56 protein-coding genes (1 of these 56 cut by a window edge) are annotated in these 56665 nt (G+C 62.7%); 39 read left to right on the top strand and 17 right to left on the bottom strand.

The genetic code is table 11. From position 1 onward, the window contains the following. From G520_RS22440 to G520_RS0110785, 7 genes are all read left to right on the top strand, one after another. Positions 1 to 464: lyase family protein (locus G520_RS22440; protein WP_036666049.1), on the top strand; the 464-nt coding region annotated here is incomplete at its 5' end. Between the two features lie 75 nt (positions 465 to 539). Then, positions 540 to 2537, top strand: a complete 1998-nt coding sequence (locus G520_RS0110760) for a sensor histidine kinase (RefSeq protein WP_211222808.1) — start codon at positions 540 to 542, stop codon at positions 2535 to 2537. Continuing rightward, complete coding sequence (locus G520_RS0110765; protein ID WP_028535669.1) at positions 2530 to 3846, top strand: sigma-54-dependent transcriptional regulator; 1317 nt, start codon at positions 2530 to 2532, stop codon at positions 3844 to 3846. The genes G520_RS0110760 and G520_RS0110765 overlap by 8 nt, the downstream gene beginning before the upstream one ends. Positions 3847 to 4008: 162 nt before the next feature. After that, positions 4009 to 4944, top strand: coding sequence for a CysB family HTH-type transcriptional regulator (locus G520_RS0110770; RefSeq protein ID WP_028535670.1), 936 nt, complete (start codon positions 4009 to 4011; stop codon positions 4942 to 4944). A gap of 93 nt (positions 4945 to 5037) precedes the next feature. Further along, complete coding sequence (locus G520_RS0110775; protein ID WP_028535671.1) at positions 5038 to 5268, top strand: zinc ribbon domain-containing protein; 231 nt, start codon at positions 5038 to 5040, stop codon at positions 5266 to 5268. A gap of 166 nt (positions 5269 to 5434) precedes the next feature. Further along, positions 5435 to 6364, top strand: coding sequence for a family 2A encapsulin nanocompartment shell protein (locus G520_RS0110780; RefSeq protein WP_028535672.1), 930 nt, complete (start codon positions 5435 to 5437; stop codon positions 6362 to 6364). Beyond that, a complete protein-coding gene (locus G520_RS0110785; protein WP_036666051.1) occupies positions 6351 to 8150 on the top strand; it encodes a family 2A encapsulin nanocompartment cargo protein cysteine desulfurase in 1800 nt (599 codons plus the stop codon). The genes G520_RS0110780 and G520_RS0110785 overlap by 14 nt, the downstream gene beginning before the upstream one ends. Before the next feature lie 60 nt (positions 8151 to 8210). Here G520_RS0110785 and G520_RS23980 read toward each other — a convergent pair whose 3' ends face one another. From G520_RS23980 to G520_RS24445, 3 genes are all read right to left on the bottom strand, one after another. Continuing rightward, positions 8211 to 8963: a peptide deformylase gene (locus G520_RS23980; protein WP_051229325.1), complete on the bottom strand. Its 753-nt coding sequence runs from the start codon at positions 8961 to 8963 to the stop codon at positions 8211 to 8213. A 212-nt stretch (positions 8964 to 9175) separates the two neighbouring features. After that, positions 9176 to 9652: a rhodanese-like domain-containing protein gene (locus G520_RS0110795; RefSeq protein ID WP_051229326.1), complete on the bottom strand. Its 477-nt coding sequence runs from the start codon at positions 9650 to 9652 to the stop codon at positions 9176 to 9178. A gap of 124 nt (positions 9653 to 9776) precedes the next feature. After that, positions 9777 to 10088, bottom strand: a complete 312-nt coding sequence (locus G520_RS24445; protein ID WP_211222809.1) for a DeoR/GlpR transcriptional regulator — start codon at positions 10086 to 10088, stop codon at positions 9777 to 9779. Here G520_RS24445 and G520_RS25370 point away from each other — a divergent pair. Further along, positions 10041 to 10271: an NUDIX hydrolase gene (locus G520_RS25370; protein WP_211222813.1), complete on the top strand. Its 231-nt coding sequence runs from the start codon at positions 10041 to 10043 to the stop codon at positions 10269 to 10271. The genes G520_RS24445 and G520_RS25370 overlap by 48 nt on opposite strands. Positions 10272 to 10330: 59 nt before the next feature. On the opposite strand, the gene G520_RS0110810 is transcribed toward G520_RS25370, so the two are convergent. After that, the gene (locus G520_RS0110810) at positions 10331 to 10597 is read right to left on the bottom strand and encodes a hypothetical protein (protein ID WP_156876922.1); all 267 of its coding nucleotides are present in this window, start codon (positions 10595 to 10597) and stop codon (positions 10331 to 10333) included. A 244-nt stretch (positions 10598 to 10841) separates the two neighbouring features. Continuing rightward, positions 10842 to 11129, bottom strand: coding sequence for a hypothetical protein (locus G520_RS0110815; RefSeq protein WP_028535677.1), 288 nt, complete (start codon positions 11127 to 11129; stop codon positions 10842 to 10844). Positions 11130 to 11341: 212 nt separating this feature from the next. On the opposite strand from G520_RS0110815, the gene G520_RS0110820 reads away from it, so the two are divergent. Next, the gene (locus G520_RS0110820; protein WP_028535678.1) at positions 11342 to 11896 is read left to right on the top strand and encodes a hypothetical protein; all 555 of its coding nucleotides are present in this window, start codon (positions 11342 to 11344) and stop codon (positions 11894 to 11896) included. A gap of 89 nt (positions 11897 to 11985) precedes the next feature. On the opposite strand, the gene G520_RS0110825 is transcribed toward G520_RS0110820, so the two are convergent. Continuing rightward, positions 11986 to 12189: a hypothetical protein gene (locus G520_RS0110825; protein ID WP_028535679.1), complete on the bottom strand. Its 204-nt coding sequence runs from the start codon at positions 12187 to 12189 to the stop codon at positions 11986 to 11988. A 202-nt stretch (positions 12190 to 12391) separates the two neighbouring features. After that, positions 12392 to 14041 (bottom strand): putative bifunctional diguanylate cyclase/phosphodiesterase, encoded by a 1650-nt coding sequence (locus G520_RS0110830; RefSeq protein ID WP_028535680.1) that lies wholly within the window; start codon positions 14039 to 14041, stop codon positions 12392 to 12394. A gap of 296 nt (positions 14042 to 14337) precedes the next feature. Between G520_RS0110830 and G520_RS0110835 the strand changes: the two genes are divergently transcribed. Beyond that, on the top strand, positions 14338 to 15969 hold the full coding sequence (locus tag G520_RS0110835) for a methyl-accepting chemotaxis protein (RefSeq protein ID WP_036666053.1): 1632 nt from the start codon (positions 14338 to 14340) through the stop codon (positions 15967 to 15969). A 28-nt stretch (positions 15970 to 15997) separates the two neighbouring features. Here G520_RS0110835 and G520_RS0110840 read toward each other — a convergent pair whose 3' ends face one another. After that, positions 15998 to 16927 carry a LysR family transcriptional regulator gene (locus G520_RS0110840; protein WP_028535682.1) on the bottom strand — a complete coding sequence of 310 codons (930 nt, stop codon included), beginning with the start codon at positions 16925 to 16927 and terminating at the stop codon, positions 15998 to 16000. Between the two features lie 263 nt (positions 16928 to 17190). Here G520_RS0110840 and mdcA point away from each other — a divergent pair, with 263 nt between their 5' ends. The 8 genes from mdcA (at position 17191) to mdcH (ending at position 24362) form a co-directional block, all read left to right on the top strand. Continuing rightward, complete coding sequence (mdcA, locus tag G520_RS0110845; RefSeq protein ID WP_028535683.1) at positions 17191 to 18849, top strand: malonate decarboxylase subunit alpha; 1659 nt, start codon at positions 17191 to 17193, stop codon at positions 18847 to 18849. Then, positions 18849 to 19697, top strand: a complete 849-nt coding sequence (locus tag G520_RS0110850; protein WP_036666055.1) for a triphosphoribosyl-dephospho-CoA synthase — start codon at positions 18849 to 18851, stop codon at positions 19695 to 19697. The genes mdcA and G520_RS0110850 overlap by 1 nt, the downstream gene beginning before the upstream one ends. 19 nt (positions 19698 to 19716) lie before the next feature. Next, positions 19717 to 20025: a malonate decarboxylase subunit delta gene (locus G520_RS0110855; protein WP_028535685.1), complete on the top strand. Its 309-nt coding sequence runs from the start codon at positions 19717 to 19719 to the stop codon at positions 20023 to 20025. A 7-nt stretch (positions 20026 to 20032) separates the two neighbouring features. Next, positions 20033 to 20884, top strand: a complete 852-nt coding sequence (locus tag G520_RS0110860; protein ID WP_028535686.1) for a biotin-independent malonate decarboxylase subunit beta — start codon at positions 20033 to 20035, stop codon at positions 20882 to 20884. Beyond that, the gene (mdcE, locus tag G520_RS0110865) at positions 20881 to 21693 is read left to right on the top strand and encodes a biotin-independent malonate decarboxylase subunit gamma (RefSeq protein ID WP_028535687.1); all 813 of its coding nucleotides are present in this window, start codon (positions 20881 to 20883) and stop codon (positions 21691 to 21693) included. The genes G520_RS0110860 and mdcE overlap by 4 nt, the downstream gene beginning before the upstream one ends. Positions 21694 to 21775: 82 nt before the next feature. Beyond that, positions 21776 to 22726 carry an AEC family transporter gene (locus G520_RS0110870; RefSeq protein WP_028535688.1) on the top strand — a complete coding sequence of 317 codons (951 nt, stop codon included), beginning with the start codon at positions 21776 to 21778 and terminating at the stop codon, positions 22724 to 22726. A gap of 14 nt (positions 22727 to 22740) precedes the next feature. Then, the gene (locus G520_RS0110875) at positions 22741 to 23433 is read left to right on the top strand and encodes a malonate decarboxylase holo-ACP synthase (protein WP_051229327.1); all 693 of its coding nucleotides are present in this window, start codon (positions 22741 to 22743) and stop codon (positions 23431 to 23433) included. Next, on the top strand, positions 23430 to 24362 hold the full coding sequence (gene mdcH / locus G520_RS0110880; protein WP_028535690.1) for a malonate decarboxylase subunit epsilon: 933 nt from the start codon (positions 23430 to 23432) through the stop codon (positions 24360 to 24362). Before G520_RS0110875 ends, mdcH begins: the two co-directional genes overlap by 4 nt. 3 nt (positions 24363 to 24365) lie before the next feature. On the opposite strand, the gene G520_RS0110885 is transcribed toward mdcH, so the two are convergent. Then, positions 24366 to 26243 (bottom strand): UvrD-helicase domain-containing protein, encoded by a 1878-nt coding sequence (locus G520_RS0110885; protein ID WP_028535691.1) that lies wholly within the window; start codon positions 26241 to 26243, stop codon positions 24366 to 24368. An 867-nt stretch (positions 26244 to 27110) separates the two neighbouring features. Between G520_RS0110885 and G520_RS0110890 the strand changes: the two genes are divergently transcribed. Continuing rightward, on the top strand, positions 27111 to 27320 hold the full coding sequence (locus G520_RS0110890; protein ID WP_028535692.1) for a hypothetical protein: 210 nt from the start codon (positions 27111 to 27113) through the stop codon (positions 27318 to 27320). Positions 27321 to 27390: 70 nt separating this feature from the next. Here the strand turns inward: G520_RS0110890 and G520_RS0110895 are convergent, their stop codons facing one another. Further along, entirely contained in the window at positions 27391 to 27591 is a 201-nt protein-coding gene (locus tag G520_RS0110895; protein WP_028535693.1) for a hypothetical protein, read from the bottom strand. A gap of 183 nt (positions 27592 to 27774) precedes the next feature. Then, positions 27775 to 28791 (bottom strand): LysR family transcriptional regulator, encoded by a 1017-nt coding sequence (locus tag G520_RS0110900; protein ID WP_028535694.1) that lies wholly within the window; start codon positions 28789 to 28791, stop codon positions 27775 to 27777. A gap of 121 nt (positions 28792 to 28912) precedes the next feature. Here G520_RS0110900 and G520_RS22460 point away from each other — a divergent pair, with 121 nt between their 5' ends. The 6 genes from G520_RS22460 (at position 28913) to ada (ending at position 37615) form a co-directional block, all read left to right on the top strand. Further along, the gene (locus G520_RS22460) at positions 28913 to 29764 is read left to right on the top strand and encodes an alpha/beta hydrolase (RefSeq protein ID WP_345938733.1); all 852 of its coding nucleotides are present in this window, start codon (positions 28913 to 28915) and stop codon (positions 29762 to 29764) included. Positions 29765 to 29775: 11 nt separating this feature from the next. Continuing rightward, positions 29776 to 30930, top strand: a complete 1155-nt coding sequence (locus G520_RS0110910; protein ID WP_036666058.1) for an efflux RND transporter periplasmic adaptor subunit — start codon at positions 29776 to 29778, stop codon at positions 30928 to 30930. Positions 30931 to 30942: 12 nt separating this feature from the next. After that, positions 30943 to 34134: an efflux RND transporter permease subunit gene (locus tag G520_RS0110915; RefSeq protein WP_028535696.1), complete on the top strand. Its 3192-nt coding sequence runs from the start codon at positions 30943 to 30945 to the stop codon at positions 34132 to 34134. An 18-nt stretch (positions 34135 to 34152) separates the two neighbouring features. Continuing rightward, positions 34153 to 35610, top strand: a complete 1458-nt coding sequence (locus G520_RS0110920; protein ID WP_028535697.1) for an efflux transporter outer membrane subunit — start codon at positions 34153 to 34155, stop codon at positions 35608 to 35610. A 137-nt stretch (positions 35611 to 35747) separates the two neighbouring features. Next, positions 35748 to 36398, top strand: coding sequence for a DNA oxidative demethylase AlkB (alkB, locus tag G520_RS0110925; RefSeq protein ID WP_028535698.1), 651 nt, complete (start codon positions 35748 to 35750; stop codon positions 36396 to 36398). A gap of 98 nt (positions 36399 to 36496) precedes the next feature. Then, on the top strand, positions 36497 to 37615 hold the full coding sequence (gene ada / locus G520_RS22465; RefSeq protein WP_051229329.1) for a bifunctional DNA-binding transcriptional regulator/O6-methylguanine-DNA methyltransferase Ada: 1119 nt from the start codon (positions 36497 to 36499) through the stop codon (positions 37613 to 37615). A gap of 3 nt (positions 37616 to 37618) precedes the next feature. On the opposite strand, the gene G520_RS0110935 is transcribed toward ada, so the two are convergent. The 3 genes from G520_RS0110935 to G520_RS0110945 form a co-directional block, all read right to left on the bottom strand. Next, the gene (locus tag G520_RS0110935) at positions 37619 to 38008 is read right to left on the bottom strand and encodes a group II truncated hemoglobin (protein WP_028535699.1); all 390 of its coding nucleotides are present in this window, start codon (positions 38006 to 38008) and stop codon (positions 37619 to 37621) included. Positions 38009 to 38064: 56 nt separating this feature from the next. Then, positions 38065 to 38478, bottom strand: a complete 414-nt coding sequence (locus G520_RS0110940; protein ID WP_028535700.1) for a hypothetical protein — start codon at positions 38476 to 38478, stop codon at positions 38065 to 38067. Positions 38479 to 38595: 117 nt separating this feature from the next. Next, entirely contained in the window at positions 38596 to 39315 is a 720-nt protein-coding gene (locus G520_RS0110945) for an aspartate/glutamate racemase family protein (RefSeq protein ID WP_028535701.1), read from the bottom strand. Positions 39316 to 39550: 235 nt separating this feature from the next. On the opposite strand from G520_RS0110945, the gene G520_RS0110950 reads away from it, so the two are divergent. From G520_RS0110950 to G520_RS0110980, 7 genes are all read left to right on the top strand, one after another. Beyond that, a complete protein-coding gene (locus G520_RS0110950) occupies positions 39551 to 40741 on the top strand; it encodes an ABC transporter substrate-binding protein (RefSeq protein WP_028535702.1) in 1191 nt (396 codons plus the stop codon). A 63-nt stretch (positions 40742 to 40804) separates the two neighbouring features. Continuing rightward, complete coding sequence (locus G520_RS0110955; protein WP_028535703.1) at positions 40805 to 41680, top strand: branched-chain amino acid ABC transporter permease; 876 nt, start codon at positions 40805 to 40807, stop codon at positions 41678 to 41680. Positions 41681 to 41734: 54 nt separating this feature from the next. Further along, a complete protein-coding gene (locus G520_RS0110960) occupies positions 41735 to 42628 on the top strand; it encodes a branched-chain amino acid ABC transporter permease (protein ID WP_051229330.1) in 894 nt (297 codons plus the stop codon). Then, positions 42625 to 43413, top strand: a complete 789-nt coding sequence (locus G520_RS0110965) for an ABC transporter ATP-binding protein (RefSeq protein WP_028535705.1) — start codon at positions 42625 to 42627, stop codon at positions 43411 to 43413. Before G520_RS0110960 ends, G520_RS0110965 begins: the two co-directional genes overlap by 4 nt. Further along, positions 43410 to 44144, top strand: a complete 735-nt coding sequence (locus tag G520_RS0110970) for an ABC transporter ATP-binding protein (protein WP_028535706.1) — start codon at positions 43410 to 43412, stop codon at positions 44142 to 44144. Before G520_RS0110965 ends, G520_RS0110970 begins: the two co-directional genes overlap by 4 nt. Before the next feature lie 19 nt (positions 44145 to 44163). Further along, positions 44164 to 44844 carry a GntR family transcriptional regulator gene (locus tag G520_RS0110975; protein WP_028535707.1) on the top strand — a complete coding sequence of 227 codons (681 nt, stop codon included), beginning with the start codon at positions 44164 to 44166 and terminating at the stop codon, positions 44842 to 44844. 55 nt (positions 44845 to 44899) lie between these two features. Beyond that, complete coding sequence (locus tag G520_RS0110980) at positions 44900 to 45811, top strand: pseudouridine synthase (protein WP_028535708.1); 912 nt, start codon at positions 44900 to 44902, stop codon at positions 45809 to 45811. A gap of 22 nt (positions 45812 to 45833) precedes the next feature. Here G520_RS0110980 and G520_RS0110985 read toward each other — a convergent pair whose 3' ends face one another. Then, positions 45834 to 47021: a trans-sulfuration enzyme family protein gene (locus G520_RS0110985; protein WP_211222811.1), complete on the bottom strand. Its 1188-nt coding sequence runs from the start codon at positions 47019 to 47021 to the stop codon at positions 45834 to 45836. 285 nt (positions 47022 to 47306) lie between these two features. Between G520_RS0110985 and G520_RS0110990 the strand changes: the two genes are divergently transcribed. The 7 genes from G520_RS0110990 to G520_RS0111025 all read left to right on the top strand — a co-directional run bounded on the left by G520_RS0110990 (position 47307) and on the right by G520_RS0111025 (position 55096). After that, positions 47307 to 47939 (top strand): FMN-binding negative transcriptional regulator, encoded by a 633-nt coding sequence (locus tag G520_RS0110990; RefSeq protein ID WP_028535710.1) that lies wholly within the window; start codon positions 47307 to 47309, stop codon positions 47937 to 47939. A 205-nt stretch (positions 47940 to 48144) separates the two neighbouring features. Continuing rightward, positions 48145 to 48885, top strand: a complete 741-nt coding sequence (locus tag G520_RS0111000) for an acetoacetate decarboxylase (RefSeq protein ID WP_028535711.1) — start codon at positions 48145 to 48147, stop codon at positions 48883 to 48885. 12 nt (positions 48886 to 48897) lie between these two features. Next, a complete protein-coding gene (locus G520_RS0111005; RefSeq protein WP_028535712.1) occupies positions 48898 to 49680 on the top strand; it encodes a 3-hydroxybutyrate dehydrogenase in 783 nt (260 codons plus the stop codon). A gap of 77 nt (positions 49681 to 49757) precedes the next feature. Beyond that, positions 49758 to 52016, top strand: a complete 2259-nt coding sequence (locus G520_RS22470; protein ID WP_051229332.1) for an FAD-dependent oxidoreductase — start codon at positions 49758 to 49760, stop codon at positions 52014 to 52016. Positions 52017 to 52486: 470 nt separating this feature from the next. Then, positions 52487 to 53044 carry a PAS domain-containing protein gene (locus G520_RS0111015; RefSeq protein WP_028535713.1) on the top strand — a complete coding sequence of 186 codons (558 nt, stop codon included), beginning with the start codon at positions 52487 to 52489 and terminating at the stop codon, positions 53042 to 53044. Beyond that, on the top strand, positions 53041 to 54468 hold the full coding sequence (locus G520_RS25700; protein ID WP_036666069.1) for a methyl-accepting chemotaxis protein: 1428 nt from the start codon (positions 53041 to 53043) through the stop codon (positions 54466 to 54468). Before G520_RS0111015 ends, G520_RS25700 begins: the two co-directional genes overlap by 4 nt. Before the next feature lie 172 nt (positions 54469 to 54640). Continuing rightward, positions 54641 to 55096, top strand: coding sequence for a hypothetical protein (locus tag G520_RS0111025; RefSeq protein ID WP_028535715.1), 456 nt, complete (start codon positions 54641 to 54643; stop codon positions 55094 to 55096). Positions 55097 to 55106: 10 nt separating this feature from the next. On the opposite strand, the gene G520_RS0111030 is transcribed toward G520_RS0111025, so the two are convergent. Together G520_RS0111030 and G520_RS0111035 are read right to left on the bottom strand one after the other, a co-directional pair. Beyond that, positions 55107 to 55841 (bottom strand): LytR/AlgR family response regulator transcription factor, encoded by a 735-nt coding sequence (locus G520_RS0111030; protein ID WP_028535716.1) that lies wholly within the window; start codon positions 55839 to 55841, stop codon positions 55107 to 55109. After that, positions 55838 to 56665, bottom strand: partial view of a LytS/YhcK type 5TM receptor domain-containing protein gene (locus tag G520_RS0111035; RefSeq protein ID WP_036666070.1) — the 3' end only. It continues 843 nt past the right edge of the window; only the last 828 of its 1671 coding nucleotides appear in the window; its start codon lies off the right edge, out of view; the stop codon is at positions 55838 to 55840. The genes G520_RS0111030 and G520_RS0111035 overlap by 4 nt, the downstream gene beginning before the upstream one ends.

Here is a 56665-nt window from a genome sequence, read left to right on the forward strand (position 1 = left end):
GCTCGTCCATCATGCCGGGCAAAGTCAATCCGGTGATTCCGGAAGTGGTCAACCAGATCGCTTTCGAAGTGATAGGCAATGACAGTACGGTGACCTTCGCCGCCGAAGCCGGACAGCTGCAGCTCAATGCCTTCGAACCCATCATCGCGCACAGCCTGTTCAAGAGCGTCACCCACCTGCGCCAGGGCTGCATGGTGCTGGCCGATCTGTGCGTCGACGGCATCAGCGCGAATCGCGACACCCTGCGCCGCTCGGTCGAACAGTCGATCGGCATCGTCACCGCGCTCAACCCCTATATCGGCTACGCCAATGCCACCGAGATTGCCTCCGAAGCGCATGTCAGCGGGCGAGGAGTCGCCGAGATCGTGCTCGAGCGCAAGCTGATGTCGAAGCAGGAGCTGAACGACGTGCTGCGCCCGGAAAACCTGACGCAGCCGCACTCCTTCATGGCGCATCGTCATTAATCCCGCCGCCGCCGGGTGGCCGGCGACGCTCCGCACGCGATCCCGGCGGCGGTGTCGCCGGCGGCGAAAAGAAACATGACGCACGTTCGAGCCCCGTCCGGCCGCGCACAAGCCGGGACGATTGCCGCTAGCGAGCCTGACTGCTACTATCGCAGCCAGCGACGCACGCAATCCCGCGCCCACCTTCTCGATCGATACCGCATGCTCAAGCAGCGATTCCGCCTGGCCTCTCTTCAGTCCCTGTCGCTGATCCTGGCGCTGATGGCTCTGATCGGAATCGCCGCCTTCAATGCCAGCGTCGACAGCACCGTGCACGATTTACGCGGCAGCGCCGATAAGCATCTGGAGATCTACGCGACCAGTCTGGAGAGCGAAATTGCGCGTTACACGCCGCTGCCCTCCATCCTCAGCCTGTCCCCCGCGATCGATGCCCTGCTGCACCACCCCGACGATCCCGAGTGGCGTCTGGCCGGCAACCGTTATCTGGAGCAGTTGAGCCTGCGCACGGGCGCCAGCGCGATCTACCTGCAAGACTCGAGCGGGCGGGTGATCGCAACGAGCAACTGGCGGCGCCCGGATAGCTACCTCGGTGAAAACGACGCGTTCCGGCCCTATTTTTCGGATGCCATGGCCGGCCATGCCGGCCGCTTTTTCGGCGTCGGCACCACACGCAGCGAAGCCGGTTACTATCTGTCGGAGGGCGTGCCCGATCGCGCCCGGCCGCTCGGCGTCGCCGTCGTCAAGATCAGTCTCGCGCGCCTGGAAAAAGCCTGGAGCGACAGCCATAGCCAGGTTCTGGTCAGTGATCGCGAGAGTGTCGTCATCCTGGCTGAGCCGCCGGGATGGAAATACCACACGCTGCGACCGCTGGATGCGGCCACGCAGAAGCGGCTGAACGACAACCGCCAGTACAACCGCACCACGCTGCGGCCGATGCCGCTGCACGAACTGCAACGACTCGGGGCGGACAGCCGCATCGTCACCCTGACCGGCACCGCCGCCGATCGCAGCGTAAGCGGGTTCGCCCGACCGCGTTATCTGGAATATAGCCGCCGCCTTGCCAGTACCAACTGGTGGCTGACCGTACTGCTCGACCTGCGCGAAACGTATGCGCTCGCCCTCATTCGCAGCGCGAGCGCAGCCCTGCTGGCCGCACTGGGATTGACCGGGCTATTGCTGCTCAATGAAAAACGCCTGCGCCTGCGCGACCAGTTCGCCGCGCGCGAACAGCTCGCGCGGGCCTACCACGATATGGAGCGCCAGGTAGCGGAGCGCACCGCCGACCTGTCCGATGCCAATGCTCTGCTACAAGATGAAGTCGCGGAGCGCATTCGTACCGAACACCATTTGCGCGCCGCGCAGGACAACCTGGTCCAGGCCGGAAAAATGGCCGTCGTCGGCCAGTTGTCGACCGGCATCGCCCATGAACTCAACCAGCCGCTGGCAGCCTTGCGGACCCTATCCGGCAACGCCGTGCGCTTTCTCGAGCGCGGCGACCTGGAAACGGTGGCCAATAATCTGCATATGAGTATAGAAATGGTCGAGCGCATGGGGCGCATCACCGGATCCTTGCGCGCTTTCGCACGCAAATCGACGGAACGGGCGGGGCGCGCCCATCTCGGCCGCGCCATCGACAATGCGCTCTTTTTGCTTGAGGCGCGCTGGCGGCGGCAGAACATCGAGATCGTGCGACACAACGCGTCCGACCGCCTGGTCGCCCTGTGCGACCCCAACCGCCTGGAACAGGTGTTGATCAACCTGTTGTCCAATGCATTGGACGCGCTGCTTGATACGCCAGCCCCCAAGATAGAGATCTCCTGCCTGAGCGATGGCGACCAGGTCCTGATCATCCTGCGCGATAACGGCCCCGGCCTGACGCCGCAGGTGCGCGAACATCTGTTCGAGCCCTTTTTCACCACCAAGCCGGCAGGCGCCGGACTGGGACTGGGGCTGACCCTGTCCTCCGGCATCATCGCCGAGGCCGGCGGTACGCTCAAGGGCGACAATTTCCGCGATGGCGGCGCACTGTTCACACTCACGCTGCCTGGCGCGATGGAGGAAGGAAATGACTAAGAATCTGACCGTTTTGATCGTCGAAGACGACCCGGTAGTCAGGCTGGGGTGCGAGCAGGCGCTGACCCTGGAAGGCATCGCCACCCTGGGCGTGGCATCGGCGGAGAAGGCCCGCGAGCGACTCGGACAGGCCGACGTGGTCGTCTCCGATATCCGTCTGCCTGGGGTCGACGGCATGGCGCTGATGCGGGAGATCAAGGTACAGCATCCGACCTTGCCGGTGATACTGGTGACCGGCCACGGCGACATTACGCTGGCCGTGCAAGCCATGAAGGACGGAGCCTACGACTTTCTGGAAAAGCCGTTTTCGCCGGAGCGCTTGTGCGAGGTGGTCGCCCGTGCGATGGAACAGCGCCGTCTGAGCCTGGAAGTGGCGGCCTTGCGACGCCAACTGGCCGACAAATACTGCCTGGAAGCCCGCATCATCGGCCGCTCGCCGGCCATGGTACAGTTGCGCGCACAAATCGCCGATCTGGCCGACACCTCGGCCAATGTCCTGATCCACGGCGAAACCGGCACCGGCAAGGAGCTGGTCGCGCGGTGTCTGCACGAAGTCAGCACCCGCAGCAAGAATCCCTTTGTCGCGCTCAACTGCGGCGGCATGGCGGAGAGCCTGTTCGAAAGCGAAATTTTCGGTCACGAGGCGCATGCCTTCACCGGTGCCAGCAAGCGCCGCATCGGCAAGATCGAGTACGCTGACGGCGGCACATTGCTGTTCGACGAAATCGAAACCATGCCGCTACCGCTCCAGGTGAAACTGCTGCGCGTACTGCAGGAGCGCACGCTGGAACGCCTGGGCTCGAACGCGACCATCCCTTTCGACTGCCGCATCATCGCCGCCTCCAAAGCCGATTTGCAAGCGATGAGCCAGAGCGGCGCCTTCCGCTCCGACCTCTACTATCGTTTCAATGTCATCAGCCTGGAACTGCCGCCGCTGCGCGAGCGGCGCGAAGATATCCCGCTGCTGTTCGAGCATTTCCTGGCACAGGCCGCTGCGCGCTTCAACCGCACGGCGCCGACGCTGGAGGCGCAGGAGAGCGCGTCGCTGCTCGCTCACGACTGGCCGGGCAACGTGCGCGAATTGCGCAATGTGGCCGAGCGCTTTGCCCTCGGAATCCGCTCTCCGCTGATCCCCGGTTCGCAAGGCGCCGGCCATCTGTCGCTGGGCGAAGCGGTCGATGCCTTTGAGCGCGCGATGATAGCCGAGGAAATGCGCCGCCAGGGCGGTAATCTGAGTCGTGCCAGCGAAGCGCTCAAAGTCGCGAAAACGACCTTGTTCGACAAGATACGCAAGCATGGACTGAGCTGAGTTGCAGACGGGCGCCAAAGCATCTTTTGGTTATATTATATTGACAAGTAATTATTTCCAGGAATAAAGCGACAACTCTAGACTGGCTGTCACAGCATCATCATGCACAGGCCGCCACCGAAGGGCTCCTCCTCTCGGGTGGCGAGCGTGGGGGGACGGTCAATGAATCTGCAACAACTGCGCATCATCCGCGAAGCGGTTCGCCAGGATTACAACCTGACGGACGTTGCCAGCGCCCTGTACACGTCCCAGCCCGGGGTCAGCAAGCACATCAAGGACATCGAGGACGAACTCGGCGTCGAGATCTTCGTGCGTCGCGGCAAGCGCCTGCTGGGTCTGACCGATCCCGGCCGCGAACTGGTGGGCGTGGTCGAGCGCATCTTGCTCGACACGCAGAACCTGCGGCGTATCGCCGCGCAATTCTCCAGCAAGGAAACCGGCAACCTGGTCATCGCCACCACCCACACCCAGGCGCGCTATGTCCTGCCCTCCGTCATCACGCAGTTCCGCAAGGACTATCCCAAAGTGCATCTGGTCCTGCATCAGGGCAGCCCCGGCGAAATCGCCGACATGCTGCGCGAGGGGCGCGCCGATATCGGCATCGCCACCGAAGGCCTGGCCAGCCAGCCCGATCTCGCTACATTCGCCTGCTACGATTGGCAACACGCGATCATCGTGCCCGACGGCCACCCGCTGACCCGCGAACCCCGGCTGACGCTGGAGTCGATCGCGCGTTATCCCCTGGTCACCTATCATCTCGGCTTCACCGGACGGGCCAATATCGATCGCCGTTTTGCCGAAGCCGGCCTGCAAACCGACATTGTTCTGTCGGCTATCGATGCCGATGTGATCAAGGCCTATGTGGAAACCGGCCTTGGGGTCGGGATCATCGCGGAGATGGCCTTCGACCCGGAGCGCAACAGCGGGCTGACCCTGCTGCCTACCCACGATCTGTTCGTGACCAACACCACACACCTGGCGTTGCGCCGCGGGCGCTACTTGCGCAGTTTTGCCTACCGTTTCATCGAGTACTTCGTCCCGGAACTGGACGAAGAAAGCATTGAACGCAGCCTCAAGGTCGAGCTGGAACCGGTGTAAAGCCATGCCGACGGACTCGCCGTTCGCGAGCCGGACTGCTACCATGGACCGCCGCACTGTGTGCGCATCCGCTTACCATGGAGAAGGTGCCAAATGGAAAAATTGTGTCCCGTCCACGCCACCCCGCTCGAATCCGGCGGCCGGTTCTGGCATTGCCAGGCCTGCGCGGCAGACTACCGCCTGCTCGGGCGCTGCGGCAGCTGCGGCGCCGAGCTCGAACGCATTGCCGCCTGCGGCGCATCCAACTGGTTCTGCAACCAGTGCAACGAGCTCAAGTCGAAGTCGTCGATCACGACCGAGATGGTTAAAGTCGACCTCGGCTGAACCCTCGCGCGAACGCCCTGCGCGGCCCCCCTCCGTACGCACGCCATGTCCTTATAATTTTTTCTTCGTTCCACGCTTCCAATCGGCACAGTAGACTCCTAGACTGAGGACGTAATGCCATAAGCATATGTCTTATAGATATACAAACCACCAAGGAGCCGATCAGATGGCAGCAGAAACCGAGGCCCGCCGCACTCTGGGCGAGAAAGCAGCCCGCCAGCTTTCCAATACGACCAAAACGCCGGCGCAATGGGGGGGCATCACTCCGCGCTGGCTGGTTTCATTTCTCGCATGGACGCCGGTCGAGGCCGGGGTCTACCGCGTCAACCGGGTCAAGGACGTGTCCGGCGCCACACCGGCCGATGTCGATTGCAGCCCCAAAGACGGCCAGGATCTGGCCGAGCTGTTCGTCAACTACGAAGACAAGCCGCGCGAGTACACGCTCAATGCCGTCACGGCGATTCTGGATGTCCAGACCCGCATCTCCGACCTCTATCGCAGCCCTTACGATCAGGTCCAGGAACAACTGCGCCTGTTGATCGAGCGCGTGAAAGAGCGCCAGGAAAACGAGCTGGTCAACAACCTCGATTACGGTTTGCTCAAAAGCGCCACGACCGCACAGCGCATCAAAACCCGCAAGGGCGCACCGACCCCGGACGATCTGGATGAACTGATCGCCAAAGTCTGGAAAGAACCGTCTTTCTTCCTGGCCCACCCGAAAGCCATTGCCGCTTTCGGCCGCGAGTGCACCCGCCGCGGCGTACCGCCCCCCACCGTGAACCTGTTCGGCTCGCCGTTCCTGACCTGGCGGGGCATCCCCCTGGTTCCGAGTGACAAGCTGCATATCAACAGCAAGGGAAAGACCAATATCCTGCTGATCCGCAGCGGCGAACAGAAACAGGGGGTGACCGGCCTGTTCCAGCCGGGTCTGGCCGGGGAAATCCTGCCCAGTCTGTCGGTCCGATTCATGGGGATAGACCGCAAGGCCATCGCCTCCTACCTGATCTCGCTTTATTGCTCCGCTGCCGTTCTGACCGACGATGCGCTGGCGGTGCTCGAAGACGTGGATGTGGGTAATTACTATGACTACGCCTGACTCCAGCGCCGGGGTTCTCGCCTTGGCGCCGGCAACGGAGGCGCCGGACGCCGGTCTGATCGAGCAATTGGCCAACCAGCTGTTCCAGAGCAGCTTCGCGCAAGGGCCGACGGCGCACGCCGCGCCCCTTGCGGAGCCCGCGGCGGAGTGGCAGGCGCCGACAACGCTCGACTTGCAAGCGATTCCGGCAGGTCTGGTGCGCAGCCTTGCGCTGGTGCCGCCGTCGCGGGGGGGCGGGCTGCCCTCGCCCGCCGCGTCGCAAGCCCCGCTGGAGCAGGCACGGACAGCATCGGGCCCGAGCACGGCCGATTCGCCGGGCGTGGGGCAGGTGCCGGCGTTCTGGCCGCTGGAAGGCGCCCAGGTCCCGTTCCCAAGCCAGGTCCCTGCCGTCCCCGCGGCCCCAGAGGCGCACGCCGGCCCGTCCGGGCAGGCCACGACCGGACACGGCTACGGTTTCTTGAACGCCTCCCCCCAGGCTCCCCGAGCGGCGACGCCTGCCGCGATCACGGCCCCGTCCGCCCTGTCGCTGGATCCGCAGCTGGTGCCCGATCTGACCCGCGGACGCCGCGAGGCCTTTGATGCACGCGCGGTCAGGCGCGACTTTCCCATCCTCCAGGAAAGAGTGCATGGCAAGCCGCTGATCTGGCTGGACAACGGCGCAACCACGCAAAAACCGCAGGCGGTGATAGACCGGATTTCGGCCTTCTACGAGCACGAAAATTCCAATATCCATCGGGCGGCGCACACCCTGGCCGCGCGCGCGACCGACGCCTACGAAGCCGCACGCGACAAGGTGCGCCGCTTCATCGGTGCGGGATCGTCCAATGAAGTGATTTTCGTGCGCGGCGCAACCGAGGGCATCAACCTGGTCGCGAAAAGCTGGGGCGCCCAGAACATTGGGCGCGATGACGAGATCGTCGTTTCCTGGCTGGAACACCACGCTAATATCGTGCCATGGCAGCAGCTGTGCGCCGAAACCGGCGCACGTCTGCGCGTGATTCCGGTCGACGACAGCGGCCAGATCCTGCTCGACGAATACGAACGTCTGCTCAACGCCAAGACCCGGCTCGTCGCCGTGACCATGGTTTCCAACGCACTAGGCACCGTGACCCCGATCGAAGAGATCGTGGCCATCGCCCACCGCCATGGCGCGACCACGCTGGTCGATGCGGCGCAGAGCGTCTCGCACATGAAGGTCGATGTGCGTGCGATCGACTGCGATTTTCTCGTGTTCTCGGGCCACAAGATGTTCGGTCCGACCGGCATCGGCGTGGTCTACGGCAAGGCGGGGATTCTGGAAGAGACCCGTCCATGGCAAGGCGGCGGCAATATGATCGCCGACGTCACCTTCGAACGCACGAGCTACCAGGCGGCGCCGAACAAGTTCGAAGCGGGCACCGGCAACATTGCCGATGCGGTCGGCCTGGGCGCGGCGATCGATTACCTCGATCGCTTCGGCATGGATACGATCAACCGTTACGAGCACGGCCTGCTGGAGTATGCAACCGAAGGGCTGCTGCGTATTCCCGGACTCCGCCTGATCGGAACCGCCAAGGAAAAGGCCGGCGTATTGTCTTTCGTGCTGGAAGGATGGCGCACCGAGGATGTGGGGCGCGAGCTGGATCGCGAGGGAATCGCGGTGCGTTCAGGTCATCACTGCGCGCAACCCATCCTGCGCCGCTTCGGCGTGGAAAGCACGGTCCGGCCTTCGCTCGCGCTCTACAACACCTTCGACGACATCGATGCCTTGGTCAATGCCGTCAGGCGGCTGGCAGGCGCACGCTGAAACCCTGCCCGGCAAAGCGTTTCCAGCCCTTTGCCGGGTTCCGCGCCCGCTGCCGGCCGTTTAGCGCGACGACCGACCTTCTTGCACGACGGACACCATCCCGTCCAGGGTCGCAGCGGGAATCCGGGTCAGCGCCAGCGCCAGGTGCCCGCGCTCGAAAACGACGGCCTCGCCATCGCGATCGAAGACCATGAGCGAATCCCCGACCTCGTCCCGGGCCCCGCCCAGATCGCGGCGGAGCCTCTCCGCCTGCAGCAACTCCTGCAGCACGGCTTTCTGCTCCGTCGAGCAGTCGGCCAGAATGAGCTGGAAGAACACGCGTCCTTGCAGGTGATCGTACTCGTGCTGGACGATGTGCGCCTCGAAACCCGAGCATTCTCTCTCGATGACGGCCCCATCGAGAGTCTGGTAGCGCAAGCGGACGGAACGGTGGCGCCTGACTTTCCCGCGGATCGGACCGGCAACGCTCAGACAGCCCTCGCCGTGCCCGGGGTAATAGGTTTCGGGACTGTAAGCAAGAATTTCCGGGTTGATCATCAGCGTCGCGGCGGGAATCGTGTCGCCCGGATAGCGCCGTTGTGCGGCCTCCCGCGTCGCCGCGTCGCTCGTGCCGACCAGAATCATGGCCAGGGGGGTGGCGATAGCGGCGCATTGATTGCAGGCGACGCCGACGCCGCCCCCGGAACGCTCGCAATGTTCGAGCTGCGCGGCATAGTCGCGGATGGGATCGGGGTCGCCAAAGTCGGCACGGGCGGGTACGGCATGCAAAACCGGGTCGCCGATCTGGCGGATGTTCAACGCTGTAGTCGTCATGGTCCCTCGCTTTCTGCTGTCGGACAGAGGTGGATCGCACAAGGCGTATGGGCGCCCGGACACCCTTCAGGCACTCAGGCGCGGCCCGATAGTGTGTGACGATAGGCTGAAGGGGGCAAGCCGGCGCGGTTCATGCCTTGCCGGCGCGAAGCGTGGGAAGACCGCCTGCGCCGAAGAATACGCACTGCGGTCAGTTAAAGCGGGGGAAGGACTCAGTGCGACCAGGGCAGTCCGCGCACCTTCCAGCCGGCGACGGTGCGCTGTCCGTCCGCGTTCTTGTCGCCCTCGAAGCCTTCCAGCACATTGAACACGTTGTCATATCCCTCACGAGTCAACCACTCGGCAGCCTCGCGCGAACGCACACCGGAACGGCATAACAGAATGAGGTAATCTCCGGACGAGACATGGTCTTCCAATTCGTCCAGAAAGGCGGGATTCCGGTCCCAGTCCGGATAGAACTTCCATTGCACCTGGATCGCGCCGGGGATGGAGCCGATCAGCGTCCACTCCGGCGAGGAGCGGATATCCACCAGCCGCGCGCGCGGATGCGCATGCAGCAGCTGCCAGGCTTCATCCGGCAGCAAGGCCCCGCGGTAACGCCCGCCCGATGCGCGAGTACGCTCGCGCGCCCTTTCCAGGATGTCGTCCACATCCTGCGTTTCTGCTTGCTCCAGCGTGACGGTACTCATGTGGCGCACTCCTGTGCTGACTGCCAAATGCGGCATGCCTGAACTTTACGCCAGACTGATACGCCAAAAAAGGAATGAATAATTAATTTTTTATAACGTAAAGATATATACAGCAAACCGTGAATCATCCGCGAACGATGGCCAGACCGAGGCGTTCGAAAGCGGCGGTATCGGCCTGCGGCACAGCATCATCGACAATCAGCCCCGAAACTTCCGTGCATGGTGCGATGACATACGCCGAGGTGGCATTGAGTTTTTCCGCCGAAGCCAGCACCCAGGTTTCCGCTGCGCGCGCCATGATCGCGCGCTTGACCTGCGCTTCCTCCATGTCGCCGAAGAAGAAACCGGGTTTCGCATCGATGAAGTGTACAAGGTGTTCGAAGCGTACATGAGCCCGGGCTCGGTCACCGAGCGCCTGTTCTTCTTTGTGGGACACTACGCCCCCGGTGACAGGGTGTCTCAGGGCGGCGGCGATGCGCGCGAGGGCGAGGATATCGAGGTACTGGAAATCGGGTTCGATCGTGCGCAGGCGATGATCCGGAACGGAGAAATCCGGGATGGCAAAACGATCATGCTACTGCAATATGCTGCCATTCACGGCCTGCAGGATCCGGCCTGAGCATTCCGCGCGCACGGCGGGGCGGGTCCGTCCGCGACGGGCAGCGCCCCGCATGCGACTCAGAACGGGTAGACCTGCTCTTCGGGCTTGAAGGCACAGGGTTTGTCGCTGGCCGCCGCATCGTGCATCTCGGCGCTGACTTCCGAAATCTTGGTCCAGCTTCCGCCCAGCTCACAGGAAAAATCCTGGCCCAGCGCCAGGCTGGCAAACGTTGCAGGCAGAACCGGATCGCCGCAATGCGGACAACGGTTGGCCGCCGGGCCTGTCAACTCGGCTTGGCTGAAACTTTTCTCGCACCAGCAGCATTTCATTTGACCTACAGTCATCTTTGATTCCCATCAACTTCATAAACCCGCCGACGACACCGCCGGCGGCAAGGATTGACGATACCGTCCACCGCGCCCGCCTCAGGTATTGGACAAGAAAAAAACAGCACAATTCTTCACGAATTTGCGCTGTTTTCATCTTCGGGGTCCGAATCCTGGCAGGAAACCGACCTGTGCATCGGGCCGCGGCACAAGCCGTCACCGTCGACCGGAACGCTAGTCTAGCACGAAGCCACCGTGGCGGTCATCCGCCGGGAAGCCCGTCGGCCTCGGCAAGCGACGCATTGCGCCGGGTCACGCGCCGCGAGGCGTAAAAGCCGGCGGCGACAGCCAGCAAAAACACCAGCTCGGGGGCATAAGGGGCGAAATGGCTGCCCGGATGGGCTTGCAGATACCCTATCGTAGGCACCAGCAGCAACACATAGGTGAGCGCACCCCAAACGGCCCCGCGCCAGCCGGGATTTTTCCACCCGGCGGGCCGGATCGGCCGCGACGCCCGGGAACGGCTCGTTCTACGCAGGGGAAGTGCCATTTTCGTCTTCTGTCGTTAGCGTGAGCCGCAGTCTACCTGCCGCCCTGTCCTGCAACAAGGGCCAGCGGTGGACCGGACCGTCCCTTTGGTCAATAACAATGCGCCGCCGCCTCGGCTAATACACAGCAAGCGGCACCGGCAAACCGGCTCGCGACTGCGCCGGCAGAGCAAAACCCACGGCCGGCGTCCTCCCTTTCCGATCAGGAGCAAACATGAAACTCTCACTTTCCATCGCCCTGTCGACGGCGGCCGCCCTGTGCCAGCTCGCCGGCACCCCCGCCAGCGCCGGATCCATCCTGTGGACTGCGCCCAGCGCGTGCGGCACGCTCAACTGCGATGCCACGATACTGCACGCGAACATCACCACCAGCTCGACCAATCCGGGCGGCAGCATAGAGCCATTCGTCATTCAGGTTCACGGCTCGCCGCAGTATTGCACGCGGCTGGACGTCTTCCAGCAGAACGCCGACATGCAGATGGTGGTGGTCGCGCCGGACGGCACGGTCTGGAAGAACGACGACCGGGTACCGGGCGATTTGCGCCCGCTGGTCGTGATCCCGGCCGGCGTACAAGGCTGGTATACCGTGCAAGTCTCGCTTTACGGCGGGCGGACGACTGCGCCCGGCGTGCATTACAACGCCGACCTGGCATACGGACGCTACACGAGCACGACCAACCCCAATTGCGCCAACCCGAGCCGGCCATCGGCCGTCGGCCAGGACACGCCCAAGGCAACGGCAGGCATGCCACGGGAAATAGCGCAGTGAACGGGGGGCTAGCGGGAACAAATACGGAGAAAGTCAGGGCATTCTGAAGGAGGCAAAAGCAAGGGCCCGGAGCAATCCGGGCCTGTCGGTCAACAGTTGCCGCTGGTCAGACTCAGAAATACCGATTCATCCATCAGGAACGACTCTCCGTCGCGCGACAGCGCCGTCATTGAGCCAAAGAGCGTATCGAAAGCGACGCCGTCGATCGAGTATTCTCCTGCGAGACTGACCTCTTCGCGATCGGCTGCCCGGTACGCTTTAATGCCTGCTGCGGGGATGGTGACTTTCTGCATGGTAAAGCCCTCAAGGGAGATGTGCAGACAGTGCCCGACAATACCCAATTGGTATAAATGTCGTCATCATGCACGCATCGAGATTACCACCATTCGTGCCCGCTGCGTATCTCCCCAGCGCATCGTTTCTGCCGAACGGTCACCTACGGCGCCGCAGTGTCGGATTTACGCCAACGCGCGTGGAGACAAAGGCCATACACACTCACTCTGCTCCCCGCTCCCTTGCCTGATGCTCGACCAGCTCATGAAAGTCGGCAGGCGCCAGCGGCCGGCTGAACAGATAGCCCTGGCACTGATCGACCGCGAGCGACTTGAGAAAATTCGCTTGCGCGCGGGTCTCCACTCCCTCGGCGACAGTGGACAGATTCAAGGCGCGTGCGAGTGCGGCGATCGCACCGGCGATGGCATTTGCATCCGCGTCATCGGGGGTATGCCGGACGAAGGATGCGTCGATCTTCAGCGTATCGAGCGGAAACTGGCGCAGGTAGGACAGCGAAGAATAGCCGGTACCGAAATCGTCGATCGACAGTGCTACACCCCGTTTTTTGAGTTCGCCCATACGCTGCGCCGTCGCGGCGGGGTTTTCCGCCACGATCGATTCGGTCAGCTCGATTTCCAGCTGCGACGCCTGGACGTCTGCGCGGGCCAGCGCCGAGGCCACTCGCGCACCGACATCCGATTGCTGGAAATCCTGCGCCGAAAAATTGACGGCCACGCTCAGCCCGCGCCCGGCATGGCGACGTATCTCCTCCAGGCTGCGCGTCAATACCCAATCGCTGATGTCGCCAATCTGGCCGCTACGCTCCGCGATCGGGATGAAGTCGGCCGGCATGACCCACCCCAGTTCCGCATCCTGCCAGCGGATCAGGGCCTCGGCGCCGACGATGGTCTCGCTCTTGAGATCAAGCTTGGGCTGCAAGGTCAGACGCAAGGCATTTTCTTCTATCGCCGTACGCAAGCGCGACTCCACATAGAGATCGCGCTGCAATTTATCAGACAGCTCGGAGGAAAAGACCAGGATGCCGCCCGCGTTGACATCGAGATGCTCGCACGCCGTCATCGCATCGCGCAGACGCTGCGCCGCATCGCGCTCATGTCCGGAAATGCCGATGCTGGCCGTCAGGCGCAATGCCATGTGAGCAAAGGGAATCGGCGCTTGCAGCGCATCCAGACACCCCTTGGCCACGCCCCTCTCATCCTGTTCCGCAAACAGGGCGAAGGCCGCCTCCCCGACCCTGGCCACGGCCGCGCCGGAGCCGTTCGCCATCAGGCAGTGCTGCAAGCGGGTGGCGGCCGTTTTCAGAATGTGCTCGCCCGCACGTCGCCCCTGCGCCGCGACGATACGGTGAAAACCGTTCATTTGCAGGTACAGTGCCGCGCCGCCTCCCTCCGTGCATTCTGCCATCAACCCGCGATAATTGAGGACACCGGTATCCGGATCATGGCTGGCCAGATAATGCAGGTGATCGATATGGCGCTGTCGTTCCGTCATATCGCGTACAAAACCGGTAAAGAAACGCTCGCCACCGGCCTCGAAGCAGGAAATCCCGACTTCAACGGGAAAACAGCTGCCGTCCTTGCGCTCGGCCAGCAGCACCTTGCCGTTGCCGAGGATATGGCTGATTCCGCGCGCCGGATCGAAATGCTGCAAAAATCCGTCATGCTTCCCGCGCATGGGCTCGGGCACGATGCACGCGATATTGCGTCCCAGCAGCTCCGCTTTAGACCAGCCGAACTGGCGCGTGGCGGCACTGTTGCTGTCCACTATCGTTCCGTCCGCACGGATGGTGAACACAGCGTCCAGACTGGTTTCGAGAATGGCGGCGGTGATACTCTGATCGCAGGGAAGCATATCCAGACCCGGTGAATGGGAAACGTCACACAGTGTAAGCCGCGACCGAGCGCAGGCCAACGCTGGCATTGCAGCCCGACGCCACCGTTATCCCCAGACTAAACAACTCTCATCCAGGCTAATTGATCGTCGGCGTACTGACTCATATTATTGATTATAGATATCCAGTTTCATTCAAAAAGCCGGATGAATTTTCACCCGACCGACGGGCCGGGTAGCCCCCCCCCCCACTTCATGGTTCTCGCCTGTATCGAAGCAACGCGGCCCGTCAGTCCCCTCTCAGGAAAGCTATCGTCGTGAACCGTTTCGGAATCCGCTTGCAGCTGAACATACTGGTTGGCATTGCGATGCTGGGCCTGCTTATCATTACCGGCCATCTCCTGTTTTCCCTGTATGCCGGCGTCAGCGAAAGCTACGCCCTGCAACCGCGCAAAGTCGTCGAAAGCGCAACCTCTCTCGTCGAAATGTACGAGCAAAAGGCCCAGCGCGGCGAACTTGCCCCCGAGCTCGCACGCAAGCAAGCGATCGAGGCGCTCAACGCCATCCGTTTCGAAGGCTACGGCTATCTGTTCGTGCTCGACCGCAATCTCGACTATCTCGCCTTGCCGGCCAAGCCGCAGTTGGTGGGGCAGTCGATCGACAAGGCGTACGATGCCGAGGGGCACCCGATGAAGGACTTGATTCTCAACGCGCTGGCTAGCAGTGACGCCCCCGGCGTCATGCACTACAGCTGGAAGAAGGAGGGGGTGGAAGGTCCGGTGGGCAAGGTCGGCTATGTCGCCCGAACCCGGGGCTGGGGCTGGATCATCGGCACCGGCGTGTATACCGACGATGTCGCGGCCGACTTCCGCTCGCATGCCTTGCTGGCCGTGCTCGATGGCGTGATTCTATTGCTGCTGCTGGGCGGCAGTGGCTGGTATATCTCGCGCGGCGTGCTGGCGCGGCTAGGCGGCGAGCCGGTCTATGTCGCCACCGTCGTCGGGCAGATCGCCGCAGGCAAGCTCAATACTCCGATCGACACCGGTCTGGCCGTTCCCGGCAGCCTGCTGGCCTCGGTGGCTCGGATGCAGGACACGCTGCGCGAGGTCGTGATGCGGGTCGCCAGCGGGGGTCAGAAAATCTACACCATGACCTCGGAGTTGAGCGCCCACGTCGGCAAGGTCGCAGGCAGTTCGACCGCTCAGAGCGAGGCCGCGGCGTCGATCGCGGCCGCCATCGAGCAATTGACCGTCAGCATCAATCACGTCTCCGACAATGCTGAGAGTGCGCGCCAGGATAGCGAGCAGGCCGGACACTTGTCGCAGCAGGGCAGCCGGGTGGTGCAGAAAGCCACCGACGAAATGGAAAACATCAGCAGCGCCGTCAGCGACGTCGCGAGCACTCTCGACGCACTGGCGGGAGAGCTGGACAATATCACCCATGTCGTGAATGTGATTCGCGATGTGGCCGACCAGACCAATCTGCTGGCACTCAACGCGGCAATCGAGGCCGCGCGGGCAGGCGAGCAAGGCCGCGGCTTCGCCGTCGTCGCCGACGAAGTCCGCAAACTGGCGGAGCGCACTGCCAGCGCAACAGGCGAAATTCAACAGACGATCCAGCAATTGCTGGGCCAGTCAGCCTCCGCCCAGAACAGCATGCAACTCGCGGTCCGGCGCGTCGGCGACGGCACCGCGCTCGCACGCCAGGGACGCGAAGCCATCGTTGGCATGGAAGCTTCGGCCAGCGAAATTTCGCGCACGGTAAACGATATTTCGCTTGCGCTGCGCGAACAGAGCCAAGCCAGCAGCGACATTGCCGGTCACGTCGAGGTCATTGCTCAACGGGCATCGGAAAATGCCTCGGCAACCGATTTTGCCGCCGCATCCAGCAAGCAGATGCATGAGCTGGCGCAGTCCTTGCATGAAGCCATTTCGCACTTCGAGGTCTGAACCGCCGGCCGCGAAACGGGTCGACGGCTCAGTTCGCGGCCACGCCCTCGTGGCGATGGTACATCCGGCATTCGGCCGCCAACGCCAACAGATTGGGGTCGCGTTCGCGCGCGGCGAGAAAGGTCAGCACAATGTGCTGCTGCATGCGATAGCGCTCGCTCAACGGTATCAGCTGGATGCGATGGCTGAAATTGGCACCGACCCGCCCCGGCAGCAAGCCATAACCGACATTGGCGCCGACCATATTGATCAGGGAAAAGATGTCGCCGACCCGCATCACGATATCCGGCCGATAACCGGCGCGTTCAAAGGCCGTGTTGAAGTCGGCATAAGTCGCGAATTCCTCGCGCAGCGAAACGAATTTCTCTGCACTCAGGCGTTCCAGATCGATGCAGCGCTCATTCTGAAAGGGCGAGCCAAGCGGTGCGGCAAAGTAGATCAGATCGTCAAACAACGGCACGCTCTGCAAATCGGGAGCCGGCGCCGGTCCTTCACCCTGTGCCACCAGAACCGCATCGAGTTCGAAATTGAGCAGCTTGCGCAATAGAAACGGGTTTGATCCCATCGTCACTTCAATGTCGATGCCGGGCTTGCGCAAGGTAAGCCCGGTGAACAACTGCGGCACGGTATGAATGGTCAGCGAATACAGGGCGCCGACCCGCAGGTGCAGGGAATTGAAACCGGCCACCTCGCGCGCCTTGAGCACTCCGCTCTCGCATGCCTGTAGCGCGCGCTCCGCATAATCGACCAGGCTGACGGCTGCGGGCAAGGGCACCAGACTGCGTCCCTGACGTTGAAACAGCGGGCATCGCAGTCCCTCTTCCAGCGAGTGCAAGGCGCGATGGACGCTGACCGTACTCTGCTGGAGCGCTTCGGACACTCGTACCAGGCTTCCCAGTTTCATGAACAGCAGGAACACCTCGAGCTTTTTGAAAGTCACCTCCTCGGGAATTGACATGCGTCAAGTCTCTCCAAGATTAAAGATAAAGCTAAGAAAGCCGCCGACGTAAACAATCATGTCATCCGCCTTGAATAAACACGTCATGTTATTGAATAAAAAAAGAAATACTTAGAATAACAAAAACTCATAAATCATATCTTTCCAAAATTCCACCATCAAATCGTTAACTTTATGATAACAAAAATCAGACCGACATAATTGTTACATCTCCAGTGCAAGACTACTTTGTCGCCATATCCAACCTCTTCGCTGGAGTGAACATGCAAAGCGAAAATACCGCCCCGCTATGGGGCAAGCGCCGGGCAGAGAAAAAACGCCGCCTGGAACATGTCGCCAACCTGGCAGACGGAAAAGTCCTGCCCACCGCGCGTATTGTTTCCGCGCTGGAGACGCTGATCGCCCCTGGCGATCGGGTGGTACTGGAAGGAAACAATCAGAAGCAGGCCGACTTCCTGTCACGCTCGCTCGCCCAGACCCGTGCCGACACCCTGCATGATCTGCACATGATCATCCCGACGGTCGGCCGCGCCGAACACCTCGATCTGTTCGAACGCGGAATCGCCCGCAAACTCGACTTTTCCTTCGCCGGGCCGCAAAGCTTGCGCATCTCGCAGTTGCTCAAAGATGGCTTGCTCGAAGTCGGCGCCATCCATACTTATATAGAACTATACGCCCGCCTCTACGTCGATCTGATTCCTAACGTGGTTCTGGTCGCCGGTTACAAGGCCGACCGCCAGGGCAATCTGTACACCGGCCCCAGCACCGAAGACACCCCGCCGCTGGTCGAAGCCGCCGCCTTCCACGACGGCATCGTGATCGCCCAGGTCAACGAAATCGTCGAAGACGGCAGCGAGCTGCCGCGCGTCGACATCCCTGGCTCCTGGGTCGATTTCGTCGTGCAAGCCGACAAACCCTTCTTCATCGAGCCCTTGTTCACCCGCGATCCCCGCCTGATCAAGCCGGTGCATGTATTAATGGCGATGATGGCCATTCGTGGCATCTACGAGCGCCATCAAGTGCAATCGCTGAACCACGGCATCGGCTTCAATACCGCGGCCATCGAATTGATCCTGCCGACCTATGCAGCCAAGCTCGGACTCAAGGGCAAGATCTGCAAGAACTGGACGCTCAATCCGCACCCTACGCTGATACCGGCCATCGAGAGCGGCTGGGTGGAAAGCGTGCACTGCTTCGGCGGCGAATTGGGCATGGAAGACTATATCGCGGCCCGGCCCGATGTCTTCTTCACGGGTGCCGATGGCTCGATGCGCTCCAACCGCATGATGTGTCAACTCGCCGGGCAATATGCAGTCGACCTGTTCATCGGTTCCACGTTACAGATCGATGGCGACGGTCACTCCTCGACGGTCACCCATGGCCGTCTGTCCGGTTTCGGCGGAGCCCCCAATATGGGCCACGATCCGCACGGCCGCCGGCATGCCACGCCTGCCTGGCTCGATCTGCTGCAAACCGACAGCCCGCTGGAACGCGGCCGCAAGCTGGTCGTCCAGATGGTCGAAACGTTCCAGGGCGGCGGCAAGCCCACCTTCGTCGAGTCACTGGATGCGGTCCAGGTCGCCCGCGACAGCGGCATGCCGCTGGCACCGATCATGATTTACGGCGACGACGTGAGTCATGTCCTGACCGAAGAAGGCATCGCCTATCTGTACAAGGCACGCTCGCTGGAAGAACGCAAGGCCATGCTCGCCGCCGTCGCCGGCGTCACCCCGATCGGCATGCAGCAGGATAGGCGCGAAAGCGAACGGCTGCGTAGCGCCGGCCTGATCGCCCTGCCGGAAGACCTCGGCGTTCAGCGCAGCGAAGCCACCCGCTCGCTGCTGGCAGCCAAGAGCATGTCCGACCTGGTGGCCTGGTCCGACGGACTGTATCAGCCTCCTGCACGATTCAGGAGCTGGTAATGCCGGCGCGCGCCTCGCATCGCCCTGTCGACGCGGCAGAACGCATCGCCCTGTTTGCGGTGGACGCCCTGATCGCGGAAGTCAGCCTCACCCCCAAACCGGGGCTGGTCGACCGCCGCGGTGGCGGTGCCCATACCGACCTCGACTGGGGGCTGATGTGCGTTTCGGCACATACGCTGCAGCCGTTTTACCGGGCGATGGCTGAAGCCGGCGCCGCCGAACGGGGCCGCGCTCTGCGCGAAACCATCGGCGAGATCGGTCGATGCGCGGAAACGGCGATGCTGGAGGCGACCGGGGGAATCAATACCCACCGCGGGGCGATCTGGGCGCTCGGTTTGCTGGTGACCTCGGCCGCCGCTTCCACGTCGACGACGGCAGCGGCGACAGCCGCCGCTGCAGGCGAGCTGGCCCGGCTGCCGGATCGCTTCCGGCCACAGGAAACCGGAAACAAGGGCGAACGCGCCTGCCGCGACTATGGCGTCGGCGGGGCACGCGGTCAGGCCGAGGCGGCTTTCCCCCACGTCACCGGCCAGGCGCTGCCGCAACTGGCGCACTCGCGCCGCCGGGGCGACAGCGAAACCGCGGCGCGGCTCAATGCACTGATGGCCATCATGAACAGCCTGGACGATACCTGCGTCTTGTCGCGCGGCGGCCCTGCCGCCCTGCGCGAACTGCAGGACGGCGCCGGGCACGTGCTGAACGCAAATGGCGTCGCCACCCTCGCCGGACGGCGCGCGCTCATGGCACTGGATGCCCGCCTGGCGGCACTGCACGTCTCGCCGGGCGGTGCGGCGGACTTGCTGGCCTGCGCCCTGTTCCTCGATCGCTATCACTCTTCGATTTCATAATTGATTAGGACAATCCACCATGGAAATCATCAATTTTTCATACCCCGCCGCCGCCACGGCTCACGGCCAGATTCTGGTCGGCGTCGTCGGCTCAGGCGACCTCGAAGTCTTGCTCGAAGCCGGACAGACCGGTGCGACCACTGTCTGCGTCACGACCTCGGTCGATGGCTGCCAACCGGTCTGGCACGCGTTGCTAGAGCGCTTTTTCGGCTCCGGAGAGGGGCCCGCGCTGCGAGTGGAGATCAACGACTTCGGCGCCACCCCGGGCGTCGTCAGCATGCGCATCGCGCAAGCCCTTGAAGAAATGAACGCCGCGCAAGGAAAGTGAGAACGCCATGAATTCCCAATCGCTACTCGACCGCGATAGCTTTATTGAACTGAACGCTCGCAGCCGCGCCCGCGCGCTGCTCGACGCCGGCAGTTTCCGCGAATTGCTCGGCCCCTTCGACCGCATGACCTCGCCCTGGCTTCCGCGCCAGGGGGTCGTCGTCCAGGCTGACGACGGCGTGATCGTCGCCAAGGGCCTGATCGACGGCCAGCCGGCAGTCGTTCTCGCCATCGAAGGCACCTTCCAGGGCGGCAGCCTGGGCGAAGTCGCAGGCGCCAAGATCGCCGGCGCGCTGGAACTCGCGGCCGAAGACAATCGCCGCGGCACCCCGACCCGCGCCGTCATTCTGTTCGAAACCGGCGGCGTCCGCCTGCAGGAAGCCAACCTCGGTCTGGCCGCCATCGCGGAAATTCACGCCGCCATCGTCGATCTGCGCCGCTACCAGCCGGTCATCGGCGTCACGGCAGGCACGGTCGGCTGCTTCGGCGGCATGTCGATCGCAGCGGCCTTGTGCAGCTACCTGATTGTATGCCGCGAAGCCCGCCTCGGCTTGAACGGCCCAGCCGTGATCGAACAGGAAGCCGGCATCGAAGAATACGACTCGCGCGACAAGCCCTTCATCTGGAGCTTTACCGGCGGCGAACAGCGGTTCAACAGCGGTCTGGTCGACGCCTATCTGGAAGACGACAGCACCGCCATCGCCGCCCAGGTCCGCACCTTCCTGCGCCAGGGTCGTCCCGATTCGCTGCGCAGCGATTGCTACGCGGGCTTCCTCGCGCGCCTGGCCGAAGTCGATACCCGCGTGCAAGCCACGCCGGCCGCCGTCCGCGAACTCTACAAGAAAGGATTCCAAGCATGAGCCGCCCAACCGTTCACAGCCGCGGCGCGATCTGGTTCGCCGCCCTGACAGGCAATACGGCACCTTGCGCCGGCTACCCCGCCTCGCTCCTCGTCGCCGATAGCACGCTGGCCGGGAAGACCGCACGCTTCATCAGCATCATCCCCGACAGCGACAACCGCTTCCCGCGCGTGCGCAACGGCGAAATCGGTCTGGTCGAAGGCTGGTCTCTGGCGCGCGCCGTCCAGGAAACCATCGCGGCGGATCGCGACGCAGCAACAAAACGCCCGATCGTCGCCATCGTCGATGTCGCCAGCCAGGCCTACGGCCGGCGCGAAGAAGCCTATGGCATCCACCAGGCGCTGGCCGGTGCCGCCGGCGCCTATGCCGAAGCGCGGCTGGCCGGACACCCGGTCATCGCGCTGATCGTCGGCAAAGCGATGTCCGGCGCCTTCCTAGCGCACGGTTATCAAGCCAACCGCCTCATCGCGCTGGACGACCCCGGCGTACTGGTGCACGCGATGGGCAAAGCCGCCGCCGCGCGCATCACCCAGCGCTCGGTCGAAGACCTGGAAGCCTTCGCCGCAACCGTGCCCCCGATGGCTTACGACATCGCGAACTATCAGACTCTGGGCCTGCTCTGGCGCCTGCTGCCGGGCATCGCTGCCGACGCGCCGAGCGACGCCGATCGCGTCCGCGTAAACGAGACGCTGGCCGCTGCGCTGGCCGATATCGAGTCCGATGCGACGCGCGATCTGAAATGCCGTCTGGGCGGCGTCAACCGCCAGGCATCGAGCAAGGTGCGGGAGATGTTGACGCAGCAATGGTGAGTCTCCTCCCCTCGCCTCGTTCCGGCCCGCTGCGGCGCGCCGGGCCGGAACAGATATTTTCACAAACCAAAGAGCCATCACTATGACTTATGTAATCATCCACGCCCTGGCGCCGGTTTTCATCATCATGCTGCTGGGGTATATGGCGGGAAAAATGAAGCTGGTCGACAACGGCAACGTGTCGCTGCTCAATATCTTCGTCATGGATTTTGCCCTGCCGGCCGCACTGTTCACCGCTACGGTCAAAACACCGTGGGCGGGCATTCTGCATCAGAGCCAGCTCATTGTGGTACTGGCCCTGTCGATGTGGATCGCCTACGCGCTGCTCTTCGCGGTCTGCGTCAAAGTATTCAAAAAATCGCAGCAGGATGCCGCCGTACTGACCCTCACGCTCGCACTGCCCAATTACGCAGCACTGGGCTTGCCGATTCTCGGTAGCGTATTCGGCGAAACTCCGTCCACCTCGCTGACCGTCGCCATCGCCATCGCCTGCGGATCGGTGCTGATGACTCCCTTCTGCCTGATGTCGCTGGAAGCCGGCAAGATGGCCCAGGAAGGCAAAAGCGGCAATCGCCTGGCGATGCTGCCGCTGCTGATGGGCCGTGCGCTGAAAAAACCCATCGTCTGGGGCCCGCTGCTCGGCGTGGTCCTGTCGGCACTGGGCGTGCAGATGCCCGAGCTGTTCCTGTACTCGATCAAACCGCTTGGCCTGTCCGCCACCGCCGCCGCCCTGTTCCTGACCGGCGTCATCCTGTCGGCGCGCAAGCTGAAGATCAACGGCGCGGTATTGTTCAGCACCTTCATCAAGAACCTGCTGCAACCTGCCATCGCCCTCGGCATCGTGCACCTGCTCGGCATCGCCCCCGAAGTCGGTCGCGCCGGCGTGCTGCTCGTAGCGCTGTCCGCAGGCTTCTTCGGCGTCGTGTTCGGCAACCGCTTCAAGGTTCAGTCGCCAGATGCCGAAGGCACCCTGCTGCTCAGTTCGGTGCTCGCCATTGCGACCATCCCGCTGTTCATCATGCTCACCGCCTGAGACGGAACCGCGCCATGAGACAGAGCCGCGCCCTGCGCATGCCATCCGCCACCTTGCAGCGGGCGCGGCCGCACGATCTGTTATTCCTCGGAGCCGCGCAGGCCTTGCTCAGCGATGATCCGCTTCCACCGTGGGCCGATCGCCACTGGCTGGACCGCGCTCCGGCCGTCGTGCGTCGCGCCCCGACCGTTCTGCCCGGCGTCGTGCCGGTCGGACTGCGCGGTCGCACTCGCAGCGAACGTTTCGCCGCCTGGATCCACGAGCGGGAAGTGGCGACCCTGGTCACGCCGGAAAGCCTGAGCCGGGCCCGCACCTGGCAGCAGTATCGCGACTGGAGCGACGCGGCGCCGATCCGGGCGCTGGAGATGCTGGCCCCACGGCTCGACCGGCTGGGCTGCGACTGGGGCGTGACCGGCAGCGTCGGCTTTTCCATCGCCAGCAGCATCCGCCTGCTGAGCGCCGACAGCGATCTTGACCTGCTGATACGCCAGGAGCACAGCATGACCCGCTCCGAAGCGCGCGCGATAGTGCAACTGAGCAGCGACCTGCCCTGCCGTTGCGACATTCAGATCGAAACGCCGCAAGGCGCTTTCTCCCTGCTCGAATGGGCGAGGAACAGCCCGCGCGTCTTGCTCAAGACGGAAAACGGGCCGCGGCTATGCACCTCCCCCTGGGCGAGTGCCGACGAAGAAGGAGCTTCATCATGAGCATTCTGTTTACCTTTCCCGGACAAGGTGCCCAACAGCCCGGCATGCTGCATGCGCTCCCCGACCATGCCGCCGTCCGCGCCACTCTGGACGAGGCCGGTGCGGCGCTGAAATGCGATCCCCTGACGCTGGACAGTAGCGCGGCCTTGCAGTCGACCGTCGCAGTCCAGCTGGCACTGCTGGTAGCCGGCGTCGCGATGGCCCGGGTGCTGAGCGCCGAGGCCGGCGAACCGGATGCGGTCGCCGGCTTGTCCATCGGCGCCTACCCGGCAGCGGTGATCGCCGGCGCGCTTGACTTCGCCGATGCCGTACGCCTGGTCGCTCTGCGCGGGCATCTGATGGAAAACGCCTACCCTAGCGGCTTCGGCATGGCCGCCATCACCGGGCTCGACGCGCACCGCTTGCAAACGCTGATAGACAGCGTTCATAGTGCGGCGACGCCGGTCTATCTCGCCAACCTCAATGCCGAGTCCCAGATGGTGATATCCGGCTCCGCCGATGCCATGCGCGACGTCATGGCCCGGGCGCTCGCCGCCGGTGCGCGCAAAACGACCCGCCTCGCCGTCAGCGTGCCCTCTCACTGCGCCCTGCTCGACATCCCGGCGCAGTCCATGCGCGAAGCCATGGCCAGCGTCACGCTGCGCCGCCCGCGCCTGAGCTACCTCAGCGCAAGCCTCGCGCGAGCACTGTTCGATCCGGAAAAAATCGCCGCCGACCTGGCCGGCAATATGGCATGCCAGGTCCATTGGCACGACACCGCGCGCCTCGCTTACGAACGCGGGGCGCGGCTGGCGCTGGAAATGCCGCCCGGAAACGTACTGAGCAATCTGCTGCGCCCCGTATTCTGTCCGGCGCCAGCCATCGCCTGCTCCGGAACCCGGCTCGATACGCTGAGCATCCTCATGCAACGCGAGCGCGACGCGCGCTGAACGTCAGGAAGCCTTGTCGCCGCCTGGCGCGTAGCGGCGATAAAACACGCCGGGCTCGCCGCTGGACAGCAGCGTCAGACTGCGCCGAGCGCGTGTGATCGCGACATAGAAGCGATTGATCTCGATATTCAGCGGCTCGCTCCTCTCCGGAAAATTGCCTTCGGACAAGCCGTAGACGATCACATTGCCGAATTCCCTTCCCTTGGCCTCTTCCACCGTCAACAAATCGACGCAACACTCGCGATCGTAAGCCTTGGCCAGCCGCTCATGCAGGCGCGGCCAGTCGGAGAGGCGGATCTTGCGGGCGGCCAGATACTCGATCAGCGCCGCCCACGAGCGCACGACATGGCGTGCGGCGACCGCATGCACGGCCCCCTGGCTGGCTCCGCTCAACAGGGCAGAGCGTGTCTGAAACGCTCTGAGCGCCGTCGCGAGATCGGCATCCGCCGGCAGGGCGAGCCAGGATGCGAGCGCCGCCATCATGTCCGGCCGCCAGGCCGCAAGCGGGACATTGGCGGAAAGATGGATATCCAGATACATGCGAATTCCGCCCCCGGCGGCCCGTTCCTCGACTTCGCGCCGACCGGCCGTCGGGAGCAGGCAATGCGGCAGCGCGAGAAAGGCCGCCGCCGCCGCCGCGAGACCTGCGGCGGGGATGCTGGAGCGCGGGCTGTGCGCCGCATGCAAAAACGATACGATGCGACAGGCGAAACTGTCGGTCAGATTCAATCCCAGCGCGAAGCCACTGCTGGTCAGCGCATCGACCAACTGAAAGCCGGCTCCGATTTTATCGGCTTGATCGCGGCAGATGACCGCCGTTTCAAGCAAGCCATCGGCAGCCGCCACTTTCTGAACCGCTTCGGCCGGCGCATCCCGGTACGCATGAATCACGGTGCGATGACGGGCATCCGATGTGATGGAGCGACCGGTCACATGACCGGCCATCCTGGCGAGCGAGGTTCCGAAACGATGACTGGCGAGCCAGTCGACGCGCGCGGCCTGGAAATAGCTCTGATATTGTTTGAACACCGTATCCGTGTCGGTATTGCGCCACGCATAGATATTCTGATTACGGTCGCCCACTGCCAGTATCCGCGCGGACTTATGCGCGATTCCGCACAAAAAACGCATCTGCAGCGGCGTTGTATCGTGCAACTCGTCAATCAGGACGTAGCGGAAGCCAAACCGGGACAAGGTGGTTTCGGCGTCGAAAAACTCGGGCTGCTGCAACAGGTCGTACACCGCTTCCGAAACCATGCGGAAGCCGCAACGCTTCTGTGTATCGCTGGCGCTGAAGTCCGGGTCCAGCATGCCGAGCACATCGCTCTGCGCGGGGGGCTGCCAGCTCTCGCGCAGGGTCTCGTAGTGGCGGAACAGAATGCGGATCGCCGCCAGATCGAAATGCAGATTATCCCCGCAAATGGCCTCCCTCTCCTCGTCGTAGTCGGCGCTCGAGGCACCCGAGGCCCGGTAGAACTCGATATCCTTCAGGACATGCTTGAGATCCTGCGCCGCAAAATTGGGATAGGGGTCCAGCCATTGCAAATCGGCGGCGGCACGCTCGATGACTTTCGGCAACACGCTATGGATGACGGCCCCGCGACCGAGCGGATAGCGGTTTTCGCCCAGCTTGCGCAGGATTTTCATCGCCAGCCCGTCGATGGTGCTGATCTGGAGGTTGGCCGTACGCTCGGCAAATACCCCTTCTTTTTGCATATAGCGCTGCAAGACATCACGGCCGGCCTTGCTGTAAGTCACCAGCAAGGTTTTGCCAACCCGGATGCAATCCTTGGCCTCGCTCGCGATCAGTGTCGACTTGCCGCTGCCGGCGACCCCTTCGACCAGTAAAGCCCGTTCCGCATACGTATCCAATAAACCCATGACAATCTACCCGCTGCTGAAAAATGATAGGCAGACAAATCCGTCCGCAACCAAGAGGATACCTTTTTGCGGCGTCGCAGCGGAGTCTGTTGCCTGAACCGGGCCGCGAACCGATATCCGCTGAACACATCCCGTGAAAAAACCGTCCGGCCGAAAATGCCGTTTAGCCATAATGGGAATGATCGTGAAATTTGGAAAATGAAAATCAACTTCCGCGCATAGCGCATATTTTCACGAGCAAGCCATTCATAATGAAGAAATGAATCACTCGGACGGTAACAAAGAACGCCGAAACGGCCGCCAACGACGCGGAGATCGGAAAAACACCGGACGGCGACACCGTTGCGGAAACATGCCGTGCGGTGGGGCTGGAATCATCCCCGGCCCCGCTATCCGGACGGCCAGGCTGAAAGACGGGCAGCCCGCCGCATGGGCATGAAATCGGCGACAAGACCGAGCGGGGGAGGCTGCCGTGTCGCGAAAGCGCCCACATTGCCCAGAAGAGCACGTGTACGGGGGGCCTCCGCCTGCATGCGGTCGTTGTCGGCACAAAAAAAAGCCAAGAAAGACAAAACGTGTCGACACGTGCGATCAACCGGTGCGCGAAGTGGTAAAATAACTCAACTTCAGTGCGATCCTTATACGCATGCATCATTCAAAGCGCGTCCTCGGTATGGCACTGCGATCTTCGCTTGACCATCAGACTTATTAATGACCCGGCGGCATTGCCAGAATGCCGTTATGAAAACCCGGTGCGGCCGATTTATTCCGATAACGGCCGGTAAAGCGATAAATCGAAAAAATTGACGCGGATCGATATTTTGCGGCCCGCCTGTTCAACCAATAATATACTCCATTGGAATCACAATGACTGATCTGAGAATAACGACGAATTTTGTGGATGGGAGCACATCGGAACGTGTCTTCGATAGCGGAAAACAGCTGATTGAACAGATCATCGGCGAAGACTTCCCGTCGTCGCCCAAATACATCACTCTGCACGCGATCGATCAAAACGGGAAACCGGTCTCGATCACGATTCACAACGATCGGAACAGCGCCGTGCGCATCAGCTGAAGTCCCGTTTCGCGGCGGCCACCGCCCCGGCGCGCGTCCCGGGTGTGCGACGGCAGCCGTTCCTCCGGCGCTACCAGGCGCTCGCCAGCCGTCCCTTATCTATCAAGAGTTCCCTGCCCTTTGCGGTCAATACATAGTGTCCTGCCGGTCCCACTTCGATCAGCGGGGACTCCGGATCGAGCAGACTTCTGTACTCGTCGGGCGGGAGGCTGACTTTCTTCTTCATATGGATACGCGCCAGCAAATTCAGCTCGGCTTCGGTAATCGACATGTCTCGCTCCTTATGATTTTTCTGGATTTGTATGCCGGTATAGCTCATTCCCGGACGCACCGATCATAACCACTATAGGAAAATGGTTATGAAGATCCAGAACACGTTCGAGATCGCGGCTCGAAGCGAGGGGATGCCGTTGCGGAACGATTGAATGACTCGTGTGCGACGCCCGTTCGCCCCCTACTGCGCGTGAGAGATCGATTCGGCGATGTTCTGCGACTCCATCTCGCTGCGTAGCGTGTTATAGCCGGACGCCAGCGCAAAGCGGCATTCCTCGCTGGGGCTGCCCACACCGCCCAGCAGGGGGCATGCACCGAACAGATCGGCAACCCAATCCACGAACGCCCTGACCTTGGGCGACAAGTGGCGGTTCTGCATATAGGCGACCGAAATAGGCATGGGGGCCGGCGAGAGCTGGGGCAGAATTTCCAGCAAGGCTCCCGATTCCAGATGCGGCAAGACCATGAAGCGGGCAGGCTGAATCAGGCCGAATCCCTGCAGACCGCAGGCGACATAGGCTTCACCGTCGTTGACCGAAATGGCCCCGCGCATCTTGACCGGCCTCGACTCGCCATCGATGACGAAATCCCAGTCGATGGTGCGGCCAGTTCGACTCGAAAAATAATGAACCGCCATATGGTTCTCCAAATCGTCGATGCTGGCAGGCACGCCATATCGCTCGAGGTAGTCCGGCGACGCGCAGGTCACCGCCTGGAACAGGCCAATGCGCCGCGCCACCAGCGTCGAATCCTGCAGTTCGCCGACCCGGATCACGCAATCCACGGCCTCGCGCACCAGGTCGACCTGCCTGTCCCCCATCCCGATCACCAGTTCGACTTCGGGGTAGCGGCAATGAAAACTGCACAGTTGCGGGATCAGAATCTGCCGCCCGATGACCGATGGCACGTCGATGCGCAAACGCCCCTTCGGCCCTCCGGAAACATCCCGGAATGACGATACTGTTTCTTCCACCTCGCTCAGAATACGGGCGCAATGCTCGTAATAGGCGGCACCATCCGGCGTCAGACTGATCCGGCGCGTGGTGCGGTTGAGCAGGCGCACCTGCAGCAAAGCCTCCAGATTCTGAACGATAGTCGACACCGTCGCACGCGGCAGCCCAAGGTTTTCCGCCGCACGGGTGAAACTGTTGGCATCGACCACACGCGTATAGACCTGCATGGCCTGAAAGTGGTCCATGCCCCTCCCTTCCGGGTTGCCCCTATTGTTTGCCTCACATGAATAATGTTATCGATATTTAAGCATTTATCCAAGTAAAAATAACACCGACACTTCAACCATCGCCACTCCCGGCAGCTGCCTGCCCCAAACCACGATGGAAACCGCCCTGCTGCGTTCCCTCCCCCGAACCGAGGATTGCGTCATTCCGGGCCCCTTCGGTCCGATCGCCCTGCGCCTGCACCGCCCTGAGCGCCAGGAACAGGACCTGCCCATGATCCTTTACTTTCATGGCGGCGGCTTCGTCGGCGGCAGCCTGGACGACGCCGACATCCCCGCCCGCTTTATTGCCACATACTGCCCGGCGCTGGTGCTGGCCGTCGCTTACGCCCTCGCGCCGGCCCGACCGTTTCCCGCCGCGCCGGAAGACGCCCACACCGCCGCACTCTGGGCGACGGCCAATGCCGCGCGTCTCGGCGCCGACCCGCGACGGCTGGCCGTCGCAGGCGACGATGCCGGCGGCAACCTGGCAGCCTGCCTGAGCATGATGGCGCGCGACCGCAACGGGCCCGATATCAGTGCCCAAGTCCTGCTCGCGCCGATGCTGGACCCGAGCATGACACGGCTCGGCGATGGCGACCGCCTGCATTCCGACCTCAGCGCCGCCGCCTGCGCCGACTATTACCGCCAGTACCTGCCCGAGACGCGGCTGCGCCTGCATCCGTACGCCTCGCCGCTGTCTTCGGTCCGGCAGGCCGGATTGCCGCCGGCCTTGATCATCACCGCCGAGTGCGACGTCCTGCACGCCGAGGCCGAGAAATACGCCTCGGCACTGATCGCGGCCGGCGTGCCGACCCAGGTGCTCCGTGCAGCCGGAATCAAGCACGCCTCGCTTGCCACCGACCACGCCACCCTCGTCGAGGTCGCCCACTTTCTGCGCCGTCGCCTTTGGCCGGACGACTTGGCCGCGCTATGCGAACACCCCCCTTCTTGAGAGGAATCATCATGCCCCAACGCCATAAACGCCTTCTCCTCGCCGCCGCCGTGACCGGGCTGTTCGGCCTCGGCGGCAGCCTCGCCGTCCAATACAATCGTGCCCAGGCCGCGCCGGCGCCTCCCGCGGCGCCGACGGTCGATGTAGCCGCCGTCGACCAGCGCCCGATCACCGAGTGGCAACTCTACTCGGGACGCCTGGAAGCCATCGACCAGGTCGCGATCCACCCGCAGATAGCCGGCATCCTGACCGCCGTGCATTTCAAGGATGGCGCCCTCGTCAAGAAGGGCGATCTGCTGTTCACGATCGACCCTCGCCCCTTCGCAGCCGAGCTCGCGCGCGCGCAAGCACAGTTGAGCGGAGCCGAGGCCCGCGCCGCCTATACCGCCAGCGATCTGGCGCGCGGCACGCGGCTTCTGGCCGACAATGCCATCGCCCGCCGCGACTTCGACGAGAAGCAGAATGCCGCGCGCGAAGCGGCCGCCAACCTGCAGGCGGCGCAGGCCTCGCTCAAAGTCGCACGCCTCAATCTGGAATACACCCGCATCACCGCTCCGATATCCGGCCGCGCCTCGCGCGCCGAAGTCACCGACGGCAACCTCGTTGCCGTCGGCAACGGCCCGGCGCTGACGACTCTGGTGTCAGCCGATCGCATCTATGCGGCCTTCGACGTGGACGAGCAGAGTTATCTCAAAGTGGTCGATGGCGCCAAGGGCAGGACGCTCCCCATTCACATCGGACTCGCAGACGGAGAGGGTTACCCTCTCACCGGACGCCTGAGCTCGGTGGACAACCACCTCGACAGCACCTCCGGCACGATTCGCCTGCGCGCCATTGTCGATAATCCGGACGGACGCCTGCTTCCCGGCCTCTACGCCCGCATCCGGCTCGGCGGCGCCAGCCAGCGGCAGGCCCTGCTGATCGACGAGAGAGCAATCGGCACCGATCAGGCCAAGCGTTTCGTCCTGGTGGTCGGCCCGGGCGACAAGACCGCGTACCGCGAAGTAAAACTCGGCAGCATCCAGAATGGTCTGCGCGTCGTGGAGAGCGGGCTCAAACCGGGCGAGCGCATCGTGGTCAACGGCCTGCAACGGGTACGCCCGGGAGACAGCGTCCATCCCAATATCGTCCCGATGGCCGGCGCTGCCGCCACGGACCAAGGCTAAGGACAGACGGCCATGAATATTTCGAAGTTCTTCATCGACCGGCCCATTTTTGCCGGCGTGCTTTCCGTCGTGATCCTGCTCGCCGGCGTGCTGGCCCTGTTCCAGTTGCCGATTTCCGAATACCCGGAAGTCGTGCCACCGTCGGTCGTCGTACGCGCCCAATACCCTGGCGCCAATCCCAAGGTCATTGCCGAGACGGTCGCATCGCCTCTCGAAGAGTCGATCAACGGCGTCGAGAACATGCTCTATATGCAGTCGCAGGCGAATAGCGACGGCAACCTGACCGTCACCGTCAACTTCAAGATCGGCACCGACCCCGACAAGGCACAGCAACTGGTGCAGAACCGGGTCGCACAGGCCCTGCCGCGCTTGCCGGAAGATGTACAGCGGCTCGGCGTCACCACGATCAAGAGCTCGCCGACCCTGACCATGGTGGTGCACCTGATCTCGCCCGACAATCGCTATGACATGACCTACTTGCGCAACTACGCGGTACTCAATATCAAGGACCGTCTGGCCCGGCTTCAGGGCGTGGGTGAGGTCGGCTTGTTCGGCTCAGGCAACTACGCCATGCGCATATGGCTCGACCCGCAGAAAGTCGCCCAGCGCAATCTGACCGCCTCCGACGTCGTGCGCGCAATCCGCGAACAGAACGTCCAGGTCGCCGCCGGCGTCATCGGTGCCACGCCCAGCGGCCCGAACGTCCCCCTGCAACTGAATGTCAACGCCCAGGGGCGCTTGAAAAGCGAGGCCGAATTCGGTGCCATCGTGATCAAGGCTGCGCCCGATGGCGCCGTGACCCGCCTGGCCGATGTCGCGCGCATCGAACTGGCCGCATCCGAGTACGGCCTGCGATCGCTGCTGGACAACAAGCCCGCGGTTGCGATTCCCATCTTCCAGGCGCCAGGCGCAAACGCCTTGCAAGTGTCGTCACAGGTGCGTGCGACGATGGCGGAACTCGCGCGCGATTTCCCCTCATCCATCCAGTACCGCATCGTGTACGACCCGACGCAGTTTGTGCGCTCCAGTATCGAAGCGGTCGTCCATACCCTGCTGGAAGCCATTGCACTGGTGGTACTGGTCGTGATTGTGTTTCTGCAAACCTGGCGGGCCTCTATCATTCCGCTCCTGGCGGTCCCGGTTTCCATCGTCGGCACCTTCGCGCTACTGCTGGGCTTCGGTTACTCGATCAATGCCCTGTCGCTATTCGGCATGGTGCTGGCCATCGGCATCGTCGTCGATGACGCCATCGTCGTGGTCGAGAACGTCGAGCGCAACATCAGTGCCGGATTGTCGCCGCGGGAAGCGACCTACCGCGCGATGCGAGAGGTTAGCGGCCCCATCGTCGCCATCGCACTGACCCTGACCGCCGTGTTCGTGCCGCTGGCTTTCATGACCGGCCTGACCGGGCAGTTTTACAAGCAGTTCGCGATGACCATCGCCATCTCGACCGTGATCTCGGCATTCAATTCGCTGACCCTGTCGCCGGCCCTGGCCGCCATGCTGCTTAAAGCCCACGACAGCAGGCCCGACCGCCTGACCCGGCTGATGAATCGCTACCTGGGCGGCTTCTTCGGCGCGTTCAACCGGTTCTTCGGGCGCACCTCCGAGCGCTACGCCCGCGGCGTCACCGGCGTCATCGCCCGCAAGGCATCGGCGATGGGCGTCTACGCCCTGCTGCTCGGGCTCACCGTCGGCGTGTCCTATCTGCTGCCCGGCGGCTTCGTGCCCGCGCAGGACAAGCAATACCTGATCAGTTTCACGCAGTTGCCGAACGGCGCTTCGCTCGACCGCACCGAGGCCGTGATCCGCCGCATGAGTGCGATTGCCCTGGCCCAGCCTGGCGTGGAAAGCGCCGTCGCCTTCCCCGGCCTGTCGATCAACGGCTTCACCAACAGCTCCAGCGCCGGTGTCGTTTTCGTCACGCTCAAGCCTTTCGAGCAGCGCCGCTCGCCGCAACTCGCGGCCGGCGCCATCGCCGGGGCGCTGAACGCCAAGTACGCCGCCATCCAGGAAGCATTCATCGCCGTCTTCCCGCCCCCTCCTGTCCTCGGACTCGGCACGGTCGGCGGCTTCAAGATGCAGGTCGAAGATCGCGGCGCCGTCGGCTACACCGAACTGAACAATGCGGCCAATGCGTTCATGGCGGCGGCGAAAAAAGCACCGGAACTGGGGCCGATGTTCTCCAGCTACCAGATCAATGTCCCGCAACTCGATGTCGATCTGGACCGGGTCAAGGCCAAACAGCAGGGAGTCGCGGTCACCGATGTGTTCGACACCATGCAGATCTATCTCGGCTCGCTGTATGTAAACGACTTCAACCGCTTCGGTCGCGTCTATCAGGTTCGCGCCCAGGCGGACGCCCCTTTCCGTTCCCGTCCCGAGGACATCCTGCAATTGAAGACGCGCAACAATCAGGGCGAGATGGTTCCGCTGTCGTCGCTGGTCAAGGTCAGTCCGACTTTCGGTCCGGAAATGGTCGTCCGCTACAACGGCTATACCGCCGCCGACATCAATGGCGGCCCGGCTCCCGGCTTCTCGTCCACCCAGGCCGAGGCTGCCGCCGAGCGCATTGCGGCGCGCACTCTGCCGCGCGGCGTCAAGTTCGAGTGGACGGACCTCACCTACCAGAAAATACTGGCGGGCAACGCCGGCATCTGGGTGTTCCCGATCAGCCTGCTACTGGTATTCCTGGTACTGGCCGCCCAGTATGAAAGTCTGACTCTGCCGCTGGCCGTCATCCTGATCGTCCCCATGGGCATTCTCGCCGCGCTGACCGGCGTCTGGTTGACCGGCGGCGACAATAACATCTTCACCCAGATCGGGCTGATGGTGCTGGTCGGACTCGCATGCAAGAACGCCATCCTGATCGTCGAGTTCGCCCGCGAACTCGAAATCCAGGGCGAGTCACCGATACAGGCCGCCATCAATGCCAGCCGCTTGCGCTTGCGTCCCATTCTGATGACCTCGATCGCTTTCATCATGGGTGTGATTCCACTCGTCACGTCAAGCGGCGCAGGCTCGGAAATGCGTCACGCCATGGGGGTTGCCGTCTTCTTCGGCATGCTCGGCGTGACCTTCTTCGGACTGTTCCTGACCCCGGCCTTCTATGTGCTGCTACGCACTCTGGATAAACGCCACGCGCTGCACTCGGCCAGCCCGCACGAAGCACCGATCGCACCGCCCCACCCCGAACAGGCTTAAGCGGCAGGAGATACCCACATGATTCATCTGTATCAGCGGCGCCATCGCGCCGTACGACTGGCCGTGTTCGCCATGGCCTTCGCCCTCGCCGGCTGCTCGGCGGCCCCGCCCTATCAGCGGCCGATGGTGGAAACCCCGACCGTGTTCAAGGAAGTCGCCGGCCAGTGGAAAACGGCCGAGCCTGCCGAAGCGCAGACACGCGGCGAATGGTGGAAAATATTCGCGGACCCGGCGCTGGACCGGCTCGAAGAGCTAGCCGCAGAAAACAACCAGGACCTGAAAGCCGGACTCGCACGGCTGTTGCAGGCGCGCGCCCTGCAGCAGAACGCGCGCTCCGCCTTGTTCCCGCAGATAGGGCTGGGCGCAGGTCCGACCCGGCAGCGGACGTCTCCGGCCTCGCAGGGTCTGGCCGCCGATGCGGATACGCATCCGACGACCTTGTGGCGGGCCCAGGCCAGTGTCGATTATGAAGCCGACCTGTTCGGCCGCATCGGCAGCAGCATCGATGCCGCCACGGCCGACAGCGCCCGCAGCGAAGCGCTGTTCCAGTCGCTGCGGCTGGCCATTCAAGCCGATATCGCCCAGGCCTATTTCTCGCTGCGCGAGCTGGATACGCTGGCCGCGCAGTATAGCGAAACCGTCGGCCTGCGCGAGCAGGGTCTCGCCCTCATCCAGCACCGCTTCGACGAAGGCGATGTCAGTGAACTGGAACTCGCGCGCTCGCGCACGGAACTGGCCTCGGCCCGTTCCGAATCCATCGGCGTCGCGCGGCAACGGGCGGTGGCGGAACATGCGCTGGCGATTCTGCTCGGACGGGCGCCGGCTGCATTTGCATTCCCGGCCCAGCCCCTGCAAAGGATCACGGCGCAGGTGCCGCCAGGGCTGCCCTCGACCCTGCTGGAACGCCGGCCCGACATCGCCGCCGCCGAAAGGGCGCTCGCGGCTGCCAATGCGCGCATCGGCAGCGCACGTGCCGCCTTCTTTCCGCGCCTGAACCTGACCGGGGCACTGGGCTACGAGTCGGCAGAGCTGGGAGACCTGTTCAAGTGGAGCAGCCGGACCTTTCTGCTTGGACCGCTGGTCGGCACCATGCTGACCTTGCCGGTATTTGACGGCGGCGCGCGCCAGGCCGGTGTCGACCAAGCCACGGCAGCCTACGAGGAAGACGTCGCCGCCTATAGGCAGACCGTGCTGCGCGCCTTTAAAGAGGTCGAGGACAATCTCGCCCACCTGCGCTTGCTCGGCGAACAGATCGAGGCCCAGGATGCGGCGGTCGCTTCGGCGCGGCGTGCCGCCACGCTGTCGCAGATACGCTACCGCGAGGGCTCGGTCAGCCAGCTCGACGTCATCGATGCCGATCGCAGCGTGCTGCAACAACAGAAAGAAGCGGCCCAGCTCGATGCCGATCGCGCCCGCGCGACCGTGGCGCTGATCCAGGCCATGGGGGGCGGCTGGACGACCGCGGCCACAAAGTGAAGCCGGCGGGAGACGCGGTGGCGTCTCCCGCCGGTCGACGACATGCAGGCAAGCGTGCCATGATCGCCTGGAATTCGTGAACGGGAGAACGCTCGCGCCCGCGGGCAAGACATTCTCCGCTGCGCATGGAAATCGCCATGACTCTTGACCTGTTTTCCGATCCGGATGGCTGCGTGGAGCGGCTGTCCCTCGGACCCGGCGCCAGCGTATTGCGCGGCCGGGCCCTGCCCCACGCCGATGCCCTGTTCGCCGAAGTCTGCGCACTTGAACGGCATTCGCCATTTCGCCGGATGACCACCGCCGGCGGCCACACCATGTCGATGGCGTCGACCAACTGCGGCAGCCTCGGCTGGATCAGCGACCGCAACGGCTACCACTATGGCGCCATCGACCCCGAGACCCGGGCGCCATGGCCGCCGATGCCCGCCCTGTTTGCGCACCTCGCACGGGATACGGCCCTGGAGGCTGGCTTTCCGGAGTTCGAGCCCGACGCCTGCCTGATCAACCGCTACCTTCCCGGAGCAAAGCTGTCGCTGCATCAGGACCGGGACGAGCGCGACTTCGGCGCCCCCATTGTCACGGTGTCGCTGGGCATGGACGCCGTTTTTCTGTTCGGAGGGCATGTGCGCGCAGACAAAACGGTGCGCGTACCGCTCCGGCATGGCGATGTCGTCGTGTGGGGAGGTGAAGACCGTTTGCGCTACCATGGGGTCATGGCCGTACCGGATCATCCGCATCCCCTGCTCGGTCGGCAGCGGATCAGCCTGACCTTCCGCAAGGCCGGGTAAAAAGAGCGAAGGGCGCGAATTCAAACGCAAGATGCGAGGTTCGCGTCCGTCAGGAACGGCCTAGTGTGCTAGCGTTAAGTCATCGTGTGGAGCCCATCATGATCAACCCGGACATTGATGCCAGTGACGACGCGCGCTGGGAAATCGTACTACGCCGCGACCCGGCCGCCGATGAGCAGTTTGTCTACGCGGTCAAGACAACCGGCGTCTACGCGCGCCCGAGTTCGTCGGCGCGCTTGCCCAAACGCGAGAACGTCGAGTTTTTCGATAACGCGCATGCGGCAGAAGCCGCCGGCTATCGCCCGAGCGGACGGCATGGCGCGGACCGCAGCATGACCGCCGCGCGCCGCGCCGAGCTGGTCGCCGTGGCCTGCCGCCTGATAGAAGACGCAGAGACACCGCCCAGCCTGGCGGAAATGGCCGCCGCCGCCGGCATCAGTCCTTTCCATTTTCATCGCGTATTCAAGGCTGAAGTCGGCTTGACGCCCAAAGCCTATGCCGATGCCAACCGCTCGCGCCGCCTGCGCGCGGAGCTGCCCCGCTCCGCCACCATCACCCGTGCCCTCTACGATGCCGGCTTCAATTCCAACAGCCGTTTTTACCAGGCATCGACGCGTATGCTGGGAATGCGCCCGGGCGACTTCCGTCGCGGAGGACAGCAAGCCACGATCCGCTTCGCCGTCGGACAGTGCTCGCTGGGTGCCATTCTGGTCGCACAAAGCCAGCGCGGCATTTGCGCGATTTCGCTCGGCGACGACCCGGATGCCTTGCTGCGCGATCTGCAGGATCAATTCCCCAGAGCCGATCTCATCGGGGGCGACGCCGATTTCGAACGTCTGGTCGCCGAAGTCGTGGGTTTCGTCGAAGCACCGGCGCTCGGCCTGAAGCTGCCGCTCGATGTGCGCGGCACCGCGTTCCAGCAACGCGTGTGGCAGGCGCTGTGCGATATTCCGCCGGGCACGACCGTCAGCTATACCGATATCGCCACCCGCATCGGCTCGCCGCAGTCGGTGCGGGCCGTCGCCCGCGCCTGCGCAGCCAATCGCATCGCCGTGGCGATTCCCTGCCACCGCGTCGTCAGACGCAATGGCGGCATCAGCGGTTACCGCTGGGGCGTCGAGCGCAAGCGCGAACTGCTGCAGCGCGAAGAAAAAGAGGGAAGTCATGACAACGGAACGCTCCCGGGCCGGGGCCGGCAAGGGGACGATTCCGCCTGAGGCTTACGTGTTGCGCATGAAATCGGCGGTCTGGTACAAAGCGGCCAGCAGTTTGTCCTTCACCTCGTCTTCCACCACCAGTTCGCCCACCGCCGTGCGCATGCAGGCCATCCACTGGTCGCGCGCCGCCTCGTCGATGGCGAACGGCAGATGGCGCATGCGCAGCCGCGGATGACCGAAGGCTTCGATATACAAGGACGGCCCGCCCAGCCAGCCGGACAGAAACATGAACAACTTCTGGCGCGAGCCGGCCAGATCGGCCGGATGCATGGCCCGCAGCGGCGCTGCCGCAGGTTCGCTATCCATGATGTCGTAGAAGCGATTGCACAACCAGCGCACCACCCCTTCGCCCCCAAGCAACTGATACGGCGTCATTTCGTCTACAGCGCTCAACGCATCCTCCATCGTGTGATCGATCGGCTCCCGGCACCCGCCCAGCTGGCAGCGGATTACCAGAGGCGGTATTTATCGTCTTCCCCTTCGAACAATTCTTCGCCGCCGGCCTGATAGGCGCGCAGCAGACACTCGCGCGCAGCCCGGACATCGCCCTGCTCGAAAAATACCTGTCCCAGCCGCAGATCGACATAGGGGTTGCCCAGCCCCCCCGGGCAGGTTTGCGCGAACTCCAGCGCCAGCTCCGCCTCAGGAAAACGGCCGGCGAAGAAGTGCGCATCGGCGATGGCGATCTGTATCCAGGTCGCCGCTTCCCAGGCGCGCTGCGGATCGGGCAGCAAATTCCAGGCACTCGCGTACTCGGCCAGCGCCGGCTCGTATTCGCCGGCTTCCGTATGGCGGTCGCCCTGTTCGCAATGCTGCTCGATGGCCTGATACACCTTGGCATCCAGTTTGATATCCGACGACATAGAGGCTTCTCTTTCCATCAAGTTCGATTCGAACGCGACATCATACACATCGCACGGGCGGAAAACCTCCGCCCGTGCATAAGCACAGCATAGACGGCGCCGGGAAAGAACGGCGAATCAGGAGCAGGCACCGATATAGGGCTTGGGCAGGGGTGGCGCATAGTCGCCCGTTTTACTGGTCGACCACCCGGCCCGCACCAGCCCCTCGGCAGTCGCCACGGCGGCAGCGACGCCATCGATGACCGGAACGCCCAACTCGTCTTGCAGACGCAGGCACAGATCGGCCATCCCGGCGCACCCGAGCACGATGGCCGCGCAGCCGTCTTCAGCCATCGCCCGCCGGCACTCGGCCAGAATCGTCCGGTAAGCATTGCTGCGCGGATCTTCCAGTTCCAGCACGGCCAGCGCCGACGCCCGCACTTTTCGGCAATGATTGCGTACACCGTATTTATCCACAAGATGCTCGGCGATGACAACCGTTCGCTGCAATGTAGTGACAACGGAAAATCCGGTCGCCAGATAACAGGCCGTCCGCATCGCGGCCTCCGCGACCCCGATGACCGGACCGGTGGCGATTTCCCGGGCCGCATCCAGCCCGGGATCGCCGAAGCAGGCGATCACATAGGCGTCAACGCCCTCGGCTTCGCCCTTGCGCACTTCTTCCAGCAGACCGATGCAAGCCATCGCCTCGTCGTAGTGCCCCTCGATGGAAGCCGGCCCATGCGCGGGGCTGACGGCGACGATCTCGACCCCGCTCGACGCGACGGCCCTGGCGGCCGCGCCTATGGTATGGGTCATGGACCAAGTCGTATTGGGGTTGATCACTTTGATCTTCATGCTGAGCCGCTCCTGCGAATGCATCATAACGGTGCGATATGCACATGTATGTAATCAGTTGCACTTATTGAATTCAATAAATAAACAGATTGTCTACAATTTTCCATACGAATGGATACTAACTCAACAAAAACATGTCTTCAATCCTGGCACGAAACGTGCATGCAACAGTAGCGGGTCTCCTTGATAAGCCCATGCGTCCGCAACCACTTTTGGAAATGGAAAGGAACGTTCGATGCAGAAGAGAAGCATGATTCGCGCGGCGGTACTGGCTGCCGTCGCTCCCTGGTTCCTGCTGGGCAGCGCCCATGCGGAAAAAATCCTGAAAATCGGCGTCAACGGCGTGATGTCGGGCGAGGCGGCATCCTGGGGGCTGGTCAACAAATACTGTGCCGAAACCACGGCGGATATGTATAACGCCAAGGGTGGCGTCGATATCGGCGGTCAGAAGTACAAAATCGAAGTCGTTGCCCTGGATGATAAAAACGACCCCAAGGTCTCGGTGACCAATGCGGAAAAACTGACCAGCCAGGGCATCAAGTACATCATAGGACCGAATATCGACACGACGGCTCTGGCGGTCAAGCCCGTGGTCGAGCGCGCCCATGCGCTGAACTTCCCCTACGCCTTTGCCAAGGAATTGTACAAGGCACCCGCCAATGCCTCGGTACTGGGCATGGTGGCCAGCTATCAAGTCGGCCCCATCATTTATGAATACCTGAAGAACAAAAAGGGCGTGAAGTCGATCGCCTTCCTCGCGCGCAACGAGTCGGATGCAAAGAACCAGCAGGCGGAGGGTGTCGCAGCGGCCAGGAAGCTCGGGCTGAAGGTCGTTGCGGATTCCGATAGCTACGAACCGGGCACCAAGGACTTCATGCCGGTCATGACCAAAATCATCAGGGACAAACCCGACCACATCGTGCTGTCGGGCGTCGCACCGGCCGATGCGCCCCTGCTGAACAAGGCCGCACGCGACCTGGGCTTCAAGGGCAGCATCTCGACCGAGACCGGCCAGGATTCCAAGATCCTCGCCCAGGTCGCCGGCGACAAGGCCAGGGGCTTCATCAGCGTCGGCGGCGCCTCCACCCCGGAGATCCAGTCCGACTATATGAAGGCCTTCATCGCGGCTTACAAGAAGCGCGTCGGCGAGTGGAACGATGAGGCAGGCACCAAAGTGTACGCGCTCGAGTTGATCCTGGCCGTCCTCAAGCAGAATCCGGCCGCCGTGAATAATACCGAGGCCTTCAAGAAGACGATGGCGACCTTCTCCATGAGCAACCCCTTCGTGAAGGGGGGCAAGACCCGGCTGGAATTCACGGGCAAAGCCGATTTCGGTCGCCGCAGCCAGGTCGGCGTCCCGCTGGTGGTGAACGAATTCACCGGCAAGGACTTCAAGACCCTGTTCGTCGGCACCATAAAGAACTGAGCCGCACCGGCCCCGCCGCCACCCGGGCGGGCGCCTTTCACACCTCTATCAGGGGAGTTTTCTATGCTGCAGGTGCTGATCAACGGCATCGTGCTGGGATCCGTCTACGCCCTCATCGCGCTCGGGCTGACGATGGTATTCAGCATCATGCGGGTCGTGAATTTCGCCCATGGCCAGATGTATATGCTGGGGGCCTTCGTTGTCTATTACCTCTACGGCCAGTTTCAACTACCGTTCTGGCTGGCGCTGCCTCTGGCCGGGCTGGCGCTGGCCGTCGTCGGCGTGCTGTTCAACCGCCTGTTTTTCCAGCCCGTGCTCGCCAGTGCCAAACGCGAGGAAAACTCCATGCTGATGGCGGTAGGCACCGCCCTGCTGCTGGAAAATCTCGCCTTGACGCTGTTTGGCGAAAAACAGCGCGGTGTGCCGCCGGTGGTGGACGGCTCTTTCATCTTCGGCGACATCAGCGAAGGTGGAGCCATTCTGACCTACCCCAACGCCATGGTCGCCGCGCTGTCCGTCACCGCCATCGCGGCACTGTTGCTATTCGTACAATACACCCGCCCCGGCCGCGCTTTGCGCGCCGTGGCCCAAGACAAGGAAGCGGCCCGCCTGCAAGGAGTCGACGTCAAGAGCATCACCACGCTGGGCTTTGCCATCGGAGCGGCGCTGGCCGGCCTGGCCGGCGGATTGCTAGTCACGATCTACGGCGTGAACTCGGGCATCGGCTCCAATATTTCGACCAAGGCTTTCATCATGATCATGATAGGCGGCGCCGGCGTGACGTCGGGCGCCATCGTGGGCGGCGTACTCCTCGGGTTTGCCGAGGCCATTGGCTATGACCTGCTGCCGGGCAGTCTGACCTACCTGCTGATCTTCGTCGCCATGATTGTTTTCCTGGTCTTCAAGCCCAACGGGTTGTTCGGAAAGCCCTGGGGCTAATACGCGGAGAGCGACACAGTGAATCCATCCAAAACCCGAGACTTCAGAGTGGCAATGACCATCCTGGCCGTATTGCTGCTGCTGCCCGCCGTGCTCGGCGACTCGCGCTACCTGTTTTCCGTGCTGATGAACTGCATGGGACTGTCGCTGATCGCGCTTGGCGTATGGCTCACCTTTACCATCGGCCGTACCAATATCTGTCAGGCCGGCTTCGCCCTGATAGGCGGTTACGCGACTGCTATTTTTCTCGCGCACTACCATATGAATTTCTGGCTCGCCCTACCCCTGTCCGCCCTGGTAGCGGCAAGCGCAGGGGCGGTAATCGGCAGCTTCATTCTCAAGCTGCGCGGCATTTACTTCTCCATGCTCACGATCTCCCTGACCGAGGCCATCAGGCTCGCCTTTCTCAACGGCGGCGATTTCACGCAGGGTTCCAGAGGCATCACCGATCTGCCGCAACCGTTCGGCGACTCGGTCTTCGGCCTCTACTATCTGGCGCTGGCCCTGCTCGGTTTCGGCTTGCTGCTGACCTGGCGCATCCATTACTCGCGCGTCGGACGGATTTTCCGCGCGATGCGGCTCAATGAAGATCTGGCGGAGAGTTTCGGCACCCATGTCTGGCGTTATCGCGTGATCGCGTTCTCGGTAGCGTGCGGTCTGGGAGGACTCGGCGGCAGTTACTTCGCCGTTTTCACTCAGAGCATCTATCCGCAAAGTTTCTCGGTTGAGCACAGCATCTATTACATGTTGTTCTGCTTTCTCGGCGGCCTCGAGTTCGTCAGCGGCGGCATTGTGGGCGCTTTTGTCCTCACCATCCTGTTCGAACTGCTCAGCCAGTTCCAGCAGTACCAGACCCTGATCTATGGCGGCCTGATGATCGCCGTGATCCTGCTGCTGCCCAACGGCCTGATGGCCATGACGCTGCGCCGCAAGGAGGTCCGGGCATGAGCGCACCGATTCTGGAAGCACGCCACGTCACCAAACGCTTCGGCGGTCTGATGGCAAATGAAGATATCAACCTGACGCTGACGGCGCCCGTGGGGCAGGTGGTATCGGTCATCGGCCCGAACGGCGCCGGGAAAAGCACATTATTCAAGATGCTGGCCGGTTACCTCAAACCCAGCAGCGGACAGATCCTGCTGCACGGGCAAACGATCACCGGCATGTCGCCGCACCGCATCGCCCGCCTGGGACTGGTGCGCACCTTTCAGGAGACCACGGTTTTCCCCGATCTGACGGCGATGGAACATGTCTCGCTCGCACACCAACTCCACCGCGAAGCGCACGACCTCGAAGTCATCTTCGGTCTGCCACGGGCACGGGGCGATGAGATCCGCCTGAGCGAAAGCGCGCGCGAGATTCTGGAGCTGATGGAACTGGGCGCGGTCGCCGACACCGAAGCACGGCACTTGCCGCAAGGGCTGCTGCGCCTGCTCGGCATGGCCATGGGGCTGGCCGCACGTCCACAGGTCTTGCTGCTGGACGAACCCTACGCCGGTCTGAACCCGGACGAAACCACCCGGGCGGTGAACATCACACGCAAGGTGGCGGCATCGGGCGTTTCCATCTTGCTGGTCGAGCATGATATGAAAGCGGTGATGGCCATTTCCGACCGTATCCATGTTCTCTACTTCGGCAAAAAAATAGCGGAAGGAACGCCGGAGGAAATCCGTCTCGACCCGGCTGTGATCGAAGCCTATCTGGGCAAGGAAGACGAGGAGCTAGGGCTGTGAGCGCGATCCCCCATCTGGAACTCTGTGCCGTATCGCTGTGCTACGACGAAGTCCGCGCATTGCAGAACGTGAATATCAAGGTGCCGACCGGCGACATCGTGGCGCTGATCGGAGCCAACGGAGCCGGCAAATCGTCGGCCTTGCGTGCGATCACCGGGCTGCGCCGGGTGGCGGCAGGCGAAGTCCGCCTCGACGGCCACATCATCAACTCGCCATCGGCGCAGGAGCAGACGCATGCGCTCGTCAGGCAGGGCGTGGTCATGGTGCCGGAGGGAAGGCATGTCTTTCCCCATATGAGCATCAAGGACAATCTGTTGATGGGCGCCTACACCCGGCGCGACCCGGCCCGGATTGCCTCCGATCTCGAATCCGTTTGCGAGCGCTTTCCGCGGCTGAGGGAACGCTTTCACCAGCATGGATCGAGCCTGTCCGGGGGAGAACAGCAAATGGTCGCGATCGGACGCGCGCTGATGGCCCGCCCCCGTCTGCTGCTGCTGGACGAACCCTCGCTAGGCATCGCGCCGCAGGTGGTCCGCCAAATCGCGCAAAGTCTGGTGGAAATCAACCGCAAGGACGGCATAACGATAGTCCTGGTCGAGCAAAACAGCCGCATGGCAATGTCGCTCTCCAGTTATACTTACGTGCTCGAAACCGGCAACGTTGCGCTGGAAGGACCATCCAGGGAATTGATGAACAACGACCACATCAAGCGTTTATACCTTGGCGGATAAAAATCTCGGCAGCCACCCCATGAATACGAAGCTTACCAATCAGGACATCTATGACCACATCTATGCGGCCATCAGCGAATGCCGCCTGTTGCCGGGCACCAAATTAAGCGAAGAAAAACTCGCCCAGACTTTTCACGCGAGCCGGACCCGTATCCGAGAAGTCCTGCTGCGCCTGAGTCAGGAGCTGATCGTCGAAACGCATCCCAACCGCGGAGCATTCGTATCCAGCCCCAAGGCGGAAGACATCAAGCAGGTCTTTGCCGTGCGCCGTGCGCTGGAGCGTGCGATCGCGGCCGAATTGTCCGGCCTTGACAGCAAGAGCAGCGTCGACACACTGCGCGGACACTTGCGCAAAGAGGCGACGGCCAGGCAGGACAACGACCACAGCGCCCTCGCCCGCCTGACCGGCGAATTTCATGTGCTATTGGCGGAGACCACCGGCAATCGTCTCTATGCCGAGAACCTGCGCCGGCTGGTCGCTCTCACCGGTTTGCTCATCGCCCAGTACTCCGACGGCAGCAACCGCGCCTGCCCGGAGGACGAGCACTCAGACATCGTGCACGCGATCGAGCAAGGCGACGCGAGCCGGGCCGAGCAACTGATGCTTGAACATCTGAACCATGTACAGTCCGGCATCCAGCCCCCGGTGGAGCTCCCGGCCGAAGTCGATTTCCGGCAGATATTCGGGCTAGCGGATTAAGCGCCGGTCGCCGTCGCTCTGACATGACGCCCCCGGCTGCCGTATCATCGTAGCCATGAGTCATTTGATCGCCCCGCTGCCGCTTCGCGATGGCCTGTCCCCCAGCCACTTGCACCTGCCGCCAGGGCAGTGGCCTTCGCTGCTGTCCTTTTTGCTGCACCGGTTTCCGCACGTGGCCGAACACGCCTGGCGCACCCGTCTCGCCAGCGGTCAGGTGTTCGATCACGCAGGCCAACCGTTCCAGCTCGACAGTCCCTATCCGGCCAGACAGCGCATCTGGTACTACCGGGAAGTGGAAACGGAAACCGCGATCCCCTTCGACTCGCCGGTACTTTACCGCGACGAGCGACTGGTCGTGGCCGACAAACCGCACTTCCTGGCCTGCATGCCCGGCGGACGCCATGTCCACGAAACCCTGCTCACCCGTTTGCGCATTTCGCTATCGCTGCCGGAACTGACCCCCATCCACCGCCTTGACCGCGAGACGGCAGGAGTGATCCTGTTCTGCACCCGACACGACGATCGCGGCGCCTATCAGACCCTGTTTCAAAGACATGAGGTCGGCAAGGAATATGAGGCGATCGCCGGCTTCCACCCAGGGATACTTCTGCCGACGGTCCGCCGCAGCCGCTTGCAGGAAGGCGAGACCGGCTTCCTCATGTGCGAAGTCCCCGGCGAGCCCAATAGCGAAACGCGGATCGAACTGATGGAACGCTGCGGCGAGTTCGCGCGCTACCGGCTCACGCCGCTGACCGGCAAGAAACACCAGCTGCGCGCGCATATGGCCGCGATGGGAATAGCCATCCACGGCGACCCCTGGTATCCCGAGAGGATGCCCGACAAGGCCGTCGACGACTTCTCCAGCCATCTGCTCTTGCTCGCGCGCTCCATCTCCTTCACCGACCCCTTCGACGGTAGCGCGCGCTGCTACCGCAGCGCGCGCACGCTGGACTGGCCCGCCCGTTGAAGCATCGCTTGCCCGTCTCTCTTCAATCCAGCGCCCGCTCCAGGTCCGCGATCAGATCTTCGGGCGCCTCCAGTCCCACCGACAGGCGAAAGGTGCCGTCTCCGGTCCAGGCGCGGTAATTCTCGGCATCTCGCCCCTCAAGCCCGAACGAGGAGCGGATGATGTCATCGCTCGGCACATAGCACAGCAGACTCCGCGTTTTTCCCAGCGATACGGCATAAGAAAAGACCTCGACGCGCTCTGCCAGTTGCCGCGCAAGAGCGGCGCCATTCTTGGCGCTAAAAGAGACCATGCCCGAGAAATTACGCATCTGGCGCCGTGCGAGCTCATGCTGCGGATGCGAAGCCAGGCCGGGCCAGTAGGTCTGTTCGACGCGCGGATGTGCGGCGAGAAACGCGGCGACAGCGCCGGCATTGGCTTCGTGCGCCTTCATGCGCAAGGGCAATGTTTCCATGCCGCGCAGAATCAACCAGGCGGCAAAGGGGTTCAGGGTTGCACCGAAATGGATCAAACCCTCTTTCTGAATCGCGTCGAGGTCGGCCTTGCGCCCGATGATGGCCCCGCCCAGGGCATCGCTATGGCCACCGATGTACTTGGTCAGCGAATGGACGACAAAATCGGCGCCCAGCGCCAGCGGCGTCGTCGCGACCGGCGTGGCCATGGTGGAATCGACCGAGCACTCGACGCCGTTGGCATGGGCCAGTGCGGCGATGGCCGCGATATCGGACAACTTCAGGATGGGATTGGCCGGCGTCTCGATATGAATCAGCCGGGTTTCCGGTCGCAGCGCCGCTTCGATGGCAGCGAGATCCGAGGTATCGACCGCCGTGGAGCGGATTCCGTACTTGGGCAGGATGTCCCGCGCCAGTTCGGCTACGCCGGCATAGCAGACGTTGGAAACAATCACATGATCGCCGCAACGCAAGCGGTTCAGAAACAGGCTGGAAATCGCGGCCATGCCGCTGGAGAAGGTCAGCCCCGCCTCTCCGCCTTCCAGCGCCGCCAGACGCTCCGCCAGCAGATCCGTGGTCGGATTGCTCCAGCGCGTATAGAAATACGGGGCTTGGTCGCCAAGATCGTTGGCCGAGAAACCCACCGCATCGGGATGGCTGTAGAAACTGGTTGCCGGCGACAGAATATTAAGGACCGGGTCGCCGACCGCCGAATGGCTCGCTCCCGCATGAATGGCCCGAGTTTCCAATCTACTCACTTCACTCTCCCAAAACATGATTGCCAAGCACAGAAACAGGCAAGGATCGCGCCTGCCCTTGCGATCGAAGCGCGCCGGAGGGAACCGCCCAGGTTCCATGCTAAACGATTAGCCAGGCAGAAAGCCAGAATGCCGCCATCGCCGACAACGCTGGCGCCCCCGTCGCGATTGGCCCTGGACGCGCGCGCGCAAATGGCCCTTGCCCGGCCCGGCCCCGGCGGACACAATGAAAAACACGGCTGTTCGCGTCGTACGCGCCGCCCTGTCCACCGCAAAGGATGCCCCATGTACTGCCCGTCTCTGTTTCGCGAAAGCCGGCTGCCCTCGCTGCATGCCTTGATGCGCGCCCATCCGCTGGCCATGATGATTACGGCCGGAGACGAAGGTCTGATGGCCAATCTGCTGCCGTTCACGCTATGCGAAACGGGCGGGTACGGTACCTTGCGCGCGCACATCGCCAAGGGAAACACGCAACTGAAGGCGCTCGCAGCGGGCTCGGAAGTGCTCGTCGTCTTCCAGGGCCCCGAAAGCTACATCCCTCCCTCCTGGTATCCGTCCAAGGCCAGGCACGGCAAAGTGGTGCCGACCTGGAACTATGCCGTCGTCCAGGCACGGGGTACCCCGCGCCTGATCGACGATGCCGTCTGGCTGCGAGCGCAAGTCGAAGCGCTGACTGCCAGCCAGGAGGGAGCCCGGCCGGAACCATGGCAGGTGTCGGACGCACCCGACACCTATGTCGCAACCCTGATGCACGGCATCGTAGGGCTGGAAATCCCGATCTCCCGCCTGGAAGGCAAGAGCAAGCTCAGCCAGAACCGCAACGAAGAAGACCGGCAAGGCGTGCAGGACGGACTGCGGCGGGAAGGTGTAAACGATGAGATGGTGCGGATGCTAGCCCGACTGCCGAAGCCGGATTGAGTTGCCCCCGGGCGACGAGCGGTCCGATGGAAGCCATTCCCTCCGCCCAGATTGTACTCACAAGAACAAATTGCTTTGCTCCCGCATGAAGTTCATGCTAGCTTGATGTTGTTGCACCGCAACAGACATTCCTTTCTTCTCGCCGTCCTTGTCACACCCCGAGATCTGCCAGTGCTGCTTCACCCTTCAGGGAGAATCATTACTCATGGATATCAGCAAAGTGCGCGAGCAGGCATTCGCAATGCCACTCACCAGCCCGGCCTTCCCTATGGGCCCCTACCGCTTCACCAACCGCGAATTCTTCATCATCACCTATCGCACCGACCCGGAGGCCTTGCGCGCCGTGGTGCCCGAACCACTGCAAGTCAGAGCCCCGCTGGTGCACTACGAGTTCATCCGCATGCCCGACTCGACCGGTTTCGGGGACTATACCGAGAGCGGACAGGTCATCCCCGTCACTTTCCGCGGTATCCCTGGCAGCTACACCCACGCCATGTATCTGAATGACCACCCCGCCATAGCCGGAGGGCGCGAACTATGGGGATTTCCGAAAAAGCTCGCGACGCCGCGCCTGCAGGTGAGCCTGGACACGCTGATAGGCGAGCTCGACTACGGCCCGCTGCGCATCGTCACCGCCACCATGGGCTATAAGCACGTCGCGCTCGACTCGGCCGCCACCGCCGCACAGCTGGCCGACACACCCAATTTTCTGCTGAAAATCATCCCGCATGTCGATGGCACGCCGCGAATCTGCGAACTGGTGCGCTATCACCTGCAGGATGTCACGGTCAAAGGCGCGTGGACCGGACCGGCAGCACTGGCGCTGTATCCGCACGCGCTGGCGCCGGTGGCCGACTTGCCGGTACTGGAAGTGGTCGAAGCGCGCCACATTGTCGCTGACCTGACACTGGGCCTCGGCGAAGTCGTTTTCGACTATCTGAACTGACAGGAGAACATCATGCAACTGACAGGTAAAGTCGCCCTGATCACGGGCGCCGCAAGCGGCATCGGAAAAGAGATCGCCCTCGTCTACGCACGAGCCGGCGCGGCCGTCGCCATCGCCGACATCAATCTGTCCGCGGCGCAGAAAACGGCGGACGAGATCAAGGCCGCCGGCGGCAAGGCGCTTGGCGTGGCCATGGACGTCACCGACGAGGACGCGGTCAACAACGGCACCCGGGCCGTGGTCGAGGCCTTCGGCCAGCTCGACATCCTGGTGTCGAATGCCGGCATCCAGATAGTCAATCCCATTGTCGACTACAGCTATGCCGACTGGAAAAAAATGCAGGCCATCCATGTGGACGGCGCCTTTCTCACCACCAAGGCCGCGCTGCAATACATGTATAAAGACGACCATGGCGGCACGGTAATCTATATGGGCTCGGTGCATTCGCACGAAGCTTCGCCGTTGAAATCCGCCTACGTCGCAGCCAAACATGCCCTACTGGGACTCGCACGGGTGCTGGCCAAAGAAGGCGCCGCGCACAATGTGCGCTCGCATGTCATCTGCCCAGGCTTCGTGCGCACGCCGCTGGTCGACAAACAGATTCCGGAACAGGCGCACGAACTTGGCATCAGCGAGCAGGAGGTGATCAAGAACGTGATGCTAGGACATACGGTCGACGGAATTTTCACCACCGTGGAGGATGTCGCCCAAACGGCCTTGTTCCTGGCCGCCTTCCCCAGTTCGGCGCTGACCGGACAGTCCTTCATCGTGAGCCATGGCTGGCATATGCAATGAGCCGGAGCCCGGGCTCCGGCACCGCGGCGACAAGGCGGCGCGGTGCCGGAACGACGATCACCAGCAGAGAATCCGATATGACCGCTTACTATGATTTTGTCGTCATCGGCGGCGGGCTGGCCGGCGCCACGGCAGTTGAAACACTGCGCGCAGAAGGGGGCGAGGGAAGCATCCTTCTGCTGTGCGCCGAAGCACAGCTCCCCTACCACCGCCCGCCACTGTCCAAAAGCTTCATCACCGCCAGCCAGTCCCCGGCGCCACCGCTCATTCTCGAAGCGGACACATACCGCAAGCTGGCGATCGACGTCTGGCTCGACGCCCGCGTCACGAAGGTGGACACCGGACAACACACCGTATGCACCGAAACGCGCGGCGACATCCGTTACCGACAGTTGTTGATCGCCAGCGGCGCTTCGCCGCGCCACCTGCCCCTGCCCGGTGCCGACCTTGCCGGCATCCATTATCTGCGTACGCTGGAAGACAGCGCGGCCATCCGCCAAAGTCTGGGCAAAGCCCGCCGAGCCGTCGTGATCGGCGGCAGCTTCATCGGCCTGGAAGCGGCCGCCTCGCTGCGCGAGAAGGGGCTCGCCGTCACCCTGATAGAATGCGACCGCATGCTCAATAAACTCGATGCCCCAGAGATATCGGCCTTTTTCGAGCACGGCTTCACAGAGCGGGGGGTAAACGTCGTGACCGGCGACATGCCGGCCGCCTTTCACGGCCACAGCCGCGTCGAGGCGGTCGTGACCCGCAGCGGAGCCAGCCATCCCTGCGATATCGTGATCATCGGGGCAGGAGTCAACCCGGAGACCGGCTTCCTGCAAGGCAGCGGCCTCGATCTCGACGACGGCATCCGTGTCGACCGCTTTTTGCAAACCTCGCAAGCCGGTGTGTTCGCCGCCGGCGATGTCGCCAATTACTTCGATCCGGTATTCAAGCGCCGACGCCGCGTCGAACACTGGGACCATGCCATCAAACAGGGGCGGCTGGCCGCGCGCAATATGCTCGGCCGCCGCCAGCCCTATAACGAGGTCACCCTGTTCTACAGCGAGATGTTCGACCTGAGTTTCAATATGCTCGGTCGATTCGAGCAAGGCGATGAAAAAATCGACCGCGGCTCGCTGCAGAACCTCTCCTTTGCTTCGTTCTACCTGCGCAACGACATCCCGCAAGCGCTGTTCTCGCTCGGGCGACCGACGGAAGAAACCAAAGTCGCCGAAAGCCTGATCAAAAACCGGGTCAACCTGAGCGCCAGAAAGCCGCAGCTCTCCGACCCTGGCAACACGCTGCGCGCAATCCCGAGCCAGACGATCTACATCCTGCAGGGCGGCGGCGCGTTTGGCAGCTTCGAATACGGTGCGGTCAAGGCGCTGGAAGAAGCGGGCATTCGCCCGGATGTCGTTGCTGGCGTCTCGATCGGTGCGTTCAACAGCGCCATCATCGCCAGCAACCCCGGCCATGCCGCCGCGGCACTGGAAGGATTCTGGAACGAGCTGGCCACCGACTCGATCGGGTTAGCGGATGAGAACCTGCGCCGGATGGTCGCCTGCGGACAGATCGCATTATTCGGCGTCTCCTCGTTTTTCCGACCGCGCTGGCTGATGCCGGCGTTGAGTCCCGAGCAGATGCCGAACCGCTGGAACAGCCTCTACGACACGAGCCCGGCGATAGCACTGCTGCAGAAATATGTCGACTTCGACGCCTTGAAATCCAGCCCCATCCGGCTCCTGGTCAGTGCCGTCGATATCGAGACCAGCGAGCTGGTCGTCTTCGACAGCTATAGCGACGATCTGACGCCGCAGCACATCATCGCCAGCGGAAGCCTGCCGCCCGGCTTCCCGTGGACCACCATCGAAGGCCGGCATTACTGGGATGGCGGCATCGTCAGCAACTCGCCGCTGCAAGGCGTGCTCGAGCGCTGCGGTTCGTCAGGCAAACGCGTCTTCATCATCGACCTGTTCCCCGGCAAGCGACATGTCCTGCCCGCCAATCTGGGCGAAGTCATGGCCAGACAGAGCGAGATTCTGTACTCGGAACGCATCCACAGCGACATCCTCAGGCGCGATCTGGTGCGCGACTTCAGAAAACTAGTCGAGGAAATCGCCGCAGAATTGCCTGCCGCCAGCCTCGAACGGCTCCGGCATCGACCACGCTATGTCGAGATGATGGGCGAAGACATGCCACTGACGATAACCCGCATCGTTCGCGAAGACAGCGAAGGCGAGCCCTCATCCAAGGACTACGATTTTTCGCGGCAGACCCTGAGCCGGCTGTTCGAGTCGGGTTATACGACGACGCAGCAGGTGTTGCAGAAACGGATGGACGACGCGCTCTGAAACAGCAGGCACCGGGCTCGGGATGGCGGATCGCACGCCGGACGCCGTCCCCGGTTTTCCGGGCGCGACGACCGGATGAAGTGGGCTTCAAGGCGGTGCCGGGCATGCCATCTCCATGGCAGGCATAGAGGGCGCAGCGCGTGAACTTCCGGCCGGTTCACCCTTGCCAGCGTTCTGACACGTCGGCTCCAACCCCGCTCCCGCTTCGCCCATCGTCGTGCGCTCCCTCTCCCGCCTCTCCCGCCCGTCGTTCCCCGAATGCGCAGACTCCACGGCCCGCAAGGAAAGCGGGGGCGGCATCCGCACGAATCGAAATAGATGATCCATCATTTGAAATCATGCCGGTTTTAATATTGACTGAAGACTGGTCCCGCGACTACAGATAAGCTCTCGACACGGCGGCAATTCGGCTGAACGCGCGTCGCAGCAAATGGATACAAAATAACGGGGACCACCAACCAGGGGAATTCATGGCAGAACACATCAGAACAGACAGCGAGCGGGAGGTTTTCCTGGGTCCGGATGAGCTGATCATCACCAAAACAGACCCGACAGGGCATATCACCTACGCCAACCGTGTTTTCATGCGCCTTGTCGACTATTCGGAAAAACAACTGCTGGGCCGCCCCCACAACATCATCCGCCATCCCGATATGCCGCGCGGCGCCTTCCGTCTCATGTGGAAAACGTTGCAGGCCGGCAACGAATTCTTCGCCGTGGTCAAAAACTACACCGCCAGCCGCAGCTACTACTGGGTGCTTGCCAACATCACACCCGATACCGACATCAACGGCAGGCTGCAAGGCTATTTTTCGGTCCGCCGCCAGGCCGGGCGCAGCGCCGTCGAGACGATAAAACCGGTCTACGCCGAGATGCTGCGCATAGAGCAGGCGACGGACAAGGCAAGCGCACCGGACGCCTCCATGAACTGGCTCTTGCAACAGCTGGCCGGGCAAGGCAGCGACTACGAAAGCTTCATACTCAAGCTCTACGCCGGGCAGGATCTACAGCAGGAGGCAGAATCATGAAAGGGCGCGCCCCCTATCTGCGGGCCATTCTCGGCCGCACCCTGCTCGCTTTCAACGCCTTGCTGCTTCTCAGCGAGCTCTGCGACAGATGGATGCCCGAACCCATCCAGCAAGTCATGAGCGTGCTACTCGTCGCCACCAGCTTCGGCCTTTCCCTGATGCTGTGGCGAGGGGGGCGGCGCGTGCTCGACTTGCTGAATTCCTTGCACGAAAATCTCGCCCATGCGGCAAAAGGCGTACTGCACTACCGCGCCACGGGCACACAGGACATGGGCGAAGTCGGATTGGTGGCATGGGAGATGAACGACTTCCTGGACCAGATTGAGACCTACTTCAAGGAGGTCAACACCTGCTTCCAGCGCGTCTCGCAAGGCGACTATTCGCGCCGCCCGATGAGCAAGGGTCTGCCCGGCTTACTGGCCCAATCGCTCGACTCGCTCGACACGGCGATTCAGGCGATGCAAGAGAACGACCGCTTCGTGCGCCGCAACCGGCTTGCAGCACGGCTCGCCGCCATCAACAACCCGCATCTGCGCGATAATCTTGCCGACAATCAGAAAGGCATGACCGAGATCAGCCATATCATGGACTCGGTTGCCGCGACGACCGAAGAGAATGCAGGCGGCTCGCGCGACAGCCTGGACAGTGCGACCCGGCTGTCCGGCGAACTCGATGCGATTGCCGACAGCGTCAGCAGCGTAAACTCGGCCAGCACCGCGCTTGCGGGAGAGTGGAAGGGCATAGAGGCCGCCCTGGCCGATATTTCGTCGATCGCCGATCAGACCAATCTGCTCGCACTCAACGCAGCGATCGAAGCTGCACGCGCGGGTGAAGCCGGGCGCGGTTTCGCCGTGGTCGCCGACGAGGTGCGCAAGCTGGCAGAGCGCAGCAAAGAGAGCGCGATCCGCGTCCAGGGGGTGCTTGCCGCCCTTTCCTCACGCATCGAAGAGATGCAGGCCCGCGCCGGCGACGCCGGCGAGATCTCCACCTCGGTCAAAAATTCGGTCGAAGCTTTCCGCATGCGCTTCGAAACGCTCGCCACCCGCTCGGATCAGATTCTCAAGCAGATCAGGCTGGTCCGCGACAAATCGCTGACGGCACTGCACAAGGTCGGGCATGTGATGCGCAAGCAGCAGATCTATCAGTCGCTGGAAGAAGGCAAGGTCATGGCGATGCCCGATACCCTGACCCAGTGGCGCACAGGCCCCGGCAAGCGCGAATTCGGCCACACCCGCTCGTTCGAGGAACTGATACGCCCGGAACAGGCGCTGGCCATGCACATCGAACGCGGTCTCGTGGCCGGGGCGCAAACCGGCGTGCTGCAAGAAGATCTGATCGTCACCGAGATGAAGGACATGGAACTCGCCAGCAGCGAGCTGCTGGTACTGCTGGACCGCATCGTGGCGGAAAAACACCACGCCTGAGCAAGAAGCCGCCCCCAGGCCTGCGCCCGGTCATGAAATTTACGCCGTTTTTATGAGCACTTTGCTAATTTTGACTGGCTAGCCCATAAAATCAGGACGCTTCAGCACAGAAAACCGGCCTGAGCAGAGAAAAGCCGGAAACGTCTGAGCGCCCGTCACGGTGTCAAATATCATGCTGCTGGTCGTAATCATCGTCATCCTGGCCTATCTGGTCGAATACCTGGCCGGGCAATGGCAACGCTGGTGCCGGGCGCGCGGGAATGCGCAGTGGCGACGGCTCGCCCGTATCGACGTGCCCGAGGCAGAGCACATCTCCCCGGATGGCAGGGTATTGCGACAACTCGATCTGCCAGCGGAACGGGTGCTGGATGTATGCGTGATCAGGGGGCCGCTCAGTTGGCGCGATATCGGCCCCAAGGCAACGGACATGTTGAAAAAGCTCTACGCGGACGGACAGGCCATCGGATTGGACACCCGCGAGCTGGCGTTTAGCCGGCGCGACCTGGCCGAAGGCGAAGGACTCTATCTGGTCAGCCTCGATGCACGCCCCAATCTCCGGTTCGTTGCGCTGCTGGGGCGGTTCACCGCACCGCCCCTTACGCCCGTCCCCGGCACGCGTTGCCGGTAGCAAAAGGGCATCACAGCTGCATCAGCTGCTTGAACGCCTTGACGTGCGAACGGCTGACGGGAATCTCCACCTTCAGCTCATGCAGCTTGATCACATACGTTCCGTTGAACCAGGGAGCGATTTCGCGGATTTTGCCGAGATTCACGCACCACGACCGGTGGCAGCGGAAAAACGGCGGCTCCGGCAAACGCCCGGCAAACTCGCTCAGGGTCATCGTCATGACGAAACGTTCGTTGAGCGTATGCACGTAAGTGAGTTTCTCATCGGCTTCGGCGTAGTAGATCTGGTCGCAGGGCATCACGATGATGCTCTCGCCTTTGACCAGATTGACCGTGCGCACAGCGGTCGCTCCCCCCGCGGGCGGCGGAGGAGAAGACTGAGCGCCGGGATCGGTTTTTTCCAGCCGCTGCAAGGTATTGATCACCCTTTGCTCGTTGAACGGCTTGAGAATATAGTCGAACGCCTCGAGATCGAACGCTTGCGCGGCATATTCCTTGTAAGCGGTCACGAACACGATACGCGGCGGACGAGCCTGCCGGGACAGGTTATGCGCCAGCATCATCCCGTCTATGGAGGGGATCCTGATATCCAGAAAAACCACGTCGACATCGTGCTGTTGCAGAAACTGGAACGCGGCAAGACCATCCTCGACGCTGGCGAGCACTTCGATCCGGCTGTGGGATTCGACCAGCCAGACCAGTTCCTCGCGCGCCAGGTATTCGTCTTCGACAATCAATGCCTTCATCGCGACGCCCCCCCGACCGGCAACTCGAAGCTGACCGATGTTCCGGGGGCAAGCCGCGCAATCTGCAAACCGCGCCCATAAATCAGGATCAGGCGCGCGTTCACGTTCGTCAGGCCGATACCTGTGCTGGCTTGCTCGCCGGCGGTAACGGCATCGATGATGGCCTGATCGATGCCAAGCCCGCTGTCCCGCACGCAGACCCGCACCCGATCGCCCGCGCGCTTGACCTCGATACAAACCTGCCCCGGCACCGGCCGCGGCTGAATGCCATGCAGGATGGCATTCTCCACCAAGGGCTGCAGCAGCAGGCTAGGCACAGGCAAGGTCACGTCATCGACATCAAAGCTCACACTCAGTTTCTGACCGAAACGCGCCTGCTCGATCGCGACATAGTCGCGGACCTGTCGCAACTCCTCCTGGATATCGATCATCCCGCCGTCGAGCGACAGGTTATAGCGCAGATAATCCGCCAGGCGGGCGATCAACTGTCGCGCCTCGGAGGGCTGACGCCGGATCAGGGAAGAAATGGCATTGAGCGCGTTGTACAGGAAATGGGGGTTGATCTTGCTTTGCAAGGCACTGAATTCGGCCTTGCGCGCCATCTCTTGCAAGTGATTGACCCTGGAGACCTCCATCTGGGTCGACATCAATTGCGACAGCCCTATCGCCAGTTCGCGCAAGGAATCGGTGATGCACTGGCTTCTTCTGAAAAAAATCTTGAGCGTGCCGGACACTCGGTCGTGCTCTCGCAGCGGAACGATCGCAATGGAATGGAAGTCGGCCCGGCCATAGTGCTGCAGCTCATTCTCGACAATCAGCTGTCC

The sequence above is a fragment of the Paludibacterium yongneupense DSM 18731 genome (assembly GCF_000422925.1).
GTDB lineage: Bacteria > Pseudomonadota > Gammaproteobacteria > Burkholderiales > Chromobacteriaceae > Paludibacterium > Paludibacterium yongneupense.

What these genes read in the sequence shown, in the direction of transcription:
- G520_RS0110760 (WP_211222808.1), top strand. Translation starts at nt 540, where the DNA reads ATGACGCACGTTCGAGCCCCGTCCGGCCGCGCACAAGCCGGGACGATT.
- G520_RS0110765 (WP_028535669.1), top strand. Translation starts at nt 2,530, where the DNA reads ATGACTAAGAATCTGACCGTTTTGATCGTCGAAGACGACCCGGTAGTC.
- G520_RS0110770 (WP_028535670.1), top strand. Translation starts at nt 4,009, where the DNA reads ATGAATCTGCAACAACTGCGCATCATCCGCGAAGCGGTTCGCCAGGAT.
- G520_RS0110775 (WP_028535671.1), top strand. Translation starts at nt 5,038, where the DNA reads ATGGAAAAATTGTGTCCCGTCCACGCCACCCCGCTCGAATCCGGCGGC.
- G520_RS0110780 (WP_028535672.1), top strand. Translation starts at nt 5,435, where the DNA reads ATGGCAGCAGAAACCGAGGCCCGCCGCACTCTGGGCGAGAAAGCAGCC.
- G520_RS0110785 (WP_036666051.1), top strand. Translation starts at nt 6,351, where the DNA reads ATGACTACGCCTGACTCCAGCGCCGGGGTTCTCGCCTTGGCGCCGGCA.
- G520_RS23980 (WP_051229325.1), bottom strand. Translation starts at nt 8,963, where the DNA reads ATGACGACTACAGCGTTGAACATCCGCCAGATCGGCGACCCGGTTTTG.
- G520_RS0110795 (WP_051229326.1), bottom strand. Translation starts at nt 9,652, where the DNA reads ATGAGTACCGTCACGCTGGAGCAAGCAGAAACGCAGGATGTGGACGAC.
- G520_RS25370 (WP_211222813.1), top strand. Translation starts at nt 10,041, where the DNA reads ATGAGCCCGGGCTCGGTCACCGAGCGCCTGTTCTTCTTTGTGGGACAC.
- G520_RS0110810 (WP_156876922.1), bottom strand. Translation starts at nt 10,597, where the DNA reads ATGACTGTAGGTCAAATGAAATGCTGCTGGTGCGAGAAAAGTTTCAGC.
- G520_RS0110815 (WP_028535677.1), bottom strand. Translation starts at nt 11,129, where the DNA reads ATGGCACTTCCCCTGCGTAGAACGAGCCGTTCCCGGGCGTCGCGGCCG.
- G520_RS0110820 (WP_028535678.1), top strand. Translation starts at nt 11,342, where the DNA reads ATGAAACTCTCACTTTCCATCGCCCTGTCGACGGCGGCCGCCCTGTGC.
- G520_RS0110825 (WP_028535679.1), bottom strand. Translation starts at nt 12,189, where the DNA reads ATGCAGAAAGTCACCATCCCCGCAGCAGGCATTAAAGCGTACCGGGCA.
- G520_RS0110830 (WP_028535680.1), bottom strand. Translation starts at nt 14,041, where the DNA reads ATGCTTCCCTGCGATCAGAGTATCACCGCCGCCATTCTCGAAACCAGT.
- G520_RS0110840 (WP_028535682.1), bottom strand. Translation starts at nt 16,927, where the DNA reads ATGTCAATTCCCGAGGAGGTGACTTTCAAAAAGCTCGAGGTGTTCCTG.
- mdcA (WP_028535683.1), top strand. Translation starts at nt 17,191, where the DNA reads ATGCAAAGCGAAAATACCGCCCCGCTATGGGGCAAGCGCCGGGCAGAG.
- G520_RS0110850 (WP_036666055.1), top strand. Translation starts at nt 18,849, where the DNA reads ATGCCGGCGCGCGCCTCGCATCGCCCTGTCGACGCGGCAGAACGCATC.
- G520_RS0110855 (WP_028535685.1), top strand. Translation starts at nt 19,717, where the DNA reads ATGGAAATCATCAATTTTTCATACCCCGCCGCCGCCACGGCTCACGGC.
- G520_RS0110860 (WP_028535686.1), top strand. Translation starts at nt 20,033, where the DNA reads ATGAATTCCCAATCGCTACTCGACCGCGATAGCTTTATTGAACTGAAC.
- mdcE (WP_028535687.1), top strand. Translation starts at nt 20,881, where the DNA reads ATGAGCCGCCCAACCGTTCACAGCCGCGGCGCGATCTGGTTCGCCGCC.
- G520_RS0110870 (WP_028535688.1), top strand. Translation starts at nt 21,776, where the DNA reads ATGACTTATGTAATCATCCACGCCCTGGCGCCGGTTTTCATCATCATG.
- G520_RS0110875 (WP_051229327.1), top strand. Translation starts at nt 22,741, where the DNA reads ATGAGACAGAGCCGCGCCCTGCGCATGCCATCCGCCACCTTGCAGCGG.
- mdcH (WP_028535690.1), top strand. Translation starts at nt 23,430, where the DNA reads ATGAGCATTCTGTTTACCTTTCCCGGACAAGGTGCCCAACAGCCCGGC.
- G520_RS0110885 (WP_028535691.1), bottom strand. Translation starts at nt 26,243, where the DNA reads ATGGGTTTATTGGATACGTATGCGGAACGGGCTTTACTGGTCGAAGGG.
- G520_RS0110890 (WP_028535692.1), top strand. Translation starts at nt 27,111, where the DNA reads ATGACTGATCTGAGAATAACGACGAATTTTGTGGATGGGAGCACATCG.
- G520_RS0110895 (WP_028535693.1), bottom strand. Translation starts at nt 27,591, where the DNA reads ATGTCGATTACCGAAGCCGAGCTGAATTTGCTGGCGCGTATCCATATG.
- G520_RS0110900 (WP_028535694.1), bottom strand. Translation starts at nt 28,791, where the DNA reads ATGGACCACTTTCAGGCCATGCAGGTCTATACGCGTGTGGTCGATGCC.
- G520_RS0110910 (WP_036666058.1), top strand. Translation starts at nt 29,776, where the DNA reads ATGCCCCAACGCCATAAACGCCTTCTCCTCGCCGCCGCCGTGACCGGG.
- G520_RS0110915 (WP_028535696.1), top strand. Translation starts at nt 30,943, where the DNA reads ATGAATATTTCGAAGTTCTTCATCGACCGGCCCATTTTTGCCGGCGTG.
- G520_RS0110920 (WP_028535697.1), top strand. Translation starts at nt 34,153, where the DNA reads ATGATTCATCTGTATCAGCGGCGCCATCGCGCCGTACGACTGGCCGTG.
- alkB (WP_028535698.1), top strand. Translation starts at nt 35,748, where the DNA reads ATGACTCTTGACCTGTTTTCCGATCCGGATGGCTGCGTGGAGCGGCTG.
- ada (WP_051229329.1), top strand. Translation starts at nt 36,497, where the DNA reads ATGATCAACCCGGACATTGATGCCAGTGACGACGCGCGCTGGGAAATC.
- G520_RS0110940 (WP_028535700.1), bottom strand. Translation starts at nt 38,478, where the DNA reads ATGTCGTCGGATATCAAACTGGATGCCAAGGTGTATCAGGCCATCGAG.
- G520_RS0110945 (WP_028535701.1), bottom strand. Translation starts at nt 39,315, where the DNA reads ATGAAGATCAAAGTGATCAACCCCAATACGACTTGGTCCATGACCCAT.
- G520_RS0110950 (WP_028535702.1), top strand. Translation starts at nt 39,551, where the DNA reads ATGCAGAAGAGAAGCATGATTCGCGCGGCGGTACTGGCTGCCGTCGCT.
- G520_RS0110955 (WP_028535703.1), top strand. Translation starts at nt 40,805, where the DNA reads ATGCTGCAGGTGCTGATCAACGGCATCGTGCTGGGATCCGTCTACGCC.
- G520_RS0110960 (WP_051229330.1), top strand. Translation starts at nt 41,735, where the DNA reads ATGACCATCCTGGCCGTATTGCTGCTGCTGCCCGCCGTGCTCGGCGAC.
- G520_RS0110965 (WP_028535705.1), top strand. Translation starts at nt 42,625, where the DNA reads ATGAGCGCACCGATTCTGGAAGCACGCCACGTCACCAAACGCTTCGGC.
- G520_RS0110975 (WP_028535707.1), top strand. Translation starts at nt 44,164, where the DNA reads ATGAATACGAAGCTTACCAATCAGGACATCTATGACCACATCTATGCG.
- G520_RS0110980 (WP_028535708.1), top strand. Translation starts at nt 44,900, where the DNA reads ATGAGTCATTTGATCGCCCCGCTGCCGCTTCGCGATGGCCTGTCCCCC.
- G520_RS0110990 (WP_028535710.1), top strand. Translation starts at nt 47,307, where the DNA reads ATGTACTGCCCGTCTCTGTTTCGCGAAAGCCGGCTGCCCTCGCTGCAT.
- G520_RS0111000 (WP_028535711.1), top strand. Translation starts at nt 48,145, where the DNA reads ATGGATATCAGCAAAGTGCGCGAGCAGGCATTCGCAATGCCACTCACC.
- G520_RS0111005 (WP_028535712.1), top strand. Translation starts at nt 48,898, where the DNA reads ATGCAACTGACAGGTAAAGTCGCCCTGATCACGGGCGCCGCAAGCGGC.
- G520_RS22470 (WP_051229332.1), top strand. Translation starts at nt 49,758, where the DNA reads ATGACCGCTTACTATGATTTTGTCGTCATCGGCGGCGGGCTGGCCGGC.
- G520_RS0111015 (WP_028535713.1), top strand. Translation starts at nt 52,487, where the DNA reads ATGGCAGAACACATCAGAACAGACAGCGAGCGGGAGGTTTTCCTGGGT.
- G520_RS25700 (WP_036666069.1), top strand. Translation starts at nt 53,041, where the DNA reads ATGAAAGGGCGCGCCCCCTATCTGCGGGCCATTCTCGGCCGCACCCTG.
- G520_RS0111025 (WP_028535715.1), top strand. Translation starts at nt 54,641, where the DNA reads ATGCTGCTGGTCGTAATCATCGTCATCCTGGCCTATCTGGTCGAATAC.
- G520_RS0111030 (WP_028535716.1), bottom strand. Translation starts at nt 55,841, where the DNA reads ATGAAGGCATTGATTGTCGAAGACGAATACCTGGCGCGCGAGGAACTG.